A 52,412-nucleotide genomic window follows, 5' to 3' on the forward strand; every position below is an offset into this window, starting at 1 on the left:
GAAGCCTTCCGCCTCGTCGAACAACTCCAGGGCTACCAAGGCGAAGAAGTCCTCAGCTACCTCTTCCACGCCTACGGCACCAACCTCACCTTCGAAGACAACGAATACAACTTCGTCAAAGTCCGCGCCCAACACGGCGTCAAACGCGCCTTCGAACTCCGCGACGAACACTTCGAGATCCCCGAACCGTGAGGTTCCGGCCCGGTGGTTCCGCGGAACCGCCGGGCCGCGCAACCGCGGTCGCCGCGCTCGCGGCCCAGGCCCGACGTCGCCCGAAGTGGCTTGACGTGGCACAGTCCTCTCAACATTATCGAAGTCGACATCGACACCGAGATAGTGACCGGGAGTGACCTGGGCGTCCGCACGCGCACCCCGTGCGCGTCCGACGGCGGCCCGGCGGCGAGGAGAGGCCATGTCAGCCGACGAGCGCAGCAACAGGATGTCCTTCTTCACCTCGGCGGGCGCGCCGACGCTCGACGAGGACGGGATGATGTCGCCGCCGCGGATCGACCGGGAGGTCTACACCAACCTCGACATCAGCCCGATCGCGGACGGGCAGCATGTCACGGTGCCGTTCAAGGGCGAGGGGCCGAACGGGTTCAGCCTCGTCCACTCGTGGTTCGGCGCGGGCTTCCGCCTGCCCCGGCACAGCCATTCGGCGGACTGCCTCTACTACGTCCTGTCCGGCGAGATCATCATGGGCAGCCGCACCCTGGGCAGGGGCGACGGGTTCTTCGTGGCGGCGGACGCGCCCTACACCTACACCGCCGGTCCCGACGGTGCGGAGGTGCTGGAGTTCCGCACCTCGACCAGCTTCGACATGAACGTGCGGGACCAGACCGCCGAGCGCTGGAAGCCGATCGTCGACGCCGCGCTGGCGAACCGCGAGAGCTGGGCCGCCGCCCGCGCCGCCAGGTAACCCACCCCTTGCAACGGTTATTACATCTAGATATTTTGACAGGCACCGACCGGGGTCCGATCCCGGTGAGAGACCGGAGGTGCCTGTGCTTAGGGTGGTCCAGTGGGGCACGGGCTCCGTGGGGCGGCACGCGCTGCGGGCCGTGCACCAGCACTCCCAGTTACAGCTGGTGGGCGCGCTCGTCTACAGCGACGCGAAGCACGGCCGGGATGTCGGCGAGCTGTGCGGCCTCGGCGACATCGGGGTCCGGGCGACCCGCGACCAGGACGAGATCCTGGCCCTCGACGCGGACTGCGTGCTGTACATGGCCCAGGGCGAGATGAACCCCGGCGGCGCGCTCGACGACATCTGCCGTCTGCTCGCCTCGGGCAAGAACGTCATCTCCACCGCGGTGACCTCCCTCATCTACCCGCGCAGCTCCGGGCCGGCGACCGTCGCACGGCTGGAGGAGGCCTGCGCCGCGGGCGGGGTCTCCTTCCACGGGACGGGGATCGAGCCGGGCTGGGCCGCCGAGGTCCTCCCCCTGACGATGTCGCCGCTGTTCCGGCGGATCGACTCGCTGCTCGTCCAGGAGCTGCTGGACTACTCGACCTACGACAGCGCCCCGATGCTCTTCGACATCATGGGCTTCGGCCAGCTCCCGGACGCACCCGTCCCGATGGCCGACCCGAAGATCGCCGGTGCCGTCTTCCACGCGCCGATCATGATGGTGGCGGACGGCCTCGGCGCCACCATCGACGACTTCAGCTATGACCGGTCGGTCGCCCTCGCCCCGGCGGCCTTCGACATCACGGCCGGCCGCATCGAGGCCGGGACGGTGTCGGCCCAGCGCTTCTCCTGCACCGCCGTGATCGGTGGCCGGCACGCGCTGACCGTCGAGCACATCACCCGGGTCGGGCACGGGCAGGCACCGGACTGGCCGACCGGGCGCGGCTGGCGGGTCAGCGTCGAGGGCCAGCCGTCGATGCGGCTCGAGGCGACCATCGCCGTCCACGACGAGGACGAGAACGACCAGGGCTGCCTGGGCACCGCCATGCACGCCGTCCACGCGATCGCGCCGGTGTGCCAGGCGGCGCCGGGCATCCGGACGTTCCTCGACCTCCCCATGATCCTCGGCCGGGAGGTCTTCGCTCCGGCCCTGCCGTAGCCGACCCCGGCCGCAGGAGTACGGCGGTCGCAGCCGACCGGCCGACGCAGCCGACCGGCCGCCGGCGGCGACGTCACCTCCGGGGGCCGGCCACGCCCTCTTCGGTGAGCAGCAGGCGCAGCGCGTTGATGTCGACCTTCCCGCTGGCCAGCCGCGGCACCCGGTGCGGGTCACCCAGGACGAGCCAGCGGGTCGGGACCTTGAAGCTGCTCAGCCGGGCCCGGGCCTGCTCGGTCAGCTGGTCCGGGTCGTGCGCGGAGCTGACGACGACCGCCGCGACCTCCCGCGCACCCGCTCCACCCACTCCACCCGGGTCTCCCGCGGGCAGGTCGGTGACGTAGGCGTCGGCGACTCCGGGCAGTGCGCGCAGGGCCGCCTCGACCTCCATCGGGTACACGGTCGCGCCGCTGACCTTGAACATGTCGTCCAGGCGGCCCCGGTACCAGAGGTAGCCATCGGCGTCGAGCGCACCGCGGTCGGCGGTCCGGTAGAAGCCGTCGGCGTCGAACACCTCGCCGTGGGAGCGGCCGATGATGCCGCGCATGACGTTCGGCCCGCGCAGCCGGATCTCCCCCTCGTCACCGGGCGGGACCGCCGTCCCGGTGTCCGGATCGACGATGCGGACCTCCACACCGGCGAACGGCTGGCCGCAGCTGCCGTGCTTGTCCGGCGGCAGGTCGGTGTCCAGCCGCGAACCGCAGTAGGGCCCGAACGTCTCCGTCATCCCGAACAGGTTCGCCCGCGCCCCCTGCGCCGGCCGGGACGCCGCCGGCAGCACCGCGGGAAGGCTCGCGGGGCGCAACGCCGACAGGTCGGTGGCCGCGAACGCCGGATGCGCCGCGAGCCGCGCCGCCTGATCCGGCCAGCCGCGGAACAGCGTCACCCGCTCCCGTTCCAGGAACGCCAGCGTCCGCGCGGGTTCGGGGACAGCCTCCGCGAGCAGGGTCGCGCCGGCGACCAACGCCGAGAGCAGCCCACCACCGAACCCGCCCGTCCAGAAGAACGGCATCGGGATGTACAGGCGCTCACCGCGCCCGATCCGCCGGCAGTCCAGGCTCGCCGCGACCGCCCGCAGCCCGTTGCCATGGGTGTGCACGACACCCTTCGGCGTGGAACGGCTCCCCGAGGTGAACAGCACCACCAGGTCGTCGGCGGGACGGACGGCGTGCTCCAGACCGTCGACGACGTCGAGCAGCGCAGTCGATGGCACGGCCGCGCTGGTCGCGTCGGGAAGTTCGTCCGAGCGCCAGATCCGGCGCAGCGACGGGACCGCCGCGTGCCGGCGCCCGGCGCGGGCGTGGGCGACCAGCCCGGGCGCGACCGTCTCCAGCTCGGCGAGGTAGTCACGGCCGCGCAGCCGCGGCACCACGACCAGCTCGGTCACCGCGGCGACGCGCAGTTGCGCGAGCAGCTCGGGCGGCCGCAGCAGGGTGCTGAGCGGGACGAGCACGGCGCCGACCCGCATCACCGCGAGCGCCGCCGTCGCCCATTCGATGCCGTTCGCCATCACCAGCCCGACCCGGCTGCCCTTGCTGACACCCGCACCGACGAGACCCGCGGCGAGCGCCCGGCTGGCGTCGTCCAGCTCGGTGAAGGTGACCGCCTCGTCGTCGTTCACGAGCGCCTGGACCGCGCCGTCGAGCCGGCGCCGGAGCGCGAGCAGCGCCGGAATGGTCAGCTCCGCCGGCAGCACCACGCCGTCCCGGCCGCCGCCACCGGCGGGCGCGGTCTCGACCACGGCCTCACCCACGGTCTCAGCTTCGGTCTCAACCTGCGGCACGGAGCAGCTCCCTGAGCGCCGGGACGTCGATCTTCCCGCTGGACATGGTCGGTACCTCGTGCTCCGCCAGCAGCATGATCCGCCGCGGCACCTTGTAGGCGGACAGCTGCTCGGCAAGCTGCCGGCGCAGCTGGTCGGCGTCGACGCTGCGACCCGCGGGCACCCGCACGGCCGCGGCGACGATCTGGCCCCGGGCCTGGTCGGGCAGACCGACCACGTGCGCGGTCAGCCCGGCGACGTCCCGGATCGTCGCCTCGACCTCGACCGGCGACACGTTCGCCCCGCCCGTCTTGATGACGTCGCCGTCACGGCCCTGGAAGTAGAGGTACCCGTCGGCGTCGGCGCGGAAGAGGTCACCGCAGTGGTACCAGCCGTCGGCGTCGAAGACGTCGTGCCGCTCCCGCCCGTGGTAGCCCTCCATCAGGAACGGGCCCCGCAGCCACAGCTCCCCCACCTCGCCCGGGCCCAGCACACGCCCGTCGGCCGGGTCGACGATCCGGGCCGCGAAGCCGGGTGCCGGCTGGCCGAACGAGCCGCGCCGATGCTCGGGCTGGTCGCCCTCGTCCTCGCTGACCAGGCAGACGGACCCGGCCTCGGTCATCCCCAGCATCTGGTGCCGCAGCTGCGGATCAGTCGGCCGGACGTCCGCCGGCATGATCGAGTACAGGTTTCCGCGCCGGATGGACGACAGGTCCCGGCGGGCGAACGTCGGATCCGCGGGAAGCTGCGCCACCGACTGGGCGTACCCGTTGACCATCGTCGGGCGCTCACGTTCCAGCACGTCGAGGACGTCCGCGGCCGCCGTCGCGTTCGAGCAGACCAGACGTCCGCCGGCGAGCAACGTGCCCAGCAGCGCGTAGGCGAAGCCGCCGATCCAGAAGAACGGCGAGTTCGAGAACAGCACGTCGTCCGGGGTGTAGCGGCGGATCTCGTTCAGGTTGGCCAGGTGCCGGATCAGGGCGCCGTGGGTGTGGATCACGCCCTTCGGCGCGCTCGTCGACCCGGACGTGTGCACGATGACCATCCGGTCGCTCGCCCGCACGCCGTCCTCGGCGGCCGCCAGGACGTCCGCGCCGACCTCGGAGCCCCGCGCCAGCAGCGCCGGCACCGTCCAGGCCGGGTCGACACCCCCGACACCCCCGGCGTCCCCGGAACCCTCGGCGGTGGGCCCGAAGAGGACCTGGCGTAACACGGGAATCGACGGCGCGAACATCGGCGGTGGGGCCTGCGCGATCTCGGGCACGGCGGCCCGCAGCGCCGCCACGTAGTCGTGGCCACGGTAGGAGGTGGCGCTCAGCAGCACCCCGACATCGGCGCGGCGCAGCAGGCCGCCCAGCTCGGCGCCGGTCGAGAAGGTGCTCAGCGGCACCGTCACCGCACCGATCCGCGCCGCGGCAAGCCAGCCGACGACGAAGTCGCTCCCGTTCGGGTACAGCAGCCCGACGTGCGTGCCGCTGCCCACGCCCAGCGCCAGCAGGCCACGCGCGAGCTCACCCGAGCGCCGCTCGGCCTCGGCGTAGGTGAGCACGTCGTCGTCGCAGCGCAGAAGCGCCCGCGTCCCGTGGCGCGCGGCCTGCTCACGCAGCAGCGCCGGGACGGTCAGCGCAAGTCCGTCGCCGGCGTCGACGGTCGTAGCGATCATGATGGCGCCCGCCGCGGCGACACCGCCGGCAACCGGGATCGATCGCCCTTCACCGCGTCCATCGCCGCCTCGCACAGCAGGCGATCCCCGGCGAACAGCTGACCGGTCGAGGAGATCCTCGGCCCTTCGGCCGACCGGCTCAGGACGAAGTTCAGCTCGGTGAGCAGCGGAGTGGGCCGCCGGTAGCGCAGCGACAGGCCCGCCGTCTTCCCCGCCAGCCCCAGGTCACAGTTGTGATGCTGGATCACGGCGTCGAAGAACAGCGCCAGGAAACCACCGTGGACCAGGCCCGGCGGCCCTTCGTAGGCGATCGGGAAGGTGACCGTGCCCTCGGCGTGGTCGCCCGCGACCGTCAGCTCGTACTCGGGGAACATCGGGTTGAAGGCGCCGATGTTCCGCGAGTGGTCGAGGTAGACCCGGCCGCTCAGCCCCTCCCCCGCGTTCTCGGCGCTGCCGGCCTCGGCGGAAGCGGCGGACGCGCCGGACGCGCCGGCGTCAGCGGTGCCGACGCGCGGCGGCCCGCCCGCGGGGCTGTGGGGCCCGAGGCTGCGCTCCGCCTCCTCGAGCGCGGCCAGCAGGGTCTCGATCGCCGGATCCTCGTGTTCGAGCGCGAGCACCAGCCCGGTGACCCGCCGCAGCCGGGCCGCGGCCTCGGCGGTCTGCGCGAGCGGCGCGACGCCGAACACCCAGGGCTCCACCGGCGCCGGAGCGGGTACCGGCGCCAGAGCGGGTGCCGCGGCCGCGTGGGGTGCCGTCGCAGGTGCCGGTACCTGCTGTGTCATCGCAGCCTCCACCCTGGGCGAGGTGCCGGGGTGCCGGCCGCGTCGGCCGCCGCGGCGGTCGCCTTGGCCGCCGCCTCCGCCTCGGCCATCCCGGCCGCGTTGCCGAGCCGGGTGTAGATCAACGACTGTTCCATCGCCGCGCGGTACGGGCGGTCCAGCGACTCCCAGATCGCCCGCACGGTGCCCTGCGTCGCCGTGGACGGATGCCGGGCGATTCCCGCCGCGATCTCATGGGCCCGATCCCACAGCTGCGCCCGCTCGACGACCTCGGTCACCAGGCCGATCCGCAGCGCGGTCTCGGCGGACACCCGCTCGTCGTTGCCCATCAGCGCGATGCGCAGCGTCTCCCCGAGGCCGATCCTGCGCATCAGGCCGATCGGCTCGACCGCGCACACCCGGCCAAAGGTGACATGCGAGTCGAAGAAGGTCGCCTCGCTCGAACAGATCACCACGTCGGCCTCGTTCAGGAAGTAGAACGCGCCGGCGGTGCAGATGCCCTGCACCGCACACACCACGGGCTTCCAGCACTTCTGCCACTTCGGGCTGAGCATCTCGCCCGGGTCCTCGTGGTTCCACACGTCGTCGGGCTGGCCGAACGCCTTCTTCACGTCGAGGCCGGCGCTGAACGCCCGGTCGCCGGCCGCCCGCAGCACCACCGCGTTCACCGCCGGATCCAGCTTGACCCGCTGCCAGACGTCCCGGATCTCCTCGCACATCTGCCGGTCGAAGGCGTTCATCGCCTGCGGACGGTCCAGGGTGATGGTCGCGACCCGGTCGGGCCCCGTCTCGTACTGGATGGTCGAGTAGGTCGGCATCATGATCTCCTGACTGACCGGGAAACGGGCTCGCACCGGCTGACGCCCACCGAGGTCGGCTCAACGCCCATCGAGGTCGGCAACGCCCACTTAAGTCGGCTCAGCGCCCGCTGAAGTCGGGCTGGCGGCGCTCCTTGAACGCCAGCAGCCCTTCCTTGAAGTCGGCGGTGCGCGAGGCCAGCTCCAGGGCGAACGCCTCGTCCTGCATGGCCTCGGTCAGCCCGAGCTCCAGGCCCCGGTTGACCAGCCGCTTCGTGAGGCCGACGGCGACCGTCGCCGCCTGGCCGAGCGTCTCCACCAGGGTCGCGGCCGCCTTGTCGAGGTCGGCGTCGGAGACCGCCTGGTAGATCAGCCCCCAGGCGGCGGCCTCGGCACCGGACAGGCGCCGGCCGAGCAGCAGCAGCTCCTTGGCCCGCGCGACCCCGACGAGGCGGGGCAGCATCCAGGTCGCGCCGCTGTCCGGGCTGAACCCACGGGCCAGGAACGGCTCCCAGAACGTGCTGTCCTCGGCGGCGACGGTGAAGTCCGCGGCGAGCGCGAGCTGGAAGCCGAGGCCGGCGGCGTATCCACGCACCGCGCAGACGACCGGCAGCTGTATCTCCGACACCAGCTGGATCAGGCGGTGTGCCTGCAGTGCCGTGCGGCGCTGCACGCTGCCGGGGCGCGGCCGGGCAGCGCCGGCGGTGTTGGAGCTGACCCAGTCCGCCCCGGAACAGAAGTGCGGGCCGCGTGTCTCGATCAGCACCACCCGCAGCGTGTCGTCGGTCGAGGCCTCCTCCAGGGCGTCGATGATCCGCCGCACCGCCCCCGTGTCGAGGGCGTTGCGCCGCTGCGGGCGGTCCAGGCCGATCCGCAGCACGCATCCGTCGCGGTCAAGGGCGACACCCGGCTCGGGAGGCATGTCCACCATCGATCCGCTCCTCCAAGGCCGTCGAACGCCCCACGGCACCATCGCCGCCTCCCCTGATGGCTGGCGTTGGCGCGGTGGTGTGTGTCGCGAGCAGCCTAGGCCGCACTGGTCGAAATGTCTAGAGGTATTGCCCCCTCGCACGCAGGGCGGTGGCCGCCTGGACGGTGACCGCTCGGCCGGACGCGGCGGTGACGCCGTCGACCCGGATGCGTTCACCGAGGTCCAGCCCATGAGATGAGCCGCGGCCGCCCTGCCCCCGCCTTACTCCACCGGCCAGGCGGCTCGGATCACACCATCCTCCCAACCCTACGCACCGAACGCACTCCGACGCGGGAGCCCCGGACCGCGCGGACACCCACATGCGGACACGGTGCGGCGCCGACCTCGCCAGCACCGGCATCTCGAACAGCTCCCCCGCTCGAACCGCAAACGGCCGCCTTTACCGGGCCCGGCATTCGTGATAAGCGGGCGGTATACCGAAATGTTATAGCTGACCGCCGAAAGTTGTATTGGTCACAGTCGCCGACGGCGTCCTAGCATCAGGAAATCCTCGCGGCTCGACACCCACCGCCAATGCAGAGCGGAGAGATTCATGGAAACGGATGACCGTGACTGGGCGCAGGAACTGGGGCTTGACCGCCTGCCCACCCACACCATCGGGATGCGGGTTTCCGAGCTGCTCGACCTGAGCGGCAGAAAGGCGATCGTCACCGGGGCCGGCGGCGACGGGCTGGGTCAGGCCATCGCGAATCGCCTGGCCGGCCTCGGAGCCGATGTCGCGCTGATCGGGCGCACTTTCTGGAAGGTCGAGAAGCGGGCCGCGGAGATCGAGCAAAGGTGGGGAGTGAAGGCATTCCCCGTTCTCGCCGACATGTCGGACTGGGATCAGGTGCACCGTGCGGTCCGGGAAAGCCACGAGGCACTCGGCGGGCTGGACATCATGGTGAACAACCCCGTGATGGTCGTCGGCGGCCCGTTCGAGAACCACAGCAAGGACGACATCGACCGGACGGTGCTCGGCAGCCTGACCATGATGATGTACGGCGCCCATGCCGCGCTGGAATACCTGCTGCCGCAGGGATCGGGCCGGATCCTCAACATCGGGGCGGTCGGCGGGCGCATCCAGCAGAAGGGCCTGACGGTCTACTGCGCGTGCAAGGCCGGGGTCATCGGCTTCACCCGCAACCTCGCGCACGAGGTCGCACCGCGCGGTGTCAACGTCCTGGGCGTGGCACCCGGAATCATGATCAATCCGACCCTGCGGCAGCGGGTGCTGGATCCGCAGAGCGAGCATGACCTGGTGGGCCGCACCGCGGTGCTGAACTCCATCACCAACCAGGTCCAGCTGGGACGGGTCTGCCTGCCGGAGGAGGTCGCCAACATGGTGGCCTATCTCGCCTCCGACGCCGCCAACTACATGTGCGGCCAGACCATCGACGTCGCCGGCGGCCAGTGGATGGGATGAGGAGCCGGACATGCGCGGACTCGCAGACAGGTCGTTCATCGTGGCGGGGGGCGCGACCGGTATCGGTGCCGGGGCCGCGCTCAGGCTGGGCGAGGAGGGCGCCAACGTCGTCGTGGGTGACATCAACCTCGCCGGTGCGCAGGCGACCGTCGAGCGGATAACCCGGATCGGCGGCCAGGCGATCGCGGTGCACTTCGACCTCGCCGACGAGGAGTCCGTCCAGGCGCTGGTCGACGCGACGATCGCACGCTTCGGTGCCGTCGACGGCCTGTTCAACGTCGGCGCGGACCTCTCCCCCGGCAACCTCGGGCGGGATCGGACCCTGCTCGACACCGACCTCGACGTGTGGGCCCGCACGCTCGACGTCAACGTGGTCGGCTTCGTCCGGACGGCTCGCGCGGTTCTTCCGCACCTGCTCGCGAACGGCGGCGGCAGCATCGTCAACACCTCGTCGGGTGCGTCCGTCAGCGCCAGCGACGGCAAAAGGCCCGCGTACGGGGCCTCCAAGTCGGCCGTCAACGCGCTCACCCGGCACATCGCGACCAACTGGGGCCGGGCGGGCGTGCGCTGCAACTGCGTGATGCCCGGCCTGGTCATGGGCGAGCTGCAGGAACAGCAGAACGACATCGCGCTGCAGAAGATGTTCCTCGACCGGGTGCCCACGACCCGGCTGGGCCGCCCGAGCGACCTTGCCGCGGTGGTCGCGTTCCTGCTCTCCGACGACGCCGAATGGATCAACGGCCAGGTCTGGGCGATCGACGGCGGCGCCAACATGCGCAACTGACCCGCGGGCGAACGGCGAACAACCCGACAGACCGACAGACCGCAGGCGGACGGTTTCCCAGGCATGCACGCCCACCTGCATGCTCAAAGGAGTGATCATGGCATTACATGACGAGCTGATGGACGCGGCCCGGGCGGCGACCGGGCTCGAGCACTTCGGTGAGCGGTCCTTCGAGGAAGGCCTCGAAATCCTCACCCGCGCCCTGCGGACCGAGGCACGGCTGAACGCCACCGGGCAGGCGACGCTGCGCGGGCTTCTCGTCGGTCTCCTCTCCCAGCGCCTGCAGGTCGAGGACTGGTACCGACGCCATCCGGAGATCGACGACGAGCAGATCGTCGCGCCGCTGATCGGCCTGGGGCTGCCGCGCACCGGCTCGACCGCCCTGTCCTTCCTGCTCGCCGAGGATCCCCAGGCTCGCTCGCTGCGCATGTGGGAGGCCAACGCTCCGTGCCCACCGCCTTCTGTCGGCGAAGGCGTCGAGGACCGGATCGACCGTGGCCGGACGGAGGTCGAGTTCCGCACGAAGACGTCGCCGCGCCGCGGCCGACTCGTGCCCGCCAGCGCCACCGGGCCGACCGAGTGCCAGAGCCTGATGGCGCTCGACTTCAAGGCGCACTACTTCCAGGCCTTCGCGCACATCCCCACCTATTCGAAATGGCTGCTCGAGAGCCCGGACCTCGCCACCACGTACCGGTACGAGCTGCGCGTCCTCAAACTGCTGCAGTGGGGTTTCCCGAACCAGCCCTGGCGACTCAAGTGCCCGTCCCATCTCCTTTTCCTGGACCAGCTCGCGGAGGTCTTCCCGGACGCCCGCTTCGTCATGACGCATCGGGATCCGGCCGAGGTCATGGTGTCGGTCGCGGACCTCTACGCCGCGGTCGCCCGCTCCTACTCCGACGACATCGACCTGCCCTACCTCGGCGCGCTCAACGTCGAGCACTGGTCGGTGGGAATGGAGCGAGCGCTGGCGTTCCGGGACAAAGGTGGCGACGACCGGTTCTACGACATCGACTTCCGGTCCATGCAGCGTGATCCGATCGGTGAGGTGACCGGGCTGTACACCTGGCTGGGCGAGCCGGTCACCGCCGCCTTCGGAGCCGGAATGCGGCGCTGGTGGGAGGAGAACGCGCAGCAGCGCGAAGCCAACGTGCACCCGGACCCGGCCACCTTCGGCCTCGACATCGACGAGATCCGACCGCTGTTCGCCGCCTACACCACCCGGGCCGCGCAGTGGACCACCCGCGAGACCTCGACCAGCGGCGCAGAAGGGCACGGCCATCATGGCGACTGACCCGTCGACTTCCTTCTCCGGCGGCCTGCCCGCCGAGCGGGAGTACTTCTTCCCGGCCCGGCCGGACAATCCGCAGATGCGGGATTCGGCCAGCTTCTGGATCGCCGACGACAAGGGCGAGATCGGGCTGCCCCGGTTCGGGATCGAGGCCGTCGGCGCGAACTGGGACGAACACCTCGTCACGTTCAACCTGGTGTTCAGGGACGGCCGGGTCTACCGGCTGCGCGGCAAGGGCACCCCGCATTCACCGTTCAACGCCGCCGGCGAGCCGGCGATTCTCGGCGCCGGCGGGCTCGCGTTCGAGGTGATCGAACCGTACCGGACGTGGCGGGTGACCTACGACGGTCCGGCCGTCGCCACCACGTCGCAGCGGCTCATCGACGGCGACCAGACCGGCCCGACGGTCAACCTCCGCGTCGAGGTGAGCACCACGATGGCCGTGCCGCCGTGGGAGCAGGGCGCGCTCCTGGCGGACGCGGCCGCGCTGCTGCACAACACCAGCGACGGCGACATGATGGGCCACGGCCCGCGGATCGAGCAGTTGTTCACCGCCGCCGGAACCGTCGAGGTCGACGGGGAGACACACACGTTCACCGGCAGTGGCCTGCGGATCAAGCGGCAGGGTGTGCGGCATCTGGAGGAGTTCCGCGGGCACGCCTGGCAGTCCGCGGTGTTCCCCAGCGGGAAGGCGTTCGGCTACATCACCTACCCGCCGCACCCGGACGGCCGCCCCGTCTTCAACGAGGGCTACCTCTATCTCGGTGAGGGAAAGCTCGTTCCCGCCCGGGTGGTCGAGGCGCCCTGGCTGCGCCGGCTGGTCCCGGCGGGTGACCCGGTGCCGGTGGTGTTCGAGTCCGAGCTCGGAATCACCCGCATCGAGGGTGTCACCGCGCTGACGACGCATGACACGGCCTTCCGGCCGGAGCTGCCGAACTTCCCGGTGCTGTTCCAGGGCGAATGCCGCTACACCTGGGACGGTGAGGAGACCTACGGCATGCTCGAGCGATCCACCGTGCGCGAACTGATCGAGTGGACATGAGCGCGGGAGGCGCGAGAAGGCGGCGTCACCGCCGTCGTCATCTCCAGCCCGTCGGTGTCGGCCCAGGCCACCGTCGAGTTCCTCGAGGCCTTCGGCGCCACCTACCTGTTCCGACAGCCCGCGAGACGACCGGCAACCGGAGCCTTGACCTCCATTTCGCTGCGGTGAGAGGCAGCTCACTGCTAGAGTCCGCCACCGTGCTGGAGTTGGGCCAGTAACGGGCAGCTGTTCGGAGCGGCCGACGAGTTCCACTCGACCGCTCCGCAGCCCGGTTCCTCGGTCCGGCGAATCATCCTGACTTCGGCACACCATGCCGACGCCCATCGATGATTCGACCCGACCACCGAGGAGAGAACGTGAAACTGGGCTTTGCCATGCCGCACCTGTTGCGGCTGAAGGCCACCTGCCAGCCGTGGGAGGCAGCCGTGACCGGCGCGGACCAGACCCGGCTGGCACGGTGGGCGGAGAAGCTCGGCTACGCCATGATCGCGGTTCCCGAGCACCACATCATTCCCAGGGCACATGTCGACCTGTCGGGGCCGCACTATTTCAGCGCCTTCCCGGCCATGGGTTACTGGGCGGGTGCGACGGAGGAGATCCGGGTCAACTCCTGCATCTCGATCCTGCCGTTACAGAATCCGATTGTGACCGCGAAGGCGATCTCCACGATCGACTGGCTTTCCAGTGGCCGGGTCACGGTGACGTTCGCGGTCGGCTGGCTCAAGGAGGAGTTCGACATCCTCGGTGTTCCGTTCCACGAGCGCGGTGCGCGGGCCGAGGAGTACATCCAGGCGATCATCGAGCTGTGGACCAGTGACACACCGGAGTTCGAAGGGCGGTTCGTCTCGTTCCGGGATGTCGCCTTCGAGCCGAAGCCCGTCCAGAAGCCACATCCGGTGGTCTGGTTCGGCGGTGACGCCGACCCGGCACTGCGGCGGGTCGCCCGCTACTCGTCCGGGTGGTGGCCATTCCTCACCAGGCCCGAGGACATTCCGGCCCGGCTCGACTTCATCAGATCCCAGCCCGACTACAACGGCCGTCTGGCCGAGGTGTTCTACGGCCTGGGCACCGCCCGCATCGGCGAGGGCCATGCCGTCAGGAAGGACCCGCACGCCCGCCCTGGAATGCCGAAGCAGGAGATCATCGACCGCCTCGGCTGGTTCTCGGAACTCGGCGTCACCATGAGCTCGGTGCCCGTTCCCAGCCTCAACCACATCGAGGAATACTACGAGTACACCCAGTGGGTCGCAGAGGAGATCATGCCCGCGATTCGCTGACGTGGCAGGCACTTTTACGCACCGGCCTGGGAGTTCAGACCGGCTGGCGGCGTGTAGGGATCGAGGGCTTGCCCCATCGCGCTCCGAAGCTCTGCCGGCTCCCTCCCCCGGGTGCAGGGCCGCCGCCGTCCCTCAAACCGGCCCGGCCGCCCTCCCAGTCGGTTAACGATCACCCCCAGCGGAACTCGCGGGCCATGCGCGCGCCGGGGCGATAAGGTCCCCCCGACGTCGACGATGGGGTAGACGGATGGATACGCAACAGCCGGTGGACAGCACAGGCCCGCGCGATCGCTGGTGGGGTTCCTACGCGAGCCGGGCATCCGGGATGCTCGCCTCCGAGGTCCGGGCCCTGTTCGCGGTCGCGAGCCGGCCGGAGATCGTCTCCCTCGCCGGCGGCATGCCCGCCGTCGACGCGCTCCCCCTCGAAGCGGTCGCAGCCACCACGTCGGACCTGATCACCCGGCGCGGGGCCGTCGCGCTGCAGTACGGCTCGGCGCAGGGCGACCCGCAGCTGCGGGCCCGGATCTGCGATGTGATGGCCATGGAGGGCATCACGGACGCCCACCCGGACAACGTGGTGGTGACCGTCGGCTCCCAGCAGGCGCTGGACCTGCTCACCAGGGTGTTCATCGACCCGGGGGACGTCGTCCTCACCGAGGGCCCGACGTACGTCACGGCGATCAACACGTTCGCCGCCTACCAGGCGCGGGTCGTGCATGTGCCGATGGACGCCGACGGGTTGAACCCGGAGGCGCTCCGGGAGACCCTGGCCCGGCTTGCCGCCGAAGGCTCCCGGGTGAAGATGCTCTACACGGTGCCGACGTTCCAGAACCCGAGCGGTGTCACGCTTACGGTCCCGCGCCGCGGCGAGGTGGTCGAGGCGTGCCGGCGCGCCGGGGTTCTGGTGGTCGAGGACAACCCGTACGGGCTGCTCTCGTTCAACGGCGATCCGATCCGCGCGATGCGCGCGGACGCCCCCGACGATGTCGTCTACCTGGGCTCGTTCTCGAAGACGCTCGCGCCGGGGATGCGGGTCGGCTGGGCGCTGGCGCCGCCTCCGGTGGCGGCCCGCCTGGTCCTCGCCGCGGAGTCCGCGATTCTGTCGCACTCGATGTTCACCCAGCTCACAGTCGAGCAGTATCTGGCGACCCAACCGTGGCCCGAGCAGCTCAAAGCCTTCCGGGAGATGTACCGGGAACGCCGGGACGCCATGCTCGAAACCCTCGCCGAGACCATGCCGGCCGACAGCACCTGGACCCGGCCGGACGGCGGGTTCTTCATCTGGCTCACGCTGCCGGAAGGCGTCGACGCGAAGGCGATGCTGCCCCGGGCGATCGCGGCACGGGTCGCCTACGTCCCCGGAACCGGCTTCTACGCGGATGGATCCGGCCGGAACGCGATCCGGATCTCCTACTGCTATCCGCCACCGGACCGGGTCCGTGAGGGCGTCCGCCGGCTCGCCCGGGTACTGCGCGCCGAGCTCGACCTACGCGACACGTTCGCCCCCCGCCGTCCCAACGACCAGTGAAGGGCACCACGATGACCGACCTGGGACGTGTGCTCGTCCTCGCCGGAGGCCTGTCCGTCGAGCGGGAGGTCTCACTGAGTTCAGGCAGCCGGCTCCACGAGGCGCTGAGCCGTATCGGGGTCGACACCGAGCTCCGTGACGTCGACGACGCGACCCTGACCGCGCTCGCGGGGGACCCGCCCGCGGTCGTGATCCCTGTCCTGCACGGAACCTCCGGGGAGGACGGCACGATCCGCGAGGTGCTCGACCTGTACGGTCTGCCGTACGTCGGCGCGGAACCGGCGGCGTGCCGATCAGCGTTCGACAAGGCCGCCGCGAAGGCGACCGTCACCGCGTCCGGGATCAGCACCCCGCGGGCCGTCACGCTGCCCCGTGAGGCGTTTCACGATCTGGGTGCGGCCCAGCTCATCGACCGTGTTGTGGGCCGGCTCGGCCTGCCGCTGGTGGTGAAGCCCCGCGCGGGCGGGTCGTCGTTCGGAGTCGGCCGGGTCGAGGAGGCCGGGCAGCTCGCCGAGGCGCTGATGGCCTGCTTCGGCTATCACGACTGGGCGCTCATCGAGCAGGCCGTCACCGGTGTTGAGATCGCCGTCGGTGTCGTGGACACCGGCAGTGGCCCGATCGCACTGCCCGCGGTCGAGATCGAGCCGGTGACCGGCCCGTACGACTACGCCGCGCGGTATACCCCGGGCGCCACCACGTTCATCACCCCGGCCCGGCTGCCCGTCGCGGTGCTGGACGCCGCAGCGGCAGCGGCCGTCACGGCACACCAGGCGCTCGGGTTGCGTGACCTGTCCCGCACGGACCTGATCGTGGACGCCGCCGGAGTGCCGCAGTTCCTGGAGGTGAACGTGGCGCCGGGGATGACCGACACCAGCACCTGGCCGATGGGGCTGGAAGCCGCCGGGCTTGAGTTCGGGGTGGTGTGCCGGGAGCTGGCGGCAGCCGCGCAGAACCGGTCCCGGCGTCGCTGACCGGCAGGCACGGTCCTCCGACCCCTCCGACCCCACCGACCCCACCGACCCCACCGACCCCACCGACCGACGATCACATTAGGTACGGAATCGACCCCGAAGAGCCACCCAATCGAACCCCCGAGCGGCGATTATTTGGCGTCCTATATTTTTATGGCCGCCCAGATTGCGGATCTTGAGGGGGACATATGGCGGACGGTGTCAGGCACGCGGCGCGGCCGGCCGGAACCCGGTTGCTGGGCCTCGGGGCCTACCGCCCGGCACAGCTGATCACCAGCGAGGAGCTGGGCCACCGCTTCGGCCGCACGGCCCAGTGGATCGAGTCACGCACCGGTTTCGCGACCCGGCGGGTCGCCGCGGCGGACGAGACCGTGCACAGCATGGCGACCGTGGCCGCGCAGGAGGCGGTGCACGACAGCCAGGTGTCCGCCGCGGAGATCGACCTGGTCATCGCGGCGACCTGCAGCACCGACGGGACGGGCGGCGTCGCCGCCGAGGTCGCCGCCGCGTTGGGCGCGCCGCACGCGGGGGCCCTCGACCTCAACGCCGCCTGCGCGGGCTTCTGCTACGCGGTCGCGGCGGCCTCGGACGCGGTACGGGCCGGTTCGGCGCGCCACGTGGTCGTCGTCGCGTCCGAGAAGATGACGGCGCGGGTCGACCCCGATGACCTGGGCACATCGATCATCTTCGGGGACGGGGCCGGCGCCGCTGTGATCGGCCCGGGCGGCGACGACGCGATCGGGCCGGTCGTCTGGGGCCACGACGGCTCCCAGTCGTCGCTCATCCGGATCGACGAGACCACCGGCCGGCTGCGGATGGAGGGCCAGGCGGTCTTCCGGTGGGCCGTCTCCACCGCCCTCGACGTCGCGCTCGCCGCCTGTGCGCGTGCCGGGATCTCGCCGGCCGATCTGGCCGCCTTCGTCCCGCACCAGGCCAACCTGCGCATCGTGGACGCCGTCGCGGCCAAGATCGGCGCGACCTCGGCCGTGGTCGCCCGCGACGGCGCCGACTGCGGGAACACCTCGGCCGCGTCCATCCCACTCGCGCTGCACGGGCTGCGCCGCCAGCGCGCGGTCGCCGCGGGAGACCTGGCGCTTCTGGTCGGCTTCGGCGCCGGGCTGAGCTGGGCCGCCCAGGTCGTCCGCGTGCCCTGACAGCCTCCGCGTCCCGTCACAGGGACAGGCGCTGTCCTGCACGCGGACCGGACCGGCTGACACACTTCGAGCCATGAGCCTCACCGCTGCCCAGGGGCCGCTGGGCCCGACGCCCGCCGGGCGCTTCTCCGCCCCGGTGCCCGCCGGTGTCGTCTACGTCGAGCCGCACCCGCGCCGGGTCCAGGCCGTCCGCGACGGCCAGAAGGTGATCGACACCGAGGCGGCGGTGCTCGTGCACCGGTCGATGCGGCCGCTGGCCTACGCGTTCCCGCTCGATGTGGTGGGCACGCTGCCCTGCGAGCCGCTGCCCGAGGCACCGGGCTATTTCACGATCCCGTGGGACGCCGTCGACGAATGGTGGGAGGAGGGGCGTCGGCTCGTCCACTACCCGGCGAACCCCTACCACCGGGTCGACTGCCGGCCGACGACGCGCCGCCTGCGCGTCGAGGCCGCGGGTGAGGTCCTGGTGGACACGTCCGACACCGTGATCCTCTTCGAGACGTCGCTGAACGCCAGGCTCTACGTGGATCCGGCGCACGTCCGGACCGACCTGCTGCGGCGCAGCGGCACCACGAGCTACTGCAACTACAAGGGCCACGCCACCTGGTGGACGGCCGTGGTCAACGACACCGTCATCGCGGACGTCGCCTGGAGCTACGACGAGCCGTTGCCCGAGAGCCTGCAGGTCGGCGGCTTCCTGAGCTTCGACCCGGAGGTCTGCACGGTCACCGCGGAACTCCCGGCCGGCTCCGTCATGCCGGAGAACATGTGCGACGGCTCGTGCGCGGTCCCCGTCCGCGTGGGCTGACCGCTCCCGCTCCCCCGCGACGTATTCCCAGGAAACACAGGTGGTGTGCCGGGCCGACAATCGCGGCCGGCCCGGCACACCATCTATGCCTAGTGCTGACTGTCTGCCAGATCAGCAGTCGCGGGTGAAGGGCTTGTTGGCGAAGCGGTCGGCGAGGAAGTTCACGGCGTCACTCTGCGAGGTGAAGATGACGGTGGCGTGCTCGCCGAGATAGTCCTTCCAACGGACAGGTGCGCCCGCCGCGCAGTAGGTATCCTTCAACGCCACGCCCTGCGGCCGCGCGACCAGTTCGTCGATCGGCCAGGCGTGCCACATGAAGGTCGGCACCTTCGGCGCGACCGCGCCCAGCTTCTGCTCGTTGAGGCGGGTCTGCCAGGCCACGGTGTTCAGCGGGTTGCTCGTCGTGTAGTCGCTGATCTTCCGGAACGGGTAGATGATCAGTGATTCCACACAGTCGTCGCTGAAGTCGCCGAAGAACTTCTTGCCGTTGGCGTTGAGGTAGCTTTCCAGGTCCAGTTCGGGGTAGGCCGCGTCGAGCCCGAGGGCGGCCATCGCCAGGACGGCGAAACCGAGGCCGCCGTCAAGCTGCTTGGAGACCGCCAGCAGATCGGCGGGAATGCCGCCGGCCGAGATGGCCTTCAGGTTCAGTTCCGGGGCGTAGCTGGGCTGCAGTTCGCCGGCCCACGCGGCGGCGCCGCCACCCTGCGAGTAACCCAGCAGGCCGACGGGGTTCGCGGTGCTCAGACCGGTCTCCGGCAGCCGCTGGGCGGCGCGCACGATGTCGAGGACCGCTCGACCCTCGGAACGGCCGACGACGTAGGTGTGTGTTCCCGGGGTGCCGAGCCCTTCGTAGTCGGTCATCGTCACGGCGAAGCCCTTGGCGAGTGCCTTGTCGATGAAGCCCTGGTTCTGGGCAACACTGACCAGCGGGTTCTTCGACGGGGCGCATCCGTCGCCCAGGCCGACGGTGCCGGAGCCGAGCGAGACGATCGGCATGCCGACCGGGCTCTTGCCCTTCGGCACGTAGATCGTGCCGGAGACCGCGTTCGGCTGCCCCAGCGCGTTCTGGGAGAGGTACAGGACGAGGTACGAGCTCGCGTTGCCGGAATCGGCCTGCTTGCGGTACCAGATCACGTCACCGGGATTTCCCGCGGGCAACGGGGATGGTGGGGTGTAGAAGGCATCACCGGCCGGTCCTTCGACAGCGGCGGCGGCAGGAGTGGCGATCGCGGCCGGAAGCACGACGCCCAGCGTGGCGAGTGCCAGCGCCGCCGCGAGTGAGCCGATTTTCGTTCGTGACCACAGACCTCGGCTCGATAAGTTCGGGCGCATGTCGATCAACCTTCTTTCCTTGTCCCGGTAACGGCGCGGCAGCGGCCGCGACCGATCCCCGGAGCCGGGAGGGCTCCGGACAACAGGGCGGCCGAGCACCGCCTTCCAGCAAGTTACCGGTGGGTGTTACCAGCGGGTGTTACCTACCGGTAGGGTCCGGACCGTAGCAAGTCCGGCGCCTTTTGCCCATACCGAGACTGGAATCACGTCTCGAAGCGCCCTCGACAACGGTCTCCAGCTGCCCGGATCCCGGGGTCACCGGACCGGGGCACAGCCTTGCGGCGACCCGGTGAGCGAACGGTCTTCCCAGCTCAGGAGCGGTATCGACCGCTTCTCTCCCGCGCTGGAGGGGTGCCGGCGCGGGCGGGGCCGGGGCCACGCCGAGGCCGGATCCGGCGGGGTTCCGACGCGGATCACCACCTGGCACCAAAGTGGTCTTTCGTTCGGGGCGACCGGGTGATGCCGACGTCAGATGCGGGCGACGCCGGTCGGCGGGCGCCGCCGTTGACGGTGTTCCACGCTCCTCGAGGCCCAGTTCTCCCCACTCATGCACAACCGGCCCCCGAAGTTTCACCGCGCATGATCCCCTTAGGTGACATGTGTCTTACTCGGTGCGCTCACACGGAGACGGGGGTCTGACCGGTATGCCCGAGCACCTGACCGGGAACGTCCTGGAGGCCGACTACCTCGTCGACCTCTCCAACGTCGTTCGGCGACCGGGGCCGCGAGGGCCTGGCCTCCACCGGCTTGACCAGGTCATCGACGCGCTGATCGACCGGGACCACGACCCCGACGTGGTCCTCTACCTCGTCGCAGACCGCAGCCTCCCCCATGCCGGGCTGCCGCACGCGGACACCCGCACGCTGCGGGACTGGGAGCAGGCGGGGCTGGTCGAACTGCTCGGCGACGCGGACGTCCGGCTGCTGGAGCTCGCGGAGCTCACCGGGCTCAGCGTCATCACCCGGGACCGCTACCGCGGCCATCGCACCGAGTTCCCCTGGCTGCAGGGCAACAAGGACCAGTTCATCGAGCCGTTCATCGAGCGCGACGAACACGAAGGGCACCACGGGTACCAGGGGCCGGACGGGCCCGAAAGCCGCCTGCTCCTACGCGACGTCGACATGGGGATCGTGGACGACTGGAACATCTCTCGTTATGCCGAGCACGACGTCCTGAAAAAACAGGGTGTGCTGACCCGGTTCGACGTCCTCGAACGTGCGTGGCGCTGCCCGCATCACGCCTGCACCCTCTATGACCGCGACCACGGCAGTTTCGTGCTGATCCCGCGGATCCGGGCCGGCGAGCCGACCTGCGAGCTGCACGGCTCGCGGCTGCTCGACGAAGGCCCCCGCCCCGGCGCCGCCGCGATGAAGGTCCTCGTCGACCGCAGGTGCGTCGACCGGTTCGTCATCCCCTCCGGTACCGAGGTGGTGGTCGGCCGGGCGCCGGTGGACGGCTATTCCCTCGACCCCTGGCTGGCCAACCACGAACGCCTCAAGGTCAGCCGCCGCCATTTCGCCCTGTCGTTCGCGGACGGGAACCTGACCATCCGGGACGTCAGCACGTACGGCACCCACCTTCAGCTCGCGCCCGGTTCCCCGCTGACGGTCCTGCGCGGCACCGAACGAATCCTGGGCGTGGGCGAGAAGGTGCGATGCACCCGCCGGATCACCCTCACCCGCAGCGGCCGCCGCTTCCCGAACGAACTACGCACCAAGCGTGCCCAGCTGACAACAGAAGACCACGAGGCCACCCAGTAAGCCAGAGCTGTCGTGCTGACCGATTAACCCACAACCCGCCGACGACGACCGGCAAGCATACCCACGCGCGCGGACATACCTGTCCGCACGGGCCCGACAGGCAAGTCCGTGGCGGGCCTGTTTGACGGCAGCCTGTACCCACGTCCGGGTGCGGCGTTCGAGTGATTAGAGTTGTGCGCCACGCGCCGGCGCAGGCGCGACTCAGAGCCGGTCACGCGCGCCTGTTGCGCATGTCCTGACAGGGGAGACACCGGGTCATGCTTTTTGACCGGGCACGGGTGGCAGCGACGCTGCCCGGCTACGATCTCGGCAACGAAATCGGCGCGGGATCCTTCGGACTGGTACTGGCAGGCTGGCACCGCAACCTGCAACGCGAGGTGGCGATCAAGGTGCTGGCCCCGGGTGGGCGTCGCCGGCCCTTCGGCGCCGACGAGGCGCAGATAATGGCGAGTCTCGACCACCCGCATATCGTCCGCGTCCATGACTTCCGCCCAGGTGACGACTTCGATGTGATCGTGATGGAGATGCTGGCCGGCGGCAGCCTTTCCCGCCGGCAACGAGAAATGGGTCAGGAGGAGTTCTGCGCGGTCGGTCTGGCGGTCGCCGGGGCCCTGAGCTACGCGCATTCTCGTGGCGTGCTGCACCGTGACATCAAGCCCGACAATGTGATGTTCGATTTTGCCGGCCATGTGAAGGTGGTCGATTTCGGGATCGCGAAGCGGGTGTTCGGGTCCGCGGCCACCGCGAGCGCGGTCATCGGCACCCCGTTATTCATGGCACCTGAGCAGGTCGCACGCGGCCGGCTTGGACCGGCCACAGATCTGTACGCGTTGGGCATGATGCTCTTCCTGCTGCTCGCCGGGAAGGCTCCCTTCGACGGTGAATGGTCTGACGAGGTCTTCGGAGAACCTCACCTGGCACGGCCCGGCCACAGTATTCGGCGCCCGGCCGGGATTCCTCCATCAGTCGCCGACGTAATACTGCGGGCGCTGGCGAAGGACCCGGGGGGCCGGCCGCCGTCGGCGAAGGCATTCGCGGTCGACCTCGCCGAAGCGGCCGCGGACAGCTACGGCCCGGGCTGGCTCGGCCGCTCGGGGATCCGGGTGCATCTGGACGACGACGTCCGAGCCGCCGCCGAGGCTCGCTCCGTTCTCCCGATCGCGGTAGCGGCCGCGACCATTCCGCGAACGATCGACCCCGGTGGCCCGACGGCGCCAGCTCCGAATCCGTCCCGGTCCGCCCGGTCTGGGCAGCAGCAGCAGCAGTCGCGCTCGCATCGCCGCTCCACACGGCCGCGATTCCGTCGGCGTGGCGTGGCGGCCGCCGGCGTGCTGCTGCTGTCCGCGGTTGCCGCACTTCTCTTCGCCACCATCAGCCGGGGGGCAGGTGACACCAGGCCCCACCAGGTGGGTCTGCTGGCGGGCCACACCGACTGGGTGACGGCCGTCGCCTTCTCTCCGAACGGGCGCACGCTTGCCAGCGGTGGTCGAGACAGAGCGGTGCGGCTGTGGGACGTGAGTGATCCCTTCCACCCGCATCAACTCGGCTCTCCGCTGCTCGGACATACCGACGGAATCACCTCGGTTGCCTTTTCTCCCGACGGGCGGACCCTGGTCTCCGCTGGCAAGGACAGCGCAGTGCGCCGGTGGGACGTCACCGACCCGTCCAGGGCTCATTCCCTCGGCGCCCCGCTGCCGGTGGCCGCCGGCTATGCGCACGCGGTGGCCTTCCCGTCGTCCGCGGGCCGCAGCCTGGATGGACGTGTCATGGCCAGCGGCGGCGCGGCCGGCATGGTTCAGCTGTGGGATCTCACCGACCGGGCTGCACCGCGACCGTTCGGGCAGCCGCTCGCCGCACACCACGACCGGGTGTGGTCGGTCGCGCTGTCCTCAGAAGGGAGAACGCTGGCCAGTGGCAGTCTGGACGGCACCGTGCGCCTGTGGGACGTGACGGATCCGGCTCTTCCTCACTCGCTCGGTGCCCCGCTGGACGGTCACCCCGGCGGCGTCTACACGGTGGCGTTCGCACCGGATACCCGGACGCTCGCCAGCGGCGGGAAGGACGGCCTGGTCCGTCTGTGGGAGGTGACCGACCCCGCCAGTCCACGACCTCTCGGGCATCCACTGGCTGGCCACAGCAGCCTCGTCTGGTCGGTGGCGTTCTCTCCGGACGAGCGCACTCTGGCCAGTGTCTCCGCGGACCAGACTGTGCGGTTGTGGGACGTCACCGACCGGACGTCCCCGCGCCCTCTCGGGCAGCCGCTGGTCGGGCACACCGACTGGGTGACATCAGTCGCGTTCTCCCCGAACGGGCGCATCGTGGCCAGCGGCAGCTGGGACAAAACCGTCCGGCTGTGGGCGGTGCCGTGACCGGACGAGCGTCCGGCCACGAACCAGAACCGGCGGATCCGGCACGCTGAACCGGCGGATCCGGCGCGCTAGCCGATCCGGTGCGCTCCCGGGGACGGGACGGCGCGGAAGTGGGTGGGCGGCTGAAAGCCGAGCCGGGCGAACTCCCGCCTCACCTCGACGGCCACCTGGTCGGCCCGGTCCTCGTCGACGAGGGCGATGACGCAGCCTCCGAAACCACCGCCGGTCATCCGGGCTCCGTACGCCCCGGCGGCGACGGCGGCCGCCGCGGCGACGTCGAGCTGAGGGACGGTCACCTCGAAGTCGTCCCGTAGCGATATGTGGGAAGCGGTGAGCAGCGGCCCGATCGCCCGCACGTCACCGCCGCCGCCGCCGCGCAGGATCGCGGCGGTCTCAGCGACGCGGGCGTTCTCGGTCACCACATGGCGGGCGCGCCGGCGCAGCTCCGCATCGGCGAGCCCGCGGACGTCGTCCAGGGTCGCATCACGCAGGGCTGGCAGGCCGAGCTGCCTCGCGGCCCGCAGGCAGGCCTGTTGGCGGGCCGCGTACTCACCGTCGACCAGGGCGCGGACGGTCCGGGTGTCGATCACGAGCAGGGTCAGGCCGGCGGCGGCCAGGTCGAAGAAGATCTGCTCGGATGTCTGGCTTCGGACGTCGAGCAGCAGCGCATGCCCCGCGGTGGCGAGCAGCGACGCGGACTGGTCGAGGATCCCGCACGGAACACCTACGAAGTCGTTCTCGGCCCGCTGGGCCAGTCGGACCAGCTCCGGGCGGCTGACCGCGAGGGAGAACAGATCCCGCAGGGCGAGCGCGGTGGCGCATTCCAGCGCCGCCGAGGAGGACAGCCCGGCGCCCTGCGGAACGTCCCCGTCGACGACGATGTCGACGCCGCCGAGGTGATGCCCTGCCTCGCGCAGCGCCCAGGCGACACCGGCCACGTAGGCCGCCCAGCCGTCGACACCGCCGGGGCTGTCAGCTCCGCTGCCCACCCTGTGGCTGCTGGCGTCGCCGGGTTCCAGCTCGTCCAGCCGAAGGGTGCGTCTGTCGTCGGGCATCTGGGCCGAGTGGATGACGAGATGGCGGTCGTCGCGGCGCGCCGCGGCGACGACGACCCGCTGGGGCAACGCGATCGGCAGCGCCAGCCCCTCGCTGTGGTCGGTGTGCTCGCCGATCACATTGACCCGGCCAGGCGCGACCCACTCCCCCTCGGGCGTCCGGCCCATGACAGTCCGGAAGATCTCGGCGGCATCCGACACGCTGCTCACCGATGCATCATCCTCAGGACCGCGGCCTCCTCACCGACCAGAGGGGTTCAGCCCGGTCAGGCAGGGATTTTCCCGGTCTGCCCCTGCGCGCCGTCCGACCTGCCGCGGGCCGTGGGCGGCCTGCCCAGCGCCGGCATCGCCGACGCCAGGCAGGCCGGGGTTCACCCGCCACCGGCGACGAAGCCGCGATCAGGCACCGTCGCCACGCTGGTCACCGCACGGCCACCCTCCGCGCGCCGGTTGTTGTGTCCGTGCCGCCGACAGCTGCTCTCCGCGCGCCGGTTGTTGTGTCCGTGCCGCCGACAGCTGCTCTCCGCGCACCGGCGACCGGGCGCGTGTTGCCGACAGCCGATCTCACCGCGCCAGGAAATCTGGGCGCCCAGTTGTTGATGACGTCGCCGACCCAGTTGGCAGCTGTGCCAAGCCACGGCCATCTGGCAACCGCCGCCCGACCGAGCGCCTTCAACGAGTTGGCCAGTCTGGTCATGACCTCCACCCCGTGCCTTTCGACCCAGGGCCCGGCCACGCCCTCCCAGAGGCCGTTGCCGGCCCAGGCGTTCGCCAGCGCGACGCTCAGGACTTCGAACCACTCCTCACTGTTCAGCGGCCTGTTGTTGATCTTTGTCAGCATCATCTTGTAGACGAAGGTTGCGACGAAGCCCCCGAGCACCGCGCAGGTCGTCTTGGCCAGGACGCCCGCCGGACCGAGCATGGCGATCATCCCGAGCAGGCAGGTGAGCCGGACCACCACCCCCAATGCGGAGGTGCCGACCGCCAGGAGCGTGTTCTGCCACCAGGTCGTGTTTGTATGCACCTCACCCGACTCGACGGTGGCGACCAGACTTGTGCCCTTCACCGCGAAGGAGCCGTCGAAGTCGTTCACATCGACGGGACGGCTGCCCGGCAGCGCCAGCGGATAGGCGGTCAACCGCTGTTGGATTGTGTCGCTCAGCAGCGCGTTCCGCCCGTTCGTCTCGGCGACCCAGGAGTTCACCAGGCCCCGATCGAACCCCGCGGGGAGCGGTATCCTCACGGTCCCCTTGCCGTCGGCGACCGTGAAGCTGTATCCCGCTACCGCATTCGTTCCGGATCCGGCCGGCGAGGACCCGCCTGGGTTCGGCCCGGCCGGTGAGGACCCGCCTGGGTTCGGCCCAGCGGCCTCGGCGGTCCGGGTGAGTGTGCACACCAGGGCCAGCGCGAGGAGGATCGCGATCGATATCGCTCCCCGCCTGCGCCTTCGCGTGGATAAGCCGAATTCCATGCCACTCATTTCAGGCACATTCCCTCCGTCTTGGTGGGCAGGTCCGAAGAGTTCTTTGGCTGGCATTGGAATGAAACCGCGAGGGCCTCGCCGGAAAGTTTCCCCCGTATGAACAGACATCGAATCCATGGTGCGCCGCCAACCATCGAGGTGATTGGCGTGAAGCAGCCAAAGCCCGCGTTTCCGGCAGACGATTACCCTCGACTGCCCGCGGAGAATCCAGGTGACCAAAACGCCTGGATTATTGGGGCGGCCGCTACCCGGCCATCATCGGCCTATGGCGCAACGGCTGTTCGGTCATCTCGGCGACGGCCTCGTCAGTGATCCGGGAGATCGTGTCCTTCGACACCGACGCGCCGTAGACCTCGGCGAAACGCACGGAGATCTCGCCGGTGGTCAGCCCGCGGGCGGCCAGGGACAGCGCACGATCTGATCGATGCCGTTCAACCGGCGCTTCCTTTTACGCACGATCACCGGCTCGAAACTGGCGGCACGGTCCCGAGGAACATCGATCTCGACCGGGCCGATCTCCGTCAGGACCGTCGTCGTCCGGATCCCGTTCCGGGAGTTCCCGTTGTCACGGCCCGCAGGGTCGTGCTTGTCGTAACCCAGGCGCGCTCATCTCCGCTTCCAAAGCGGCTTCGAGCACGGTCTTCGCCAGCCCGGTCAGCAGCCCACCGGGCCCGACGAGGTCCACGCCCTCGGCACGGGCCTTCGCGATGGGCTCGGCGGCCAGCTGCTGGTGATCGATCGGGGTCGGCATGGGATCGAGCGTCTCGCCCATGATCAGATCTCACCAGGTGGGTCGGGCGTCCGCGACGCGGCGCCGTCAGGTCCGTGCTGGAAATGCCGCCAGCTCGGTCACCTCCCGCAGGGTGCGGGTTCCGGGTGACAGGCGGCGTGCGTCCGCCTCGCCGAGCACCCGCTGCAGTGCGGCGTTGACCGGGGTCGGGACGCCGTGCAGCCGGCCCAGCAGCACGATCTCGCCGTTCAGAAAGTCGGCTTCGCTGGGTACGCCGCGGGCGAAGCTCTGCCAGGTGGACTGCCGGCCCGACACGACGCCCGAGTTCGGATCGATCCCGAACGTGGAGAGGTCCTCCGTGCGTTCCGCGGCGGTGTCGGCGACCGAGAGACCGGCGGCCTCGAACACGGCTCGGGCCTCCGCGACGAGGCGCTGGCCGAGGGCTGACCGCTCCTCGTCATCGTCGCCGGCCAAGACCTCCAGCCCGTTGCGCACGCTGTGCAGCAGCTTCGCAGCCTTCCAGCGGGTGACGTCGTCCGTGAGCTGGACGATGTACCCCGCACGGCGCAGGTCGGCCGCGACGCCCTCCAGTGCCGGGTCGGTGCCACGCGGTGCGCCACCGACGGTGAGGACGCCGATCGCGTCACGCGCACCCGAGCGCACCTCGCCGACGTTGTGGTAGTGGGCACTGGTGAGGATCGTGCCGCCGAGCACCCGCGCGAACCGGCGCAGCGCGATGCGGTCGGCGTCGAGGCCGTTCTGCAGGGTCAGCAACGGAAGCTCGGCCGCGACCCCCGGCCCGCCGTCGAGGTCGACCGGCCGCCACGCCCAGGTTCGCACGGCGGCCTCGGCGTCCTGCACCTTCGTGGCGAGCACGAGCAGGTCACCGCCGCGCAGGTCGACCTCGTCGGGGTCTGACGCGGTGGACACACGCACGGTCCGCGGTTCGCCGTGCTGCACATACCGCAGGCCGTCCTCACGTATCCGCCGGATGTGCTCTCCGCGGCCGACCAGCACGTGGTCGATGCCCGCTTCGGTGAGCTGGGCGGCGAGCATGGCGCCCACCGCGCCCGCCCCGATGATGATGTAACGGGTCACCTGTGTGATCCTGCGTCAGGAAGATCCGCCACGTCCAACGACGAAGCCCGATGACGACCCATCATCTTTCCCGATGGATGCGGGCCCTTCTCCCAGGCAGACACGAGGCCCCGGCGACGGCCGCCCTCCCCGGCGGACCGCCGCCCGGGCCCGCGGCCCGGGCGGGTTACCAGCTCAGCTGGTTACCGGCCCAGCGGGTTAGCGGCTCAGCTGGTTAGCGGCTCAGCTGGTTACCTGCTCAGTGCAGCGGGTTCTTGGCGGGAACGGCCGCCGACATGTCGGTGATCTCCGCCCAGCGGTCGGCGACCTCGGCCAGAGTCGGGGGCTGCTCGAACTGCACACCGGCGTTCTGGAACAGCTGGACCCGCTGTACGAGCCCACCGCCGAGGACGAGGACCGAGCCGGTGTCGGTGCACTCATCGGTCATCAGCTGGGTCACGACGGGCGCGACGAACGCGGTCGAAAGCTTGGCGAGAAGGTCGGCGGAGGCGATGTCGGCGGTCATCCGGGTCGCGGCGATCGGGGCGATCGCGTTGGCGGTGATGTCGTACTTCGCGCCCTCGATCGACAGGGTGTTGATGAGACCGACCAGGCCCATCTTCGCGGCGCCGTAGTTGGACTGGCCGAAGTTGCCGAACAGGCCGCTGGTCGAGGTGATCACCACGATGCGCCCGTACCGCTGCTCGCGGAAGTGCGGCCACAGCGCGCGGGTGATGTTGTAACCGCCGTACAGGTGGACCTGGATGACGGCATCCCACTGCGCGTCGGTCATCTTCGCGTATGAGACGTCACGCAGGATCCCGGCGTTGCTGACCACGCCGTGCACGGCCCCGAAGGCGTCGAGGGCCGTCGCCACGATCGCGGCCGCGCCCTCGGCGGTGGCGACGCTGTCGTAGTTGGCGACCGCCTCCCCGCCGGCCTCCCGGATCTCGGCGACGACCTTGTCCGCCATCTCCGAGCCGGAGCCCGACCCGTCACGGGCACCGCCGAGGTCGTTGACGACAACCCGCGCTCCGTTCGCGGCGAGCAGCAGGGCGTACTCCCGGCCGAGCCCACCCCCGGCACCCGTGACGATGATTACGCGACCGTCGACTCCCGACATCCCATCCTCCTGACACCCACGCCCCCGAACGCACCACTGCGTTCTGGCTCGGATGTTAGTTTCCGGACGTCGAGCAGGTACCGGGGCAGCGGCGCACAGCACACGGCATACGGCACACCCGAAACGCCAGCGCACGCCCACACCGCGGCGGGCGTCTCGCGGAGCCGGCGGATCACGGGAGCCTACGCACTCACAGGAGCCTGCGCAGGAGGCGTCGCGCCCGCTGCGTGTACGGCGGGTAGACGAACCGGAGGTCCGGCCGGTTGCTCCGGGCGAGGACCGCCTCGCGGTGGCTGAGCGTCTGGAAGCCCCACTCACCGTGGTAGGCCCCCATCCCGCTGGCGCCGACCCCGCCGAACGGCAGCGACGGGACGAGACAGTGCACCGCGACATGGTTGATCACCGCGCCGCCGGCGGGGACCTGATCGACGACCCGCCGGGCCAGCGCCCGCGACCCGCTGAACACGTACACCGCGAGTGGCTTGTCGCCTCGGTTGACGTACCGCACCGCCTCCTCGACCGAGTCGACGCCGAGGACCGGCAGGATCGGGCCGAAGATCTCCTCCCGCATCAGCGGCTCGTCGGTCCCGGGATCGACGACGACCGTCGGTTCGATCGTCAGCGCCGCCTCGTCGACCGCGCCACCGCTGACGATGGTGCCCTTGGTGGACTGCAGATAGCCCGCCAGCCGGTCGAACTGACGTGCGTTGACGATGCGCAGCCCGCCGGCCGCACCCGCGCGGAACTCCGCGATCGTGGCTATGATCCGCTCGAGGAGCCGGTCCTTGACCTGCTCGTCGACAAGGATGTAATCCGGCGCGATACAGGTCTGCCCGGAGTTCATCAGCTTCACCCAGACGACCCGGCGCGCGACGACGTCCAGGTCGGCGTCCGGTGCCACGATCACCGGGCTCTTGCCGCCGAGCTCCAGGGTGACCGGGGTGAGGGTGCCCGCCGCCCCGGCCATGATCTTGCGGCCGATCTCCGTTCCGCCGGTGAACAGCGCATGGTCGAAGCCGGCCGCGAGCAGCCCCTGGGTAAGCTGCCCGTCGCCTTCCACGACCCTGACGGCGTCGGCGTCGAGGTATTCGGGGATAAGCCGGGCCAGCAGAGCGGACGTCGCCGGAGCCAGCTCTGACGGTTTGACGACGACACAGTTGCCCGCCGCGACCGCGGCGACCAGCGGCGCGAGGCACAGGTAGACGGGGTAGTTCCACGGCCCCACGACGAGCACGACGCCAAGCGGCTCGTACTGGACCCAGCCGGCCCCGGGCCACTGGTGCAGCGGAAGACGCTGGCGGCGCCGGCGCATCCACGACCGCAGGTGCCTGCGGGCGTACACGGCCTCGGCGCGGGACGACCCGATGTCGGCGAGCCAGGCCTCCATCTCGCTGCGGCCCAGATCCTGCTCGAGCGCGCCCGCGAGATCGCTCTCCCGCTCGTCGAGCAGCCGGATCACGGCATCGAGCTGGGCCAGCCGCCAGGCCACCGGCCTCGTGTGGCCGGTCGCGTGCAGGGCGCGCAGCGAGGTCACGAGCCCGGCGGGGTCCGGGGCCCCGGTGACGTCGTCGCCGAGGTGTCGGGTCGTCATGAAGCACTCCGGGACGAGGACGAGGAGGTCACGTGGTCGGGCGCCATGCCCTCGACGCCCATCATCCGGCACGGACGTCCAGATGCCTCCGGGTGCGGGCGCACAGGGTGTTGATCAACCATTCCACAAATCGGAATCCGGGACGCGGGTTCGTCCAACCTGAGGACAGGAGCTGACCTCAGCGGGCGCCACGCTGGGTCTCGACCCCACCGAGGCGCGCCGAGGCGCACATCCACAGGAGACACAGCCCATGACCATCCTCGTCACCGGTGCCACCGGCGCCGTCGGCAGCCACCTTGTCAACGCCCTGCTCGATCAGGGCGAGACCGTGCGCGCACTCAGCCGCGATCCCGGGAAGGTGTCGCTGCCCGCCGCCGTCGAGGCCGTCGCAGGTGATCTCGGCGACGCCTCCACCCTCGGCGACCTGGTGTTCGGCGGGGTGCGGCAGGCCTTCGTGTTCCCCGCCGAAAGCGGAGTGGAGGCGTTCATGACCGCGGCGATCGCCGCCGGCGTGGAACGTTTCGTCGTGCTCTCCTCACTCGCCGCGGCGAAAGAGCATGCCCGCGACGAGGGCTCGGCGAGCCAGCTCCACCACACGGCGATCGAGGCGGCCGTGACCTCGCGCACCGATGCCTGGACGATCCTGCGCCCAGGCACCTTCGCCAACAACCTGCTCGCCTGGGCGTGGCCGACCAGGAACGGCTGGCCGATCCGCGCACCGTACCTGCGGTCCACCCAGGCGCCGATCCACGAGGCGGACATCGCGGACGCGGCCGCGGCGGCACTGCTGCGCGACGCCCTGATCGGCCGGGCGATCCCGCTCACCGGCCCACAGTCGCTGACCCGCGCCGAGCAGATCGCCGCCATCGGCGCGGGCATCGGCCACGAGCTGCGGTCCGTCGAGATCACCCCCGAGGAGTTCCGCGCCGACGTCGGCGAGTTCATCCCGGAGCCGATCGTCGCGATGCTGCTCGCCTACTGGCATGACACCCTCACCGAACCGGACCGCGTGCGGCCGGGCGTCACCGAGCTGACCGGCCGACCCGGCCGCACGCTCGTACAGTGGGCACACGATCACCGCACCGATTTCGCCTCCGTCACGGAGCGGTGACGTCCTCCGCCGCACATCTTCGGCCAAAGGCAACGGCGACGGCGGGTGCGGTCGTGGTTCCGCGTTGCTCGACGACGAGCGACGCCGGCGGACCCGCCCACGTCCGCCACGTCGTCACCGAGCTCGTCGTCGCCGAGGTCAACGTTCACACGAGCTGCGTCCGGGACGCCCCAGGAGCACATCAACGCGCGATGTCAAGGCCCCGACGCGATCTCTGGATCGGCGCTTGATCCTCTGGTGGCCGGGCGTAGCGTCAGACGCCCCCGCGAGCGTGTAGAGTCATCCTCGGTTCGGGCGAGCAGCCCAGAACCACCACTCGTCCGGGTGGCGGAATGGCAGACGCGCTAGCTTGAGGTGCTAGTGCCCTTTAACGGGCGTGGGGGTTCAAGTCCCCCCTCGGACACGTTCCATTACCCCACGGTAACTTGTGTCGATCTTCATGTCGGCCCTTACCGTGGAGGTCGTGGGGTGGTAGGTCAGGCGTAGCTGGAGTGAGCGGTACAGATCCGCCTTCTCTGCCGGCTCCGCTTCCGCCAAGGCGCTGGCGATGTCGCCCAGCGACTCCACGATCTCACTGATCTCCTCGCGTGTCAGCTTCCCTGTGTCGTTCTTGTTTGCCTCACGCAGCTCCCGCTCGGCGGCGGTCTTCTCGGCCTGTGCCTGGGCGATCCATCCGGTCACGACCACCGGGTCGGCCCCCGCGTCCAGGGCGGCCCGGTACCTCGTGAGTTTGGCGTTGACTTCCTCGATCGTCTGGCGGGCGCGCTGGACGGCCCGATCGTCCTCGGAGGGACCCTCCTGCGCGGCCACCATGGCGTCCAGGGTCTCGGCCAGCCGGGGTGGCCTGAGCGTGTCCGCGAGCCACCTGTCGAGCGCGGGGACGAGGACGTCCTCGCGGACGTAGACGTTCGCCTGATGCGCGATCGTGTTGGCCAGGGCGTATTCCTGTGGGTAGCGGCACCGGTAGTAGGCCTCCCCGCGGACAGTGTGGCCCTGCATCTTGCGATCGCAGACACCGCAGTGAACCGCGCCGCGCAGGGCGTACGGCTGGCGTGTCCGCGGGGTCTTCTGGTCACCTGCTCCTCTCCCCCGGCCGGCGAGAAGCTGCTGCGCCTGGGTGAACGTCTCGATGTCGATGATCTCCGGGTGGACCGCCTCCTCCGACCAGATCCACGTCTCCGCGGAGTTCCACCGCAGCTTGGTGGTGTGGCCGAGGCTGACATCCTCGACGTCGAGGAGCACCTCGTCCTTACGCTGGCGGTTCCAGACCTGCCGCCCGGTGTAGCGGGGGTTCGTCAGGATCGCCCGGACGGCCCCCTTCGACCACGCCTTCCCGCTGCGATGGCTGTTACGGGCAGGATCATGGGCGGACGGACTGGGGATGCCGTCCCTCGTCAGTCCTTCCGCGATCGCGAAGATGCCGCGGCTGCGGAGGAACTCGACGAAGATCCGAACGACGACGGGTACGGCCACCTCGTCCAGTGCGAGGCCGTGGAGCTGCCGGCCGTCAGCGGCCTTGGACGGGTTCGGATGCGGGCCCAGATCGATCAGCCGATAGCCGTACGGGGGTCTGCCGCCGAGGAAGCGGCCTTCCACCTTGGCCTGGGCGGCCATCGCCGCGCGCACCCGCACCTTTACCCGGTTGCGTTCCCCTTTGGACATCCCACCGAACACCGACATGATGAGGTCGTGGGCCTCGTTGTCGGGATCGATCGGCCCACCGACCTCGGGTACCCACAGGGGTACCTGGTAGTGACTGAACAGTGGGAAGACAAGGCCGAACTGGTTACCGTAGAAGGCGCGCTGCGGCTCACCGATGACCACCGCCTCGAATCCGCGGCGAGGATCTTTAAGGTCCTGGAGGAGTTTGTTGGCCATGGGGCGCCGCTGCCAGGGAAGGGCGCGGGACTGGCCGGCGTCGAAGTATTCCGCGACGATCTCACCGCCATGTGGCTCGATCAGCGCCTTGGCCCGGTTCATCTGCCACGCCCGCGAGGACTCGGGATCCTGGTTGTCCTCCGTGGAGCATCGACCCTCGAACGCGAACCTGATCATCAGCGGATTCCTCTCTCTAGCTATTCCCTCGCCGTCGAGGTTCTGTCGTTATTTTTCGGCGGACCATCCCCGGTGGCGTGCCGCCGATGAATGATTCGGATCACCCGCAGCAGGGACAGTGCGATTTGCGGCGTCATCTGCGGCGGACTGGGTGGCATGACGACGTGAACCTTGGTTTCACATTCTCCGCTTCGTTCGCCCGTCATCGTACGCATATTTCTTTGGCGTCTACGGAAGCCGCTGCGCGAACAGGGTACTTCCAGGCGATAACTGGGTGCGGGAATCGCTCGGACGTGTTCACCGATCACTTCCCGCGCCCATCCGGCGTCTCAGGGCCGAAAGAATTTTCGTCGCTACCCAGGTCGCGTCCAGGAGGGATGGGAAATTCCCAGGGCGGCAGGTGCGGGCTGATGATCGCGGCCTCGGGGGTGGTGAGGAGTTGGGCGCGGAGGAAGGTGCGGCCGTCGATGATCGGCTGGTGGGCGTGCGGGCAGACGATCCACTGGTCGGGTGGGACGGGCTGGCCGGCGTGGGTGCGGCCCCAGACGGTGGCGCCGGTGTAGACCGGGTTGGCCAGGACGCGGGCGACGTTGGTGGAGGTCAGTTGCCAGGGCCGCCTGGTGGCGGGGCTCACCAGCGGGACGAGACGGTCGTTGTGGACGGCGCGGAGGCGGGTGGCGATGGCGCGGGGGCTGAGTTCGTCCTCGACACGCCACTGGTAGATCGTCCCGATGATGTAGGCGGGCCCGGGGGCGATGACGAGGCGGATGCCCTGGCGGACCCGCCCGTCGGTGCCGAGCTCGGTGATGCGGCGGGGGCGATAGCCGAGGGGGACGGGACCGAGGTGGAAACCGGCGCGGACCAGGTCGATCTGGGCGACGCGGGCGCGTTCGGTGGTCCAGGCGTGATGGTCCGCGAGCAGGAGTGCCCGCCGCGCGGCACGGGCGGTGCGGCGGTGGGTCAGGCGCCACCACCAGCTGGGCTGGCCGGCCGACGTAGGCGGGGCAGGCGGCAGCGCGGGAATGGGCAGCAGATCGGACATGCGGGGCTCCAGCCAGAGCGAGAGCCGCCCGCGGCGGCGTGAACACACCCCGCCCCGGCCAGCGGAGGGGTGGTCTAGGCGGCCGAGTGGGGCGAGGCGTCGAGGGCGGCGCGCGCCGGCGATGGGTCCGGCGGTCGCGGATCGTGCGCTCGCTGACCGTCGAGGCGGAAGACGATCACGTCCTGGTGGACCGGATAGGCCCGTGCTCTCAGCGGCGGTCGGTCGGTGCCGAGATCCCGTGTGTAGGGGACGGCGGTGAGCGCGACGACCCGCTGCACAGGTCGCCAGCCGGTGTCCCGGCCGGCGACGGCGACCTGACTGGCCAGATCCATCCCGCCGCCGACGTGGTACGCGGCGATGACGACGAGGTGCCCGCCGGGCCGAAGCAGACCCTTGTACGTGGCCAGCTGTTCGCGTAGCCGGTCCCCGGCCGGACCCGCCGGGTCGGCGGGGTCGGGTGGTCCGATCGCGGTCAGGACCAGGTCGACCGGTCCGAGTCCGGTCCAGGACTCGGGGTTGGGCAGCCGGTCGAGGATCATGCCGTCGCCGCGAGCGCCGCGGTCCTTCGCCCGGGTGAGCGCGGCGCGGGCGGCCTCCCACCGGCCGGGGTCGGTAGTGATGCCGACGGCGTGACGGCGGGCGTGCACGGCCTCGGTCACGACGGCTCCCGGCTCGCAGTCCGGGTCACAGATGGTGTCTCCGGGCCGGCTGTAGACCGCGATCGCGTAGGCGGCTACCGCCGGGGAAATCGGCGCACCCCCGGGTGGCAGAGGCGGTCCGCTGGCCTGGCCGGTGGCGATGCTGTGTCGACCGGTGGACCAGACCGTCGCCAACTGGCCGTCGTGGCGCCCTGTCTGTGGGGCCGTACCGGTCATCGGGGCACGCCCGACGTCGGCGACACAGCGGTGTACGCGGCGAAGAGCAGGAGATCGGTGTGCACCCGGCGGGCCACGCTTGCCCGTGGCAGAGGTCCGGGCGGCTGGTCGAGGTCGTCGAGGGAGACCTCCAACACGATGAACCGGTCGAGCAGCGCGAGCCCGTGGCCGCCGGCGGCGGCGGTCAGCTCGGCGGTGGGGTCGATCAGCCAGCCGTCAACGCTTTCGCTGCGGGTGATCACTGCCAGTATCCCGTCGGGGGTGAGCAAGCGGGCCCAGGGAACACCGCGCACCCAGCCGGTCCGCGCCGGGTCCACGACCGTGATGACCAGCGGCCTGCGGTCGGTGTCCGGACCCTCGTCGGTGGAGTCGGGTCCGCGTCCGGACCCGGACGGTGGCACCGCTCGGACGGCGGGCACGGTCCGGACCTGGACACGGCGGCCGAGTCGGGCCACGGCCCAGCCCGCATCAGCGTGCCGGTCCGCCGGTGTCTCGCGGCGGCCTCCAGCGGGCGCGTCCGGGCCGGGCGGGATCAGGAGCAGGACCGGGTCGCCGGGCCGGGTGTGGGTGGTGACGAGCTGTTCGACGGCGGCCTGAAGCCAGCCGACAGGCGGCCGGGTGGGACTGTCGGGCGGGCACGTCCAGACGGTCGCCAGCCGTCCTGCGGGGATGACAGGGCGGCCGTCGCGGTCGGGGTCGGGGTCGGATACAGGCATCGAGAGAGGTTCCTTTCACGGCGAGCGTGTTTTCGCGGCCGTAAAGAGAGACCGTCTCCTGGGCATATCTCGGACGCCAGCCCGGCGACTTTTTCCAAGATTTTTCCTGCTGGGAAGCGCCTAGTCCGACCGGACCATTGATCGCTGGCAGATCGCTGGGCAGCACCCCGAAAGGCCGTCGGAATCTTCTTCAAGATTTTTTTTCTGGCGCCGCCGTCCGTCGGCCACAAAGCCCGGAGGCGGTGCCCAGCGATCTTCGTGATATGCACATCACAGCAGGTCACGGCCCTGCTGTGCGGGCTCACGTTCCCGCTGGCGCCGCCCCGACCTTGGGGCTGGCAGGAGCATAAAATCAAGATCGCTGTGCGCCTTCTGGGCGCTAGCGATCTTTTCTGTGCATCTACCGGAAGATCGTTCTGGCTTTTCTCTGGGCATGACATGGGTTCCTTGGTGCTGTCCGAATTTCCGTGACAGCGAAGGACGGCGGTAATGCCCGAAGGAATGTCATTCTTTCCCTCCCGACCGGCCGGCCGTGGCGTATCCGCGCTGCCGCTGGTGACCTTGCGGGACTGCTTCGGCCTCCTGGTGGCCGGGCCGGCACCGTTGGCGCTGGACGGGTCGGTGGTGGCGGGTCTGCCGGCTCGGATGGTGGCGTTGGACGAGCTGCGTGACCTGCTGCTGGCCGGCTCCTGCCCGCAGGCCGTCCGTGACACCGCGTGGGCGGTGGTGATCCGCCGTTCGCGGCGTGACGGTGGCGCGTGGACGGTCGGCGCGGCCGGGATGGCGCTGCCCGCTCTGCACGCGGTCTGCGCCCGACTCGACGGGCACAGCGACCTCGACGCCGCCGATGTGCAGGCCGAGGTGCTCACCGGTTTCCTCGAAGCGGTGGCCACGGTGCGCCTGGACCTGCCGCGGATCGCGGTGCGGCTACGCTGGGCGGCGTACCGCGCCGGGCTGGCGCTGACCGTTCAGCAGCGGGAGGCCCCGCGTCCTGATTCGGACCTGTTCCAAACCGTCGCCGCGGCCGAGGTGGTCGAGTCCGGTTCGGGACCGGCCGGTCCCGAGCGGGTCCTCGCGGACGCGGTCGCCGCCGGGGTCCTCACCGGTACCGAAGCCGACCTGATCGCCTCGACCCGCCTGGAGGACCTCCCGGTCAGTGCCTGGGCAGCCCGCCACGCGACCGCGCCCCGCCAGGCGTCCCGGCTGCGCGAGCGGGCCGAACGGCGTCTCGTCGACCACCTCGCCGCCCCGGCGGCCCCCGGCCGGGCCCCGCATCCGCCGGCCGGCGAGCCTCCGCCCCGGCCCTATCGACCGGCCGGTGCCGCCGGTTCCCTCGCGCCGGCCCGTGCGGTCGCGGGGGTGCTGGCATGAGCCCGACCCCACCAGAAAACATCCGCGTCCCGCGTCCGGCCCGGCGGGTCGGATGGCGTCGGGTGGTCCTGCTCGTCGCTGTCGTGGGCGTGTTCGTCCTGGCCGGCGCCGTGGCGGCGTTCGCGGTGTCACCGTCACCGTCGGTGTCTCCAGGAGTACCACTGGTGCCGGCGGTGCCGGTGGCACCCGATCTGGACACGGTCCTGACCAACGTCCGCAACTGGATCATGGGGATTCTGGCGCTGCTGGCGACGACGTTCCTGAGCGTCGGGGGCGTGCGCTACCTGATCTCCAACGGGGAGCCGAGCGAGGTCGGTAAGGCCAAGGACGCGTTCCGCAACGCTGGCTGGGGTTACGGGCTGACCGCGCTCGCACCGGTCGTCGTCGGGGTCCTCAAGCAGATCGTCGGGGGCTAGGCCGTGATCGCCGCCTCCTGCCGCCGCGTCCAGTCCTCCGGTACCCCGGGCATGCCGCCTGCCCAGACGCGCCGCCAACTGGGCTTCTCTCGGCTGCGTGACTGCGGATGGGGCCGAGGGGCGCTGCTGGTCGGGACGGCGGCGTTCGCCCTGCTGCTGGTGGTCGTGCTGCCCGCGGTTGCCTCCGCGGCCCCCGCGCCTCCGGTCCCCGCGACCGCGCCGTCCACCGACACGCCCACCCCCGCCGGTCCGACCCCGAACGCGCAGCCTGGGCCGTCCCCGGTTCCACCGGGCCGGGAAGCGCCGTCCACACCGGCTCCCTCGGGTGGAGGTGTCACGGCCGCGCCCGACACTCCGGACACCCCGCCCGACGACACCGTCACCGACAGCGGTGTCGGCGGTCCCGCCGAGCCGTGCCCGGCCGACGACCCGGACTGCTCCACCGCCCCGGAGGTCCCGCCGCCACCGACGCCGACACCGCAGACGACCCCGGCGGCGCCGGAAACCAGCGGTGACGGCGGCGGCGGGATCGTCGGGTGGATCACTGACGCGATCAACGGCGCGATTACCGCGTTTTTCCGCGCGCTGGTGACTGCCGCGTTGAATCCGTTGCTGGATCTGCTGGGCCGCACGTTGTTGACGACGCCGGAGCCGTCGGAGCTTCCCGCGATCGGGGAACTGTGGTCGACGTCGTGGGCGATCAGCGTTACCGCCTACGGAACGTTGATCATGTTTGGTGGGATCACGGTCATGGCGCTGGGGACGGTCCAGTCCCGTATCTCGATCAAAGAAGTCCTGCCGCGGATCCCGATCGGTTTCCTCGCCGCCGGGCTGTCGCAGTTCCTCGCGACGAAAGCCATCCAGATCGCGAACGTGCTACCGGGCGCGATCCTGAGCGACGGTCTGGACCCGGACGCCGCCGCCGAGCAGCTGAAGACCATCATCCTGGCGGCGATCGTGCCGACACCCGGCGGTGTCGGTAAGAGCATTTTCGTCATCTTCCTCGGCCTGTTCCTCGCCGGATCGGTCGTGGCGCTGCTGTGTACCTATATCGCCCGGGTCGTCATCGAGGTGGCACTCATCGGCGCGGCACCGCTGGCGTTGGCGGGGCACGGCCATCCGCTGACCGAGAAGATGGCGTTCTGGTGGTGGCGGGCGTTCTTCGGCTGCCTGGGTATCCAGATCGCCCAGACGTTCGTCCTGATCGCCTCCTTCAAGGTGTTCTTCACCCCGGGCGGGTTCACCATGTTCGGCCCGACGCCGGACGGGGTCGTGAACCTGCTCGCCGCGATCACCCTGATCTATTTTCTGTTCAAGATTCCGTTCTGGTTGATGCCGAGGATCGGCCACGGTGGTAGCGGCATTCTTGGTCGGGTCGTGCGCGCCTACGTCATGGGCCGGGCGCTGGGCATGCTCGGTGGCCGTTTTGGACGCGGCGGCGCCGGGCGGGCGGGCGGGCGGACTGGCCGAGGCCGCGGCGGACGTGGAAGCGGTGGCCGCGGAGGTGGTGGCCGTGGGCGGCCCCGGCGCGGTGGTCCGGGCGGGGGGCGAGGGGGCGGATCGCCGAGCCCCTACCAACATGTCGGGGCCACCGCTACCGGGCAGTTGATGCTCCCGCTGACCCAGGTGCCTCGGGTTCGCCGCCCGGGAACGGCACGGGGTGTGCCCCGCCCGGCCCGCCCGGCCCGGCCGGCGGGTCCGGTGGGCCGGGCCCGGCCGCGGCACCGCCAGCTGACCATCCCGTTCGGTCAGGCCGTCGCCCCGGGCGGGCGGTATCTGCCCCACGGCGGCGGTGCATGGGCTGCCCGGGACGGTCAGCTGCTGCTGCCGTTCGAGGTCGACCAGCCCCGCTCTCCGACCGCGGCCCCACAGCCCATGCGGCGTCCGGCCTCGGCGCGCGCTGGTGCGGGCCGGTCTGGTCCCGGCCGGCCGGCCTCGTCTCGGCCTGCGCCGTCTCGGCCAGCACCGCCGCGGGCACTGCAGCCGGAGCTCCCGTTCGACCCCTACCGGGGCATCCGCCCGGACCGCACCGGCCAGTACGCCCTCCCGCTGGAGGGCCTGCACCGCACCCCACGCCCCGCCCGGCCGGCCCCTGCTCCGCCGACGTCGCGTCCGAGTTCGCCGCCGCGGCCGGTCCCGCCGCGGCCGGTCCCGCCGCGGCCGGTTCCGCCGCGCTACCGGCAGCAGATGTTGCCGCACATGCCCCGCCGCCCCCGCCCACCCCGGAACGGAAGTGATCAGCCGCGATGACCCATCCGGTAGTGATTCCCGCCGACGTTGATCGTGAGGACCGGATCGTGGCGAACCTGACCGCCCGCCAGGTCCTGATCCTCACCCTCACCGGCATCGTGCTCTACCTGGCCTGGGCCGGAACCCGGGCCCTGCTGCCGCTGCCGGTGTTCGTCCTGCTCGCGGTGCCGGTCGCCGTGGGCGCCGGTGTCCTTGTCCTGGGCCAGCGTGACGGGCTGTCGCTGGATCGGCTGCTGTTCGCCGCTGTCCGCCAGCGGACCAGCCCGCGGCATCGGATCAACGCCCCCGAAGGGATGATCCCGCCACCGTCGTGGCTGGCCGCCCGCGCCACCGGCGGCCCCGATGAACGGAGATCGGCCGCCGGCGGGCAGAGCGCGGCACCGCTGCGGCTGCCGGCCCGCACCGTCACCGGCCAGGCCGGGGTCGGGGTGATCGACCTCGGTGTGGACGGGCTGGCCGTGGTCGCCGTCGCCTCCACGATCAACTTCGCGCTGCGCACACCGGATGAGCAGGACGGGCTGGTCGCCGTGTTCGCCCGCTGGTTGCACAGTCTGACCGCGCCGGTGCAGATCCTGGTGCGGGCCATGCCCGCGGACCTGTCCGGCCAGATCCATCTGCTCGACGATGCCGCCGAGCAGATGCCCCATCCGGCGCTCGCGCGCGCCGCCCGCGAACACGCCACCTACCTGGCGCAGCTCGCCGACGAGATGCAGCTCCTCACCCGCCAGGTGCTGCTGGTCCTGCGTGAACCGCTCGCCGCCGCCGGACCGGTCGATGGGCTCGGCGGCGCCTCCCCGCTGGCCGCGCTGTCCGGCCGGCGGGCGGCGGCCCGCGACGCCCGCCACGTCGGGGCCGCTGCCCGCCGGGCCGCGCACATCCGGCTCGCCCGCCGCCTCGCCGAGGCCACCGACCTGCTCGCCCCCGCCGGGATCGTTGTCACTCCGCTGGACGCGGGCACGGCGACGAGCGTGCTGGCCGCCGCCTGCAACCCCGCCGGCCTGGTACCCCCGGCGGCGCTCGCCGCCCCCGACGAGGTCATCACCGCCGACGTCCCCGAGCCTGCCGGCGGCTACCCGGCCTACCAACCGGACATTGACGACGGCTTCCTGGATGACGCCGGGTTCGACGACCCGGGCCCGGTGGCTGACCCCGGCTACGACGACCCGTTCGACGACGCCGACGACTCCGACTTCTGGGACCCACCGGCACCGCGCCCGCCCGCCGGGCGATCCGACGACAGCTCCCGACGGCCCGCACGACCCACAACCCGGAGAGGACACCGCCGATGAGCAGACGAACCCGACGCCAGGCCCAGGCTCTCGTTCCGTCGCCAGCGGCGGTGGATGCAGCCGCGGCGGCGTTCATCCCGGACGCGCTGTCCATCGCGCCCCGCCACCTGGACGTGGGCGGGGACTTCCTGGCCACGATGGCGATCACCGGCTATCCCCGCGAGGTCCACGCCGGCTGGCTCGCCCCGCTCCTGACCTACCCCGGCCGGGTCGACGTCGCCGTGCATGTCGAACCGATCGACCCGGTCACCTCGGCGAACCGGCTCCGCCGACAGTTGTCCAAACTCGAATCGGGCCGGCAGCTCGGTGACGAGCACGGCCGGCTGATCGACCCGCAGGTCGAGGCCGCGACCGAGGACGCCTACGACCTGTCCGCCCGCGTCGCCCGCGGCGAAGGCAAACTCTTCAGACTCGGCCTGTACCTGACCGTCCACGCGGCCAGCGAAGCCGAGCTGGCCGACGAGGTCGCCGCCGTCCGCGCACTGGCCGCCAGCCTGCTGCTCGACGCCAAACCGGTCAGCTACCGCTCCCTCCAAGGCTGGGTCAGCACCCTGCCCCTCGGGCTGGACCAGGTGCGGATGCGGCGCACCTTCGACACCGCAGCCCTGTCCGCGGCGTTCCCGTTCACCAGCCCGGATCTGCCGCCCACCGACCCGACGTCGCTGGCCCCGACCGGCGTGTTCTACGGGCTGAACGTCGCCAGTAACGGACTGGTCTACTGGGACCGGTTCGGCGACGTCGACAACCACAACGCGGTCCTCCTCGGCCGCTCCGGCGCCGGCAAGAGCTATCTGGTCAAACTCGAACTCCTGCGCTCGCTGTACCGGGGCATCGAGATCCACGTACTCGACCCCGAGGACGAGTACGCCCGCCTCGCCACCGCGGTCGGCGGCAGCTACCTGCACCTCGGCGGCGACGGGGTACGCATCAACCCGTTCGACCTCCCGATCCAGACCACCCCCGACGGCCGGCGGACCACACCCCGCGACGCGCTGGTGCGCCGCAGCCTGTTCCTGCACACCGTCATCTCGGTGCTGGTCGGCCAGCTGACGGCGACCGAACGCGCAGCCCTCGACACGGCGATCACCGCCACCTACCAGGCGGCGGGAATCAACTCCGACCCGCGCAGCTGGGGCCGACCGGCGCCGCTGCTGGCGGATCTCGCCACCACGCTCGCCCGCTCCGACGACCCGGCAGCGGTGGCACTCGGTGCCCGCCTGCACCCCTACACGGCGGGGGCGTTCTCGGGCCTGTTCGACGGGCCGACCACCGGCAGCGGCGACGGCCACCTGGTCGTCTACTCGCTGCGCGACCTGGCCGACGAACTCAAGCCGATCGGGACGCTGCTTGTGCTCGACGCCGTGTGGCGGCGGGTGTCCAACCCCGCCGACCGCCGGCCCCGCCTCGTCGTGGTCGACGAAGCCTGGCTGCTGATGCGCCAGCCCGCCGGCGCGGACTTCCTGTTCCGCATGGCCAAGTCCTCCCGCAAACACTGGGCGGGGCTCACCGTCGCCACCCAGGACACCGCCGACGTGCTGGCCACCGATCTCGGCCGGGCGATCGTCACCAACGCCGCCACCCAGATCCTGCTCCGCCAGGCGCCCCAGGTGGCCGACGAGATCACCGCCGTGTTCGACCTGTCCGAGGGCGAGCGGCAGTTCCTGCTCTCCGCCGACCGCGGTCAAGGACTCCTCGCGGCCGGGGTACAGCGAGTCGCTTTCCAAGCCTTGGCCTCGGACGTCGAGCACCGCCTGGTCACCACAAACCCGGCCGAACTCGCCGCCGAAACCGACGACCCGGGCGACGACAGCTTCCTCAATCTTGCCGTACCGGCTGATCCGGGCGACGACGACGGCCAGATCTACCTCGACCCCGCCTGACCGCCACCCCGTCTGTAGCCGCACGGAGATCGTGACCATGGACCTGTTCGCCGCGGCAGCCACCACGCCGTCTTCACCGATCGCCACCTCCCCGGCCGACCCCTGGAGTTTCCTCCACGAGCTGGTGGACCATCTGCGGGCATCGGCGCCGGTCTGGGCACCGATCGCTGTCCCGCTGCTCACTCTCACCGTCGTCGGCCTGCTCACCCTGCGACGGCGGCTGCGCCGCCGCTACCAGCAACGCCTCACCACCGGCGCCCGCCTCGTCACCGTCCTCGCCCCACCCACCGTCGACCCGGCCGGCGCGAACGCGCTGTGGGCGAACCTGCTCGGCCTACTCCGCCCCGGCTGGCGACGCCTGATCGGCCAGCCACACCTGGTGTGGGAATACCAGTTCACCGCCGACGGCATCCGCATCCAGATCTGGGTCCCCGGCGTCGTCCCCGACGGCTTCGTCGAACGCGCCGTCGAAGCGGCCTGGCCCGGCGCCCACACCCGCACCATCCCCGCCCGCGCGCCACTGCCCGTACGCGCCCGGCCCGGCCGGCGGATCCTCGCCGCCGGCGGAGAACTCTGCCTCGCCCGCCCCGAAGCACTGCCCATCCGCACAGACCACGACGCAGACCCGATCCGCGCCCTGCTCGGTGCACCCGGCAACCTCGCCCGCAACCAACGCGCGACGGTGCAGATCCTGGCCCGGCCGGTCACCGGCCGCCGCGTCGCCCGATCCCGCCAGGCCGCCCGCAGGCTGCGCACCGGCGGCTCCGCACACCTAGTCGGCGGGCTGCTGGACCTGCTCACCCCCCACACCAGCCGCACCCGGCAACGCCGCCGGACAGCCACCACCACGGTGAAGACCGACCCGCAGACGTCACTGGCGCAGTCCGCGGAAGACCGCGCCATCGTCACCAAGCAACGGGGCGCGCCGTACGAGGTCCGTGTCCGCTACGCCATCGCCGCGATACTCGACGAACAGACCGACGAGACCACCACCGCCCAGGTGACCAGCCAGCTACGCGGCAGGGCGCACGCGATCGCGTCGGCGTTCGCGGCCTACGGCGAACACAACTACTACCGCCGCGTCCGGCTACGCCACCCGCTGCCCGTCCTCGCCAGTCGGCAGTTCGGCCACGGCGACCTGCTCTCGGTCGCCGAACTCGGCGCACTGGCGCACCTGCCCGTGGACGAGGCAACTCCCGGCCTGCAACGCGCCGGCGCGAAAGCCGTCGCCCCACCGCCCGGCGTCTCCGGTCCGGGCCCAAACGTCCGCCCCATCGGGCGGACCGACGCCGGGCACACGCGGCCCGTCGGTCTGCGGGTCCCCGACGCCCGCCACCACCTGCATGTCCTCGGGGCGACCGGCGCAGGAAAGTCCGAACTCCTCGCCCGCATGACCCTGGACGACGTCGCCGCCCACCGAGGGGTGGTCAACGTCGACCCGAAAGGCGACCAGATCATCGACATCCTCGCCCGCTACCCCCTGGACGCCCTCGACCGTCTCGTCCTGTTCGACGCCGAATCGAATGCGCGACCACCCTGTCTGAACCCGCTCGACCAGCCTGACCGGCAACGGGCCGTCGACAACCTGGTCAGCATCTTCAGCCGCGTGTACGCCGACTCGTGGGGGCCCCGCACCGAGGACATCTTCCGCGCCGGCCTGCTCACCCTCGCCGCCCAGCCAGGCGTCCCCGTCCTCACCGACCTCCCGAAACTGCTCACCGACGCCGCCTATCGGCACCGGGCGCTCGGTGAGATCAACGATGACATCCTGGCCGGCTTCTGGACCTGGTACGAAGCCCTCTCCGAGGCCGCCCGCGGCCACGTCGTCGCCCCGCTGATGAACAAACTCCGCGGCTTCCTGCTGAGGCCGTTCGTGCGGGCCGCGATCGCCGCCGGCCCCTCCACCGTCGACATGGACGCCGTGCTCAACGACGGCGGGGTCTGCCTGGTCCGCATCGCCCAGGACGCCCTCGGCGTCGAGACCGCCGCGCTGATGGGCTCGATCGTTGTGTCCGCGGTCTGGCAGGCCACCACCCGCCGGGCCCGCCTACCTCAAGGGAAAAGGCCAGACGCCAGCCTTTACTTGGACGAGGCGCACAATTTTCTCACTCTGCCGTACGCGTTGGAGGACATGCTCGCCGCCGCCCGTGGCTACCGGCTCGGAATCACGCTAGCGCATCAGAACCTCGTCCAGCTGCCTCGGCATCTGGAAGAGAGCATCGGCGCGAACGCCCGCTCGAAAATCTATTTCACGGTGAGCCCTGCGGACGCCAAAAGGCTCGCCCGGCACACCGAGCCCCGGCTCGCCGAGCACGACCTGGCCAACCTCGGCGTGTTCCACGCCGCCGCCCGCCTCGTCGTCGGCGGGGAGGAAGCCCCCGCCTTCACGGTCGTCACGGAGAAGCTGCCGCCACCGGTGCCGGGCCGAGCTGTCCAGATCCGCCGGGCCCTGCGCCGCCGCGCCGCCGCGCCCGCCACCCCGGCGCCCACCGGTCCGAGGCCGCAGCCCACCGCCGACCCACGCCGCGTCCCCTGACCACACGCCCCTCCACCGCCTTTGAAGGACTCCCGATGGCCAAGCCGCTGCCGCAGCGCGCCCTCCGGGCCCCGATGCGTCCCGCCGCCCGCGTCGTCGCCGACGCCGAACACCTCACCAACCTCACCCCCCACCTCAGCCCGCGCGACCGGTGGATCGCCCGTCTCCTCTACGAACACCGGGTCCTGACCACCCACCAGCTCGTCCAAGCCGGCTGGCCTACCCGGCGCACCGCGAACGAGAGGTTGCTCCAGCTCTACCGCTGGCGTGTCATCGACCGCTTCCAGCCGCTGAGCCCCGTGGGCGAAGGCATGCCGCCCGCGCACTACGTCTGTGACGTCGCCGGGGCTGCGATCCTCGCCGCCGAAGACGGCGTCGACCTGGCCTCGACCGGTTACCGCCACGAGCGGGCCCTCGGGGTCGCCTACTGGCCCCAACTCGCCCACCGTCTTGCTGTCAACGGCTTCTTCACTCATCTCATCGCCCATGCCCGCAGGCCCGACCCTGCCGGCACGCTCACCGCCTGGTGGTCCGAAACCCGCACCCGGGCCGCATTCGGCGACATCGTCCGCCCCGACGCCTACGGCCGCTGGACCAGCCGCGGCACCGACCTCGAATGGTTCCTCGAACTCGACTGGGCCACCGAACCCTACGGCCGTCTCGCCGCGAAGATCGACAAATATGGGCGGCTCGCCACCGCGACCGGCATCACCACCCCGGTCCTGTTCTGGTTCCCCACCGCCGGGCGGGAGACCCGCGCCCGCCGCGCTCTGGCCGACGCCGTCGCCGGGCTGGACCAGCCGCACACCGTCCCGGTCGCGACCACCGCCGCCACGCTCGCCCTGCCCGACGACCAGCTCGACCCAGCCCCCGCCCGCTGGCTGCCCCTCACCTCCAGCGGCGCCGGCCGGCTCACCCTCGACCAGCTGCCCCGGGCTTGGCCCCGGCTGCCCGCACCCGCGCCGGTGTCCGACCGGCCGGACGTCATCCCCGCTGGATCGGGGCTGCGCCCGCCGGCGCCGATGCCGCCCGAGAAGTACCGGGGGTGAGCGGCCACGACCAGATACCTCGCCGGAGCGGTGGCCGCCGTGGTGCTGCTCATCGTGATGATGGGAGCCGCCGCCGGGGCGGCGCAACGCGTCCTGTGCCTGCCGGTCGTCGGCTGGTTCCTCGGCTGCAACAGTGGTGGCAGCCCCAGCCAGACCGCACTCGACGACATCCCCGCCGACTACCTGAACCTCTACCTGCGGGCAGCCCCGACCTGCCCCGGCCTGTCCTGGACGACCCTCGCCGCCATCGGCAAAGTTGAATCCGATCATGGTCGCAGTCGGCTGCCGGGCGTGGCCAGCGGCACCAACAGTGCCGGGGCCGGCGGGACCATGCAATTCCTCGCGACGACGTTCGCCGAGGTCGTCGCCCGCCACCCGCTACCGGCGGGCGGCGCAAACCCGCCGTCGCTCTACAACGCCCAGGACGCTGTCTACGCTGCGGCGTTCTACCTGTGCGACAATCACGTCGCAGCCGATCTGACCGGTGCCCTGTGGGCCTATAACCATTCAGACGCCTATGTCGCGCAGGTCGTCACCCAGGCCACCGAGTACAGCTCAACCGGCGGCGATTTCGGAGCCGACACCGCACCGTCCGACGCCGGCTACGCCGCCGTCATCTACGCCCAGGGCCAGCTCGGCATCCCCTACCTGTGGGGTGGAGACGGACCCCAGTTGACTGAACTACCAGATGGCCGGGTCAAGGTCACCGGCGGTTTTGACTGCTCGGGTCTGACTCGTGCTGCCTATGCGGCAGCCGGGGTCAACTTGCCCCGAACCGCCCAGCAACAGTACGAAGCGGGACCGCTGGTTCCCGCAAGCTCGGTCCTGCAGCCGGGGGACCTGCTGTTCTTCGGGACCGGGCCTGGTGATGTCACGCACGTCGGGATTGCAATCTCGTCAACTCAAATGATTAATGCTCCTCATCGGGGTGCCGTCGTCCGCATCGACTCGATCTGGCGCAATCTTGTAGGGGTAACACGGCCTGCGGATCGGGGATGAAGGTGACCACGGTGTGGCTGGATAGGAATAGTGATTTTCGCTGTGTGTCCGTCCACCGTCGTAACCGAAGGGCATGGCGACAATCAGACCACTGGATCGCGTGGAGGTTCCGGCGTGGTGAGCGCCCGTTCTCTGCGTCTGTCCGCTGGAGTAGGGCGATGATCGATACTGAGAATGAGTCGCGAGACTTGGCCGCGCTGGTAGTGCCTTGTGTCGGATGCCTGCGAGACACGGGCGAGCTGTTCGAGCCGTACCGTCTGCTGGACGGAACTGGGCGTGTTGTGGAGCCGGTCACGGTCTATTTGAAGGATCTGCAGGCAGCAGGCCGGTCGGCGGCAACGCAACGCTCCTATGGGCTGGACCTTCTTCGCTGGTTCCGTTTCCTGTGGGCGGTTGATGTGTCCTGGGATGCGGCGGGCAGAGTCGAAGCGCGTGACTTCTCCAGCTGGCTGAGAACTATCGACAAGCCGGCGCGGAGCCAGCGAACGAGGAAAGTATCGGGGGCGGGGCGCCCGAACCCAGTCACGGGAAGGCCGGCCCCGGGGGTGAAGTATGCGGCCCGTACAGTCGCGCATAGCGAAACCGTCCTGCGCGCCTTCTATGATTGCCACCGGCGCTGGGGTAGTGGGCCTGTCATAAATCCGTTTCCGCTGGTCCGGCAGCGGGAGGACCAGGGACGGCCCCATGCACACCATAATCCGCTGGAGCCGTTTCGCAACACGAGGGTCGGCTTGTATCGTCCGGGCATCCCGAAGCGGGTACCTCGCGCGATCCCGGACGAGCGCTTCAACGAGTTGTTCGCGGCGTTGCTGAGCCACCGCGACCGTGCACTGGTTGCGTTTTACGTGTCAACCGGTGCTCGCGCGTCCGAGCTGTTGGGGGCTACCCAGGTTGATGCTGACCCAGGCCAGCAATTGATCAGCGTTGTGAGGAAAGGTTCCCGGACAATCCAGCGGCTGCCGGCGTCTCCGGATGCCTTCGTATGGCTTCGTCTGTATCAGCAGGAGGTTCATGATCTGGCGCCGTCCGGACCGGACTGCCCCCTCTGGTGGACATTGCGGCGGCCGGCTCGCCCCTTGACTTATCATGCCGCCAGGGCGGCCCTCAACCGGGCGCAGGCCATGTTGGGGAGTAACTGGACCTTGCATGATTTTCGTCATACGGCCGCCTACCGTATGGCACGGGATCCCCAGGTGGCATTGACCGACGTGCAATGGGTCCTCGGGCACGCCAGCCTGACGACGACGCAGATCTACACGACACCGTTCGAAGACGAGGTCCTCGCCGGAATGCGCGCTCACCATGCCCGCCAGGCCGCGGGCCTTGTCGCGCCACCGCCTCCGCCGGCCGTGGGATACCGGCCTGACAGCCTGCAGGTCCTTTTCCCCGGGAGAACGCCGTGACCGAGGTCTTGGATCGGCCGGATCCATCCATCGGGTCACATTCCATTGTCAGGAAACCCGGGACGATGCGCGGCACCGCTGGCGCTGCCGCGCGTCTGCGGATACAGTTCCCGCCGCGGGCAGTTCCGGGGTCGTGGCCGGAAACCTTCCTTGGCAGTCGTGACATCGTTGAGCTCCTTGTTCCCCCGCCCTACGGGTCTGACAAGCAGGCCGTGCAATGGAAACGACGCAGCGGCATCACCGGCGTCCTGCGGTGGCTGCAGGGCCATTCAGGCGCTACCTGGCAGCAGCGATGGCTCGCCACAGGAGTGCAGGAGATCGACGGGAAGCACTGGCGGGAAATAGCCGTGCAATGGCTGCGGGGAGTCGGCGACGACACCAACGAGCCCTGTCTCTCGACTGGCCTGCTCGCCTTGATCTGCGGGGATGTGATCCGGCCCGGGGTGCGGTGGATGATGACCCGTCATTCCCCGCGTTTCCAAGCGGCCATGGAACGTTCCCGTGACCCCGACGGTTTCGCCCGGCTGCGGGCCTGCGCGCGGGAGAACCCTGCCGCGGCGCCGCTGATGGTCCGTCTCGCTCTCTACCGCACCGCCACGATCATGGCTTGCAAAGGCGGACTCATCGCCGATATCGTCCCCGGCGATTGCGTGGAGTTGCTGGACGTCCAAAGCTCGGTGCAGGCCAAAGGTGGAACCTGCAAGACCTATTTTTACCAGCTCCTGCACGACGCCGGGATCTTCTCTCCCGATGCGCCACCCACGATACGGGCCTTCCGCGGCGCAACCGGACAGCTCACCGTCGAGGCGCTCGTGGATCGGTTCGCTCTACGCTGCCGGCCGGTGCGGAATCTCCTCGTCGAGTATCTGCGTTACCGGCAGCCAGCAGTGGACTACGTCAGCTTGAAGGAACTCGCGGAAAAGCTCGCGGGCCTGTTCTGGGGAGACCTGGAGCGCCACCATCCCGGAATCTACTCCCTCCACCTTCCCGACGAGGTCGCCACGGCTTGGAAGCAACGCATCCAAGTGAGAACTACGAAGGCGGCCGACACTGACGGGGGTTTCGTCGACGTGGAGACCCCGCGGGCGAACGCCAAGAGCTGCATGTTCGCAGTCCGTGCCTTCTATCTTGACATTGCGCAGTGGGCGTTGGAAGACCCAGCCCGTTGGGGCCCTTGGGCCGCGCCCTGCCCCGTCACGCCTGCCGACGTCAATCGGTGGAAAGAGCGGATGCGCCGCAAGGCGCGGATGGACCAGCGCACCCGCGAGCGCCTGCCGCACCTGCCCGCCCTTGTCCGCATTGTCGAGAAGCGTCGCCATGACACCGCGGAGCGTCTCGCCGTCGCTCGCCGCACCGACCCCGGTGAGACCTTCACCATCGCGGACCGCACATTTCTACGGCCACTCATGCCGACCGCTGGCGGCACGAAGGTCTGGGCCGACGACCAGAACAGCGGCGTTCGCCACGACCTGACCTTTGAAGAACACGAAGCGTTCTGGGCATGGGCAACGGTGGAAATCCTGCGACACACCGGAATCCGGGCAGAGGAACTCCTCGAACTCACCCACCACAGCTTCATCCAATACCAGCTTCCCGCCACCGGCGAGCTGGTTCCCCTCCTACAGATAGCGCCGTCAAAAACTGACACCGAACGCCTTCTGCTGATCAGCCCGGAACTCGCCGACGTCCTCAGCGCCGTGGTCTGCCGCGTCCGCGACGCCACTGGAACCGTGCCTCTCGTCCCCTCCTACGACATCCACGAATGCGTCTGGCTTCCGCCGATGCCTCTGCTGTTCCAACGACGCTGGGGCGCCGAAAACCGAGCGATACCACGCCGGTCCATCGAGAAGGCGCTCAGCAACGCCCTCGCACACTCCGGACTGACTGGACCGGACCAAAAGCCCCTCGACTTCACCCCGCACGACTTCCGCCGCATCTTCGTCACCGACGCTGTCATGAGCGGACTCCCACCCCACATCGCCCAGGCCATCTGCGGGCACCGCGACATCAACACCACGATGGGCTACAAGGCGACCTACCCCGAGGAAACGATCGAAGCGCACCGCGCATGGATCTCCCGACGCCGTTCCGTGCGCCCCAGCGAAGAATACCGGACACCGACGGAACAAGAATGGGAAGACTTCTTCGGCCACTTTCAACGGCGCAAAGTATCCCTCGGCACCTGCGGGCGCGCCTACAACACTCCGTGCATCCATGAACATGCCTGCATTCGATGCCCGATGCTGCGGCCTGACCCGGCCCAGCGGCCACGACTCGTCGAGGTTCATGACAACCTGCAAGCACGCATCAGCGAAGCCGAACAGCAAGGATGGCTCGGCGAAATCGAGGGCCTCACCATCAGCCTCGCCGCCGCCGAAGCAAAACTCACCGATCTCGACCGCCTCACCAACCGGCAGACCACCGTCCACCTCGGCATGCCCAGTGTCCATCACCTCGTCGCACGCACCATCACCACCAATGCGCCCGAGAACCGGTCACCCGAGTAGGGCCATCCTCTCACACCCGTCCAGCCAACGACTCAACCGAGACAAATATGATCTGTCCGACTTGCGCAAGTTCAGAGAACC

At 70.4% G+C, this 52,412-nt stretch carries 39 protein-coding genes, 1 tRNA gene and 2 pseudogenes; 26 read left to right on the forward strand and 16 right to left on the reverse strand.

From position 1 onward, the window contains the following. The 3 genes and pseudogenes from AWX74_RS35760 to AWX74_RS35770 all read left to right on the forward strand — a co-directional run. Positions 1-192: pseudogene (locus AWX74_RS35760) on the forward strand (enoyl-CoA hydratase/isomerase family protein); the annotation flags it as partial. A gap of 220 nt (positions 193-412) precedes the next feature. Further along, complete coding sequence (locus AWX74_RS35765) at positions 413-919, forward strand: cupin domain-containing protein (protein ID WP_054567779.1); 507 nt, start codon at positions 413-415, stop codon at positions 917-919. An 85-nt stretch (positions 920-1,004) separates the two neighbouring features. Next, a complete protein-coding gene (locus tag AWX74_RS35770) occupies positions 1,005-2,066 on the forward strand; it encodes an NAD(P)H-dependent amine dehydrogenase family protein (protein WP_091285957.1) in 1,062 nt (353 codons plus the stop codon). Positions 2,067-2,139: 73 nt separating this feature from the next. Here the strand turns inward: AWX74_RS35770 and AWX74_RS35775 are convergent, their stop codons facing one another. From AWX74_RS35775 to AWX74_RS35795, 5 genes are all read right to left on the reverse strand, one after another. Beyond that, a complete protein-coding gene (locus AWX74_RS35775) occupies positions 2,140-3,846 on the reverse strand; it encodes a class I adenylate-forming enzyme family protein (RefSeq protein ID WP_091285961.1) in 1,707 nt (568 codons plus the stop codon). Next, entirely contained in the window at positions 3,833-5,488 is a 1,656-nt protein-coding gene (locus AWX74_RS35780) for a class I adenylate-forming enzyme family protein (RefSeq protein ID WP_091286042.1), read from the reverse strand. Before AWX74_RS35780 ends, AWX74_RS35775 begins: the two co-directional genes overlap by 14 nt. Further along, complete coding sequence (locus AWX74_RS35785) at positions 5,485-6,270, reverse strand: hotdog family protein (RefSeq protein ID WP_226930813.1); 786 nt, start codon at positions 6,268-6,270, stop codon at positions 5,485-5,487. The genes AWX74_RS35780 and AWX74_RS35785 overlap by 4 nt, the downstream gene beginning before the upstream one ends. Then, positions 6,267-7,085, reverse strand: a complete 819-nt coding sequence (locus AWX74_RS35790) for an enoyl-CoA hydratase/isomerase family protein (RefSeq protein ID WP_091286045.1) — start codon at positions 7,083-7,085, stop codon at positions 6,267-6,269. Before AWX74_RS35790 ends, AWX74_RS35785 begins: the two co-directional genes overlap by 4 nt. Before the next feature lie 100 nt (positions 7,086-7,185). Continuing rightward, complete coding sequence (locus AWX74_RS35795; RefSeq protein ID WP_091285963.1) at positions 7,186-7,995, reverse strand: enoyl-CoA hydratase/isomerase family protein; 810 nt, start codon at positions 7,993-7,995, stop codon at positions 7,186-7,188. Between the two features lie 592 nt (positions 7,996-8,587). Between AWX74_RS35795 and AWX74_RS35800 the strand changes: the two genes are divergently transcribed. The 9 genes from AWX74_RS35800 to AWX74_RS35840 all read left to right on the forward strand — a co-directional run bounded on the left by AWX74_RS35800 (position 8,588) and on the right by AWX74_RS35840 (position 18,312). Next, entirely contained in the window at positions 8,588-9,460 is an 873-nt protein-coding gene (locus tag AWX74_RS35800) for an SDR family NAD(P)-dependent oxidoreductase (RefSeq protein WP_091285966.1), read from the forward strand. A gap of 10 nt (positions 9,461-9,470) precedes the next feature. Further along, the gene (locus AWX74_RS35805; RefSeq protein ID WP_091285968.1) at positions 9,471-10,244 is read left to right on the forward strand and encodes an SDR family NAD(P)-dependent oxidoreductase; all 774 of its coding nucleotides are present in this window, start codon (positions 9,471-9,473) and stop codon (positions 10,242-10,244) included. A 97-nt stretch (positions 10,245-10,341) separates the two neighbouring features. Then, the gene (locus AWX74_RS35810; RefSeq protein WP_091285971.1) at positions 10,342-11,535 is read left to right on the forward strand and encodes a sulfotransferase family protein; all 1,194 of its coding nucleotides are present in this window, start codon (positions 10,342-10,344) and stop codon (positions 11,533-11,535) included. Continuing rightward, positions 11,525-12,574, forward strand: coding sequence for a hypothetical protein (locus AWX74_RS35815; RefSeq protein ID WP_091285975.1), 1,050 nt, complete (start codon positions 11,525-11,527; stop codon positions 12,572-12,574). Before AWX74_RS35810 ends, AWX74_RS35815 begins: the two co-directional genes overlap by 11 nt. 356 nt (positions 12,575-12,930) lie before the next feature. Next, complete coding sequence (locus AWX74_RS35820; protein WP_091285979.1) at positions 12,931-13,851, forward strand: TIGR03619 family F420-dependent LLM class oxidoreductase; 921 nt, start codon at positions 12,931-12,933, stop codon at positions 13,849-13,851. Positions 13,852-14,176: 325 nt separating this feature from the next. Next, positions 14,177-15,379 (forward strand): aminotransferase-like domain-containing protein, encoded by a 1,203-nt coding sequence (locus tag AWX74_RS35825; protein WP_193209897.1) that lies wholly within the window; start codon positions 14,177-14,179, stop codon positions 15,377-15,379. 11 nt (positions 15,380-15,390) lie between these two features. Next, positions 15,391-16,350, forward strand: coding sequence for a D-alanine--D-alanine ligase family protein (locus AWX74_RS35830; RefSeq protein ID WP_091286051.1), 960 nt, complete (start codon positions 15,391-15,393; stop codon positions 16,348-16,350). Positions 16,351-16,538: 188 nt separating this feature from the next. Next, positions 16,539-17,504: a beta-ketoacyl-ACP synthase 3 gene (locus tag AWX74_RS35835; RefSeq protein WP_054567791.1), complete on the forward strand. Its 966-nt coding sequence runs from the start codon at positions 16,539-16,541 to the stop codon at positions 17,502-17,504. A gap of 73 nt (positions 17,505-17,577) precedes the next feature. Next, complete coding sequence (locus AWX74_RS35840) at positions 17,578-18,312, forward strand: DUF427 domain-containing protein (RefSeq protein WP_091285988.1); 735 nt, start codon at positions 17,578-17,580, stop codon at positions 18,310-18,312. 111 nt (positions 18,313-18,423) lie between these two features. Here AWX74_RS35840 and AWX74_RS35845 read toward each other — a convergent pair whose 3' ends face one another. Beyond that, entirely contained in the window at positions 18,424-19,644 is a 1,221-nt protein-coding gene (locus AWX74_RS35845; protein WP_083473428.1) for a lipase family protein, read from the reverse strand. A 644-nt stretch (positions 19,645-20,288) separates the two neighbouring features. On the opposite strand from AWX74_RS35845, the gene AWX74_RS35850 reads away from it, so the two are divergent. Together AWX74_RS35850 and AWX74_RS35855 are read left to right on the forward strand one after the other, a co-directional pair. Then, the gene (locus tag AWX74_RS35850) at positions 20,289-21,404 is read left to right on the forward strand and encodes an FHA domain-containing protein (RefSeq protein WP_091285992.1); all 1,116 of its coding nucleotides are present in this window, start codon (positions 20,289-20,291) and stop codon (positions 21,402-21,404) included. Between the two features lie 257 nt (positions 21,405-21,661). Next, entirely contained in the window at positions 21,662-23,773 is a 2,112-nt protein-coding gene (locus tag AWX74_RS35855) for a WD40 repeat domain-containing serine/threonine protein kinase (protein ID WP_091285996.1), read from the forward strand. Positions 23,774-23,841: 68 nt separating this feature from the next. On the opposite strand, the gene galK is transcribed toward AWX74_RS35855, so the two are convergent. The 6 genes and pseudogenes from galK to AWX74_RS35885 all read right to left on the reverse strand — a co-directional run bounded on the left by galK (position 23,842) and on the right by AWX74_RS35885 (position 30,832). Continuing rightward, positions 23,842-25,038, reverse strand: a complete 1,197-nt coding sequence (gene galK, locus AWX74_RS35860; RefSeq protein ID WP_207550486.1) for a galactokinase — start codon at positions 25,036-25,038, stop codon at positions 23,842-23,844. A 211-nt stretch (positions 25,039-25,249) separates the two neighbouring features. After that, complete coding sequence (locus AWX74_RS35865; RefSeq protein ID WP_131799624.1) at positions 25,250-26,071, reverse strand: hypothetical protein; 822 nt, start codon at positions 26,069-26,071, stop codon at positions 25,250-25,252. Positions 26,072-26,591: 520 nt separating this feature from the next. Continuing rightward, positions 26,592-27,083, reverse strand: a pseudogene (locus tag AWX74_RS35870) (transposase); the annotation flags it as partial. Positions 27,084-27,128: 45 nt separating this feature from the next. Beyond that, positions 27,129-28,139, reverse strand: a complete 1,011-nt coding sequence (locus AWX74_RS35875) for a ketopantoate reductase family protein (RefSeq protein ID WP_091286003.1) — start codon at positions 28,137-28,139, stop codon at positions 27,129-27,131. Between the two features lie 238 nt (positions 28,140-28,377). Continuing rightward, positions 28,378-29,241, reverse strand: coding sequence for an SDR family oxidoreductase (locus AWX74_RS35880; RefSeq protein ID WP_091286005.1), 864 nt, complete (start codon positions 29,239-29,241; stop codon positions 28,378-28,380). Positions 29,242-29,431: 190 nt separating this feature from the next. Further along, positions 29,432-30,832: an aldehyde dehydrogenase family protein gene (locus AWX74_RS35885; RefSeq protein WP_091286008.1), complete on the reverse strand. Its 1,401-nt coding sequence runs from the start codon at positions 30,830-30,832 to the stop codon at positions 29,432-29,434. Between the two features lie 250 nt (positions 30,833-31,082). On the opposite strand from AWX74_RS35885, the gene AWX74_RS35890 reads away from it, so the two are divergent. Both AWX74_RS35890 and AWX74_RS35895 read left to right on the forward strand, forming a co-directional pair. Further along, a complete protein-coding gene (locus AWX74_RS35890; RefSeq protein WP_091286010.1) occupies positions 31,083-31,943 on the forward strand; it encodes an SDR family oxidoreductase in 861 nt (286 codons plus the stop codon). A 318-nt stretch (positions 31,944-32,261) separates the two neighbouring features. After that, positions 32,262-32,346 (forward strand) — tRNA-Leu (locus AWX74_RS35895). On the opposite strand, the gene AWX74_RS35900 is transcribed toward AWX74_RS35895, so the two are convergent. The 4 genes from AWX74_RS35900 to AWX74_RS35915 form a co-directional block, all read right to left on the reverse strand. Then, entirely contained in the window at positions 32,328-33,998 is a 1,671-nt protein-coding gene (locus tag AWX74_RS35900; RefSeq protein ID WP_091286012.1) for a recombinase family protein, read from the reverse strand. The genes AWX74_RS35895 and AWX74_RS35900 overlap by 19 nt on opposite strands. A gap of 304 nt (positions 33,999-34,302) precedes the next feature. Next, complete coding sequence (locus tag AWX74_RS35905; protein WP_091286017.1) at positions 34,303-35,040, reverse strand: recombinase family protein; 738 nt, start codon at positions 35,038-35,040, stop codon at positions 34,303-34,305. Positions 35,041-35,114: 74 nt separating this feature from the next. Then, entirely contained in the window at positions 35,115-35,873 is a 759-nt protein-coding gene (locus AWX74_RS35910) for an SAM-dependent methyltransferase (RefSeq protein ID WP_226930812.1), read from the reverse strand. Positions 35,874-35,911: 38 nt separating this feature from the next. After that, positions 35,912-36,631, reverse strand: a complete 720-nt coding sequence (locus AWX74_RS35915; RefSeq protein ID WP_091286022.1) for a hypothetical protein — start codon at positions 36,629-36,631, stop codon at positions 35,912-35,914. A gap of 489 nt (positions 36,632-37,120) precedes the next feature. Between AWX74_RS35915 and AWX74_RS35920 the strand changes: the two genes are divergently transcribed. The 10 genes from AWX74_RS35920 (at position 37,121) to AWX74_RS35965 (ending at position 52,331) form a co-directional block, all read left to right on the forward strand. After that, the gene (locus AWX74_RS35920; RefSeq protein ID WP_091286024.1) at positions 37,121-38,002 is read left to right on the forward strand and encodes a hypothetical protein; all 882 of its coding nucleotides are present in this window, start codon (positions 37,121-37,123) and stop codon (positions 38,000-38,002) included. Beyond that, positions 37,999-38,418, forward strand: coding sequence for a pilin (locus tag AWX74_RS35925; RefSeq protein WP_091286027.1), 420 nt, complete (start codon positions 37,999-38,001; stop codon positions 38,416-38,418). Before AWX74_RS35920 ends, AWX74_RS35925 begins: the two co-directional genes overlap by 4 nt. A 51-nt stretch (positions 38,419-38,469) precedes the next feature. Further along, the gene (locus AWX74_RS35930; protein ID WP_091286058.1) at positions 38,470-40,668 is read left to right on the forward strand and encodes a hypothetical protein; all 2,199 of its coding nucleotides are present in this window, start codon (positions 38,470-38,472) and stop codon (positions 40,666-40,668) included. Further along, positions 40,665-41,957 (forward strand): PrgI family protein, encoded by a 1,293-nt coding sequence (locus tag AWX74_RS35935; RefSeq protein WP_091286029.1) that lies wholly within the window; start codon positions 40,665-40,667, stop codon positions 41,955-41,957. The genes AWX74_RS35930 and AWX74_RS35935 overlap by 4 nt, the downstream gene beginning before the upstream one ends. Beyond that, the gene (locus AWX74_RS35940) at positions 41,954-43,837 is read left to right on the forward strand and encodes a VirB4 family type IV secretion system protein (RefSeq protein ID WP_091286032.1); all 1,884 of its coding nucleotides are present in this window, start codon (positions 41,954-41,956) and stop codon (positions 43,835-43,837) included. The genes AWX74_RS35935 and AWX74_RS35940 overlap by 4 nt, the downstream gene beginning before the upstream one ends. Positions 43,838-43,874: 37 nt before the next feature. Then, positions 43,875-46,373 (forward strand): type IV secretory system conjugative DNA transfer family protein, encoded by a 2,499-nt coding sequence (locus AWX74_RS35945; RefSeq protein ID WP_091286036.1) that lies wholly within the window; start codon positions 43,875-43,877, stop codon positions 46,371-46,373. Positions 46,374-46,408: 35 nt separating this feature from the next. Beyond that, a complete protein-coding gene (locus AWX74_RS35950) occupies positions 46,409-47,422 on the forward strand; it encodes a replication-relaxation family protein (protein WP_091286039.1) in 1,014 nt (337 codons plus the stop codon). Positions 47,423-47,461: 39 nt separating this feature from the next. After that, complete coding sequence (locus AWX74_RS35955; RefSeq protein WP_242666578.1) at positions 47,462-48,421, forward strand: C40 family peptidase; 960 nt, start codon at positions 47,462-47,464, stop codon at positions 48,419-48,421. 158 nt (positions 48,422-48,579) lie between these two features. Further along, entirely contained in the window at positions 48,580-49,824 is a 1,245-nt protein-coding gene (locus AWX74_RS35960; protein ID WP_054571614.1) for a tyrosine-type recombinase/integrase, read from the forward strand. Next, positions 49,821-52,331 (forward strand): tyrosine-type recombinase/integrase, encoded by a 2,511-nt coding sequence (locus AWX74_RS35965; RefSeq protein WP_200931263.1) that lies wholly within the window; start codon positions 49,821-49,823, stop codon positions 52,329-52,331. Before AWX74_RS35960 ends, AWX74_RS35965 begins: the two co-directional genes overlap by 4 nt. Positions 52,332-52,412 lie beyond the last annotated feature (81 nt).

Origin of the sequence: Parafrankia irregularis, assembly GCF_001536285.1 — a bacterium.
Classification (GTDB): Bacteria; Actinomycetota; Actinomycetes; order Frankiales; family Frankiaceae; genus Parafrankia; species Parafrankia irregularis.

Bases quoted from the DNA above. Each gene is read 5' to 3' on its own strand.
- AWX74_RS35765 (WP_054567779.1), top strand. From the start codon at position 413: ATGTCAGCCGACGAGCGCAGCAACAGGATGTCCTTCTTCACCTCGGCG.
- AWX74_RS35780 (WP_091286042.1), bottom strand. From the start codon at position 5,488: ATGATCGCTACGACCGTCGACGCCGGCGACGGACTTGCGCTGACCGTC.
- AWX74_RS35785 (WP_226930813.1), bottom strand. From the start codon at position 6,270: ATGACACAGCAGGTACCGGCACCTGCGACGGCACCCCACGCGGCCGCG.
- AWX74_RS35790 (WP_091286045.1), bottom strand. From the start codon at position 7,085: ATGCCGACCTACTCGACCATCCAGTACGAGACGGGGCCCGACCGGGTC.
- AWX74_RS35795 (WP_091285963.1), bottom strand. From the start codon at position 7,995: ATGGTGGACATGCCTCCCGAGCCGGGTGTCGCCCTTGACCGCGACGGA.
- AWX74_RS35800 (WP_091285966.1), top strand. From the start codon at position 8,588: ATGGAAACGGATGACCGTGACTGGGCGCAGGAACTGGGGCTTGACCGC.
- AWX74_RS35805 (WP_091285968.1), top strand. From the start codon at position 9,471: ATGCGCGGACTCGCAGACAGGTCGTTCATCGTGGCGGGGGGCGCGACC.
- AWX74_RS35810 (WP_091285971.1), top strand. From the start codon at position 10,342: ATGGCATTACATGACGAGCTGATGGACGCGGCCCGGGCGGCGACCGGG.
- AWX74_RS35815 (WP_091285975.1), top strand. From the start codon at position 11,525: ATGGCGACTGACCCGTCGACTTCCTTCTCCGGCGGCCTGCCCGCCGAG.
- AWX74_RS35825 (WP_193209897.1), top strand. From the start codon at position 14,177: ATGCTCGCCTCCGAGGTCCGGGCCCTGTTCGCGGTCGCGAGCCGGCCG.
- AWX74_RS35830 (WP_091286051.1), top strand. From the start codon at position 15,391: ATGACCGACCTGGGACGTGTGCTCGTCCTCGCCGGAGGCCTGTCCGTC.
- AWX74_RS35835 (WP_054567791.1), top strand. From the start codon at position 16,539: ATGGCGGACGGTGTCAGGCACGCGGCGCGGCCGGCCGGAACCCGGTTG.
- AWX74_RS35840 (WP_091285988.1), top strand. From the start codon at position 17,578: ATGAGCCTCACCGCTGCCCAGGGGCCGCTGGGCCCGACGCCCGCCGGG.
- AWX74_RS35845 (WP_083473428.1), bottom strand. From the start codon at position 19,644: ATGCGCCCGAACTTATCGAGCCGAGGTCTGTGGTCACGAACGAAAATC.
- AWX74_RS35850 (WP_091285992.1), top strand. From the start codon at position 20,289: ATGCCCGAGCACCTGACCGGGAACGTCCTGGAGGCCGACTACCTCGTC.
- AWX74_RS35855 (WP_091285996.1), top strand. From the start codon at position 21,662: ATGCTTTTTGACCGGGCACGGGTGGCAGCGACGCTGCCCGGCTACGAT.
- AWX74_RS35880 (WP_091286005.1), bottom strand. From the start codon at position 29,241: ATGTCGGGAGTCGACGGTCGCGTAATCATCGTCACGGGTGCCGGGGGT.
- AWX74_RS35885 (WP_091286008.1), bottom strand. From the start codon at position 30,832: ATGACGACCCGACACCTCGGCGACGACGTCACCGGGGCCCCGGACCCC.
- AWX74_RS35890 (WP_091286010.1), top strand. From the start codon at position 31,083: ATGACCATCCTCGTCACCGGTGCCACCGGCGCCGTCGGCAGCCACCTT.
- AWX74_RS35900 (WP_091286012.1), bottom strand. From the start codon at position 33,998: ATGATCAGGTTCGCGTTCGAGGGTCGATGCTCCACGGAGGACAACCAG.
- AWX74_RS35905 (WP_091286017.1), bottom strand. From the start codon at position 35,040: ATGTCCGATCTGCTGCCCATTCCCGCGCTGCCGCCTGCCCCGCCTACG.
- AWX74_RS35915 (WP_091286022.1), bottom strand. From the start codon at position 36,631: ATGCCTGTATCCGACCCCGACCCCGACCGCGACGGCCGCCCTGTCATC.
- AWX74_RS35920 (WP_091286024.1), top strand. From the start codon at position 37,121: ATGCCCGAAGGAATGTCATTCTTTCCCTCCCGACCGGCCGGCCGTGGC.
- AWX74_RS35925 (WP_091286027.1), top strand. From the start codon at position 37,999: ATGAGCCCGACCCCACCAGAAAACATCCGCGTCCCGCGTCCGGCCCGG.
- AWX74_RS35930 (WP_091286058.1), top strand. From the start codon at position 38,470: ATGCCGCCTGCCCAGACGCGCCGCCAACTGGGCTTCTCTCGGCTGCGT.
- AWX74_RS35935 (WP_091286029.1), top strand. From the start codon at position 40,665: ATGACCCATCCGGTAGTGATTCCCGCCGACGTTGATCGTGAGGACCGG.
- AWX74_RS35940 (WP_091286032.1), top strand. From the start codon at position 41,954: ATGAGCAGACGAACCCGACGCCAGGCCCAGGCTCTCGTTCCGTCGCCA.
- AWX74_RS35945 (WP_091286036.1), top strand. From the start codon at position 43,875: ATGGACCTGTTCGCCGCGGCAGCCACCACGCCGTCTTCACCGATCGCC.
- AWX74_RS35950 (WP_091286039.1), top strand. From the start codon at position 46,409: ATGGCCAAGCCGCTGCCGCAGCGCGCCCTCCGGGCCCCGATGCGTCCC.
- AWX74_RS35960 (WP_054571614.1), top strand. From the start codon at position 48,580: ATGATCGATACTGAGAATGAGTCGCGAGACTTGGCCGCGCTGGTAGTG.